Annotated in this window: 40 protein-coding genes (2 of these 40 only partly in view); 12 read left to right on the plus strand and 28 right to left on the minus strand. The window is 71.9% G+C overall.

Annotated elements, in window-relative coordinates; all coding sequences use genetic code 11:
* Window positions 1–378, minus strand: partial view of an ATP-binding protein gene (locus tag ABD333_RS25370; RefSeq protein ID WP_344544802.1) — the 5' portion only. It extends 243 nt beyond the left edge of the window; only the first 378 of its 621 coding nucleotides appear in the window; the start codon lies at window positions 376–378; the stop codon falls past the left edge of the window.
* A 197-nt stretch (window positions 379–575) separates the two neighbouring features.
* On the opposite strand from ABD333_RS25370, the gene ABD333_RS25375 reads away from it, so the two are divergent.
* Entirely contained in the window at window positions 576–803 is a 228-nt protein-coding gene (locus ABD333_RS25375; RefSeq protein ID WP_344544804.1) for a DUF397 domain-containing protein, read from the plus strand.
* A gap of 59 nt (window positions 804–862) precedes the next feature.
* Complete coding sequence (locus tag ABD333_RS25380) at window positions 863–2,404, plus strand: acyl-CoA synthetase (protein ID WP_344544806.1); 1,542 nt, start codon at window positions 863–865, stop codon at window positions 2,402–2,404.
* A 151-nt stretch (window positions 2,405–2,555) separates the two neighbouring features.
* Here the strand turns inward: ABD333_RS25380 and ABD333_RS25385 are convergent, their stop codons facing one another.
* The 5 genes from ABD333_RS25385 to ABD333_RS25405 all read right to left on the minus strand — a co-directional run bounded on the left by ABD333_RS25385 (window position 2,556) and on the right by ABD333_RS25405 (window position 10,171).
* Window positions 2,556–4,100 (minus strand): DHA2 family efflux MFS transporter permease subunit, encoded by a 1,545-nt coding sequence (locus ABD333_RS25385; protein ID WP_344544808.1) that lies wholly within the window; start codon window positions 4,098–4,100, stop codon window positions 2,556–2,558.
* A 291-nt stretch (window positions 4,101–4,391) separates the two neighbouring features.
* A complete protein-coding gene (locus ABD333_RS25390; protein ID WP_344544810.1) occupies window positions 4,392–5,540 on the minus strand; it encodes an acyl-CoA dehydrogenase family protein in 1,149 nt (382 codons plus the stop codon).
* A gap of 127 nt (window positions 5,541–5,667) precedes the next feature.
* Window positions 5,668–6,585 carry a hydroxymethylglutaryl-CoA lyase gene (locus ABD333_RS25395; RefSeq protein ID WP_344544811.1) on the minus strand — a complete coding sequence of 306 codons (918 nt, stop codon included), beginning with the start codon at window positions 6,583–6,585 and terminating at the stop codon, window positions 5,668–5,670.
* 3 nt (window positions 6,586–6,588) lie between these two features.
* On the minus strand, window positions 6,589–8,550 hold the full coding sequence (locus ABD333_RS25400; RefSeq protein WP_344544813.1) for an acetyl/propionyl/methylcrotonyl-CoA carboxylase subunit alpha: 1,962 nt from the start codon (window positions 8,548–8,550) through the stop codon (window positions 6,589–6,591).
* Between the two features lie 7 nt (window positions 8,551–8,557).
* Entirely contained in the window at window positions 8,558–10,171 is a 1,614-nt protein-coding gene (locus ABD333_RS25405; protein WP_344544814.1) for a carboxyl transferase domain-containing protein, read from the minus strand.
* A 101-nt stretch (window positions 10,172–10,272) separates the two neighbouring features.
* On the opposite strand from ABD333_RS25405, the gene ABD333_RS25410 reads away from it, so the two are divergent.
* Window positions 10,273–10,857, plus strand: coding sequence for an SACE_7040 family transcriptional regulator (locus ABD333_RS25410; RefSeq protein ID WP_344544815.1), 585 nt, complete (start codon window positions 10,273–10,275; stop codon window positions 10,855–10,857).
* Between the two features lie 19 nt (window positions 10,858–10,876).
* Here the strand turns inward: ABD333_RS25410 and ABD333_RS25415 are convergent, their stop codons facing one another.
* On the minus strand, window positions 10,877–12,289 hold the full coding sequence (locus tag ABD333_RS25415; RefSeq protein ID WP_344544816.1) for an extracellular solute-binding protein: 1,413 nt from the start codon (window positions 12,287–12,289) through the stop codon (window positions 10,877–10,879).
* A gap of 5 nt (window positions 12,290–12,294) precedes the next feature.
* Entirely contained in the window at window positions 12,295–14,376 is a 2,082-nt protein-coding gene (locus ABD333_RS25420; RefSeq protein WP_344544818.1) for a vWA domain-containing protein, read from the minus strand.
* Window positions 14,377–14,564: 188 nt separating this feature from the next.
* Here ABD333_RS25420 and ABD333_RS25425 point away from each other — a divergent pair, with 188 nt between their 5' ends.
* Complete coding sequence (locus tag ABD333_RS25425; protein WP_344544820.1) at window positions 14,565–15,494, plus strand: hypothetical protein; 930 nt, start codon at window positions 14,565–14,567, stop codon at window positions 15,492–15,494.
* 123 nt (window positions 15,495–15,617) lie between these two features.
* Here the strand turns inward: ABD333_RS25425 and ABD333_RS25430 are convergent, their stop codons facing one another.
* The 7 genes from ABD333_RS25430 to ABD333_RS25460 all read right to left on the minus strand — a co-directional run bounded on the left by ABD333_RS25430 (window position 15,618) and on the right by ABD333_RS25460 (window position 22,519).
* The gene (locus ABD333_RS25430; protein WP_344544822.1) at window positions 15,618–16,292 is read right to left on the minus strand and encodes an adenosylcobinamide amidohydrolase; all 675 of its coding nucleotides are present in this window, start codon (window positions 16,290–16,292) and stop codon (window positions 15,618–15,620) included.
* Window positions 16,293–16,302: 10 nt separating this feature from the next.
* Complete coding sequence (locus ABD333_RS25435) at window positions 16,303–17,073, minus strand: ABC transporter ATP-binding protein (RefSeq protein ID WP_344544823.1); 771 nt, start codon at window positions 17,071–17,073, stop codon at window positions 16,303–16,305.
* Complete coding sequence (locus ABD333_RS25440) at window positions 17,070–18,107, minus strand: FecCD family ABC transporter permease (RefSeq protein ID WP_344544824.1); 1,038 nt, start codon at window positions 18,105–18,107, stop codon at window positions 17,070–17,072. Before ABD333_RS25440 ends, ABD333_RS25435 begins: the two co-directional genes overlap by 4 nt.
* A complete protein-coding gene (locus ABD333_RS25445; RefSeq protein ID WP_344544826.1) occupies window positions 18,104–19,054 on the minus strand; it encodes an ABC transporter substrate-binding protein in 951 nt (316 codons plus the stop codon). The genes ABD333_RS25440 and ABD333_RS25445 overlap by 4 nt, the downstream gene beginning before the upstream one ends.
* A 274-nt stretch (window positions 19,055–19,328) precedes the next feature.
* A complete protein-coding gene (locus ABD333_RS25450; RefSeq protein ID WP_344544828.1) occupies window positions 19,329–20,240 on the minus strand; it encodes an LLM class F420-dependent oxidoreductase in 912 nt (303 codons plus the stop codon).
* 52 nt (window positions 20,241–20,292) lie between these two features.
* A complete protein-coding gene (locus ABD333_RS25455) occupies window positions 20,293–21,570 on the minus strand; it encodes an ArgE/DapE family deacylase (protein ID WP_344544830.1) in 1,278 nt (425 codons plus the stop codon).
* Between the two features lies 1 nt (window position 21,571).
* Window positions 21,572–22,519: a methionyl-tRNA formyltransferase gene (locus tag ABD333_RS25460; protein ID WP_344544832.1), complete on the minus strand. Its 948-nt coding sequence runs from the start codon at window positions 22,517–22,519 to the stop codon at window positions 21,572–21,574.
* Window positions 22,520–22,619: 100 nt separating this feature from the next.
* On the opposite strand from ABD333_RS25460, the gene ABD333_RS25465 reads away from it, so the two are divergent.
* Window positions 22,620–23,912, plus strand: coding sequence for a lysine N(6)-hydroxylase/L-ornithine N(5)-oxygenase family protein (locus ABD333_RS25465; protein WP_344544834.1), 1,293 nt, complete (start codon window positions 22,620–22,622; stop codon window positions 23,910–23,912).
* Here ABD333_RS25465 and ABD333_RS25470 read toward each other — a convergent pair.
* The 3 genes from ABD333_RS25470 to ABD333_RS25480 are packed head-to-tail and all read right to left on the minus strand — an operon-like array spanning window position 23,902 to window position 24,969.
* Entirely contained in the window at window positions 23,902–24,063 is a 162-nt protein-coding gene (locus ABD333_RS25470; RefSeq protein WP_344544836.1) for a hypothetical protein, read from the minus strand. The two genes, ABD333_RS25465 and ABD333_RS25470, sit on opposite strands and share 11 nt — an antisense overlap.
* Window positions 24,060–24,245 (minus strand): helix-turn-helix domain-containing protein, encoded by a 186-nt coding sequence (locus ABD333_RS25475; protein WP_344544838.1) that lies wholly within the window; start codon window positions 24,243–24,245, stop codon window positions 24,060–24,062. The genes ABD333_RS25470 and ABD333_RS25475 overlap by 4 nt, the downstream gene beginning before the upstream one ends.
* Window positions 24,235–24,969 carry an ATP-binding protein gene (locus ABD333_RS25480; RefSeq protein ID WP_344544839.1) on the minus strand — a complete coding sequence of 245 codons (735 nt, stop codon included), beginning with the start codon at window positions 24,967–24,969 and terminating at the stop codon, window positions 24,235–24,237. The genes ABD333_RS25475 and ABD333_RS25480 overlap by 11 nt, the downstream gene beginning before the upstream one ends.
* Window positions 24,970–25,123: 154 nt before the next feature.
* Between ABD333_RS25480 and ABD333_RS25485 the strand changes: the two genes are divergently transcribed.
* Window positions 25,124–25,984: a helix-turn-helix domain-containing protein gene (locus tag ABD333_RS25485; RefSeq protein WP_344544840.1), complete on the plus strand. Its 861-nt coding sequence runs from the start codon at window positions 25,124–25,126 to the stop codon at window positions 25,982–25,984.
* Entirely contained in the window at window positions 25,984–26,181 is a 198-nt protein-coding gene (locus ABD333_RS25490) for a DUF397 domain-containing protein (RefSeq protein WP_344545401.1), read from the plus strand. Before ABD333_RS25485 ends, ABD333_RS25490 begins: the two co-directional genes overlap by 1 nt.
* Before the next feature lie 7 nt (window positions 26,182–26,188).
* Here the strand turns inward: ABD333_RS25490 and ABD333_RS25495 are convergent, their stop codons facing one another.
* From ABD333_RS25495 to ABD333_RS25515, 5 genes are all read right to left on the minus strand, one after another.
* Window positions 26,189–26,536 carry a hypothetical protein gene (locus ABD333_RS25495; RefSeq protein WP_344544841.1) on the minus strand — a complete coding sequence of 116 codons (348 nt, stop codon included), beginning with the start codon at window positions 26,534–26,536 and terminating at the stop codon, window positions 26,189–26,191.
* A 441-nt stretch (window positions 26,537–26,977) separates the two neighbouring features.
* On the minus strand, window positions 26,978–28,939 hold the full coding sequence (locus tag ABD333_RS25500; protein ID WP_344544842.1) for a hypothetical protein: 1,962 nt from the start codon (window positions 28,937–28,939) through the stop codon (window positions 26,978–26,980).
* Between the two features lie 86 nt (window positions 28,940–29,025).
* Complete coding sequence (locus tag ABD333_RS25505; protein ID WP_344544844.1) at window positions 29,026–29,826, minus strand: ABC transporter ATP-binding protein; 801 nt, start codon at window positions 29,824–29,826, stop codon at window positions 29,026–29,028.
* A gap of 5 nt (window positions 29,827–29,831) precedes the next feature.
* A complete protein-coding gene (locus ABD333_RS25510; protein WP_344544846.1) occupies window positions 29,832–30,899 on the minus strand; it encodes a FecCD family ABC transporter permease in 1,068 nt (355 codons plus the stop codon).
* Window positions 30,900–30,902: 3 nt separating this feature from the next.
* Complete coding sequence (locus ABD333_RS25515) at window positions 30,903–31,964, minus strand: FecCD family ABC transporter permease (RefSeq protein WP_344544848.1); 1,062 nt, start codon at window positions 31,962–31,964, stop codon at window positions 30,903–30,905.
* Between the two features lie 243 nt (window positions 31,965–32,207).
* On the opposite strand from ABD333_RS25515, the gene ABD333_RS25520 reads away from it, so the two are divergent.
* The 3 genes from ABD333_RS25520 (at window position 32,208) to ABD333_RS25530 (ending at window position 48,782) form a co-directional block, all read left to right on the plus strand.
* Window positions 32,208–33,254 carry an iron-siderophore ABC transporter substrate-binding protein gene (locus tag ABD333_RS25520; RefSeq protein WP_344544850.1) on the plus strand — a complete coding sequence of 349 codons (1,047 nt, stop codon included), beginning with the start codon at window positions 32,208–32,210 and terminating at the stop codon, window positions 33,252–33,254.
* Between the two features lie 73 nt (window positions 33,255–33,327).
* A complete protein-coding gene (locus ABD333_RS25525; RefSeq protein ID WP_344544852.1) occupies window positions 33,328–48,570 on the plus strand; it encodes an amino acid adenylation domain-containing protein in 15,243 nt (5,080 codons plus the stop codon).
* Complete coding sequence (locus ABD333_RS25530; protein ID WP_344544854.1) at window positions 48,567–48,782, plus strand: MbtH family protein; 216 nt, start codon at window positions 48,567–48,569, stop codon at window positions 48,780–48,782. The genes ABD333_RS25525 and ABD333_RS25530 overlap by 4 nt, the downstream gene beginning before the upstream one ends.
* Window positions 48,783–48,859: 77 nt before the next feature.
* On the opposite strand, the gene ABD333_RS25535 is transcribed toward ABD333_RS25530, so the two are convergent.
* A complete protein-coding gene (locus tag ABD333_RS25535) occupies window positions 48,860–49,282 on the minus strand; it encodes a DUF4259 domain-containing protein (protein ID WP_344544856.1) in 423 nt (140 codons plus the stop codon).
* 111 nt (window positions 49,283–49,393) lie between these two features.
* Between ABD333_RS25535 and ABD333_RS25540 the strand changes: the two genes are divergently transcribed.
* Window positions 49,394–49,972 (plus strand): RNA polymerase sigma factor, encoded by a 579-nt coding sequence (locus ABD333_RS25540; RefSeq protein WP_344544857.1) that lies wholly within the window; start codon window positions 49,394–49,396, stop codon window positions 49,970–49,972.
* Window positions 49,969–51,171 (plus strand): WD40 repeat domain-containing protein, encoded by a 1,203-nt coding sequence (locus ABD333_RS25545; RefSeq protein WP_344544859.1) that lies wholly within the window; start codon window positions 49,969–49,971, stop codon window positions 51,169–51,171. Before ABD333_RS25540 ends, ABD333_RS25545 begins: the two co-directional genes overlap by 4 nt.
* Before the next feature lie 64 nt (window positions 51,172–51,235).
* On the opposite strand, the gene ABD333_RS25550 is transcribed toward ABD333_RS25545, so the two are convergent.
* The 4 genes from ABD333_RS25550 to ABD333_RS25565 all read right to left on the minus strand — a co-directional run.
* On the minus strand, window positions 51,236–53,725 hold the full coding sequence (locus tag ABD333_RS25550) for an ABC transporter ATP-binding protein (RefSeq protein ID WP_344544861.1): 2,490 nt from the start codon (window positions 53,723–53,725) through the stop codon (window positions 51,236–51,238).
* A gap of 10 nt (window positions 53,726–53,735) precedes the next feature.
* Window positions 53,736–55,403, minus strand: a complete 1,668-nt coding sequence (locus tag ABD333_RS25555; protein WP_344544862.1) for an ABC transporter ATP-binding protein — start codon at window positions 55,401–55,403, stop codon at window positions 53,736–53,738.
* Entirely contained in the window at window positions 55,388–56,125 is a 738-nt protein-coding gene (locus ABD333_RS25560) for a (2Fe-2S)-binding protein (RefSeq protein ID WP_344544864.1), read from the minus strand. The genes ABD333_RS25555 and ABD333_RS25560 overlap by 16 nt, the downstream gene beginning before the upstream one ends.
* An 876-nt stretch (window positions 56,126–57,001) precedes the next feature.
* Window positions 57,002–57,671, minus strand: the 3' portion of a protein-coding gene (locus ABD333_RS25565) for a CASTOR/POLLUX-related putative ion channel (protein ID WP_344544865.1). The gene runs 1,205 nt beyond the window's last position; 670 of the gene's 1,875 nt are visible here — the last part of the coding sequence; its start codon lies beyond the right edge, outside the window; its stop codon occupies window positions 57,002–57,004.

Below are 57,671 nucleotides of genomic sequence, written 5' to 3' on the forward strand. Positions count from 1 at the left end.
CGGCTGAGGTAGGTCGCGCAGACCGTGGCGCAATGCGTTTGTCACCAGTTCGGAGACCGCGATGACGATGTCCTCCGCGGCGTGGCTCAACTCCCACTCCGCGAGGGTCGCGAGCGTGAAGTCGCGGGCGGCCTTCGGGGAGGTGGCGTCGGCGCGCAGGACGCGCCGGGCGGTGCGCGGGTCGCCGGCGGGCGGGGTCGGCCAGCGGCCGACCAGCCCGGGCACGACGGCCACGGTCACGGCCGGTGCGGCGCCGGGTGCCTGGTCCGCGGACGGATGGGCGTCCGGCCAGAGCTCGTGGTCCAGCGCCGGCGGCCGCCAGGGGCGCCGCGCACCGTCGGCGGGGAAGGTTTCGACGTCTGCCTGGTCAACGATCATTGTCAAACCCCAGGGGCGTGCGGGTCGGTCGGTGGCGGGCGTTCGCTATCTTGCTCCCCATGTCGTGCAGATGCAAGACCGTCTGCATGAACGAATGCAAGAACGAATGCACGTGCATCTCGTACCATGGCAGCGGGTGGGGCGAGATCGCGGCCTCCCGTGCGGGAGGCGCAGACGCCTTCAAAGGGGGCAAACAGATGGACGACGAGCTGTCGGACTTCATTGCTTGGGAACTCGTCTGGCAGAAGAGCCGCCGCAGCAATCCGAGCGGCAACTGCGTCGAGATGGCCGAACTCCCCACCGGGGAGATCGCGGTGCGCAACTCCCGGTACCCGCAGGGTCCGGTCCTCGTCTACACCCGGGAGGAGGTCGAGGCCTTCGTCGGAGGCGCCAAGGACGGCGACTTCGATCACATGCTCGTCTGAACGCCCAGTAAACCGAATCGCATTCCATTCTGCGGCCCGGCCAGGTACCGTGCGGTCGCATGCACCTGGGGCAGATCGCTGAGCAGACGCCCGACAAGCCCGCCGTCATCATGGCGGGCTCCGGCCGCGTCATCACCTACCGGGAACTGAACGAGGCCTCCAACCGGCTCGCCCACCTGCTTCGGGCGGAGGGGCTGCGGCCGGGAGACCACATCGCCTTCATGCTCGAGAACCACCCGCTCTTCCTGGCCATCGCCTGGGCGGCGCAGCGCTCTGGGCTCTACTACACGGCCATCAGCTCGCGCCTGCAGCCCGACGAGATCGGCTACATCGTCGAGAACTGCGAGGCCAAGGCGTTCATCACGAGCGAGGCCCTCGCCGGCACCGCCGCCGCCGTGCCGCTCGACGTCCCGCTGCGGCTCATGCTCGACGGGACGGCTCCGGGCTTCCGCTCGTACGAGGAGCAGGTCGCCGCGCGGCCCGTCACTCCGATCGCGGAGGAACGCGAAGGCGCCGACATGCTCTACTCCTCCGGCACGACGGGGCGGCCCAAGGGCGTCAAGCCGCCGCTCTCGCTGGCCGAGATGGGCACGCCGAACGTGCTGTTCCAGTTGCTGTCGCTGCTGTTCCAGCCGGACGGCGACTCGGTCTACCTGTCGCCGGCGCCGCTCTACCACGCCGCGCCGCTGCGCTACTGCCTGACGATGCAGCGTTTCGGCGCCACGGTCGTGGTGATGGAGAAGTTCGACCCCGAGGGGGCGCTGGCGGCGATCCAGCGGTACGGGGTGACGCACAGCCAGTGGGTGCCGACGATGTTCATCCGGATGCTGAAGCTGCCCGCCGAGGTCCGCGCCGGGTACGACCTGTCGAGCCTGCGGTGCGCGGTGCACGCCGCGGCGCCGTGCCCCGTGCCGGTGAAGGAGCGGATGATCGAGTGGTGGGGCCCGGTGCTGCACGAGTACTACGCCGGCACCGAGGGCAACTGCTTCGTCTACACGAACTCCGAGGACTGGCTCGCCCACAGGGGCACGGTCGGCAAACCGCTGCTCGGCGAGATCCATGTCTGTGACGAGGAGGGGAACGAGCTCCCGGCGGGCACGTCCGGAACGCTCTACTTCGGTGGCGGGCCCACGTTCGAGTACCACGGCGACAAGGACAAGACCGAGGCGTCCCGCGACCCGTGGGGGCACGGCTGGACCACCCTCGGCGATGTCGGCCACGTCGACGAGGACGGCTTCCTCTACCTCACCGACCGCCGCTCGTACATGATCATTAGTGGCGGCGTGAACATCTACCCGCAGGAGGCCGAGAACGTCCTGGCGGTCCATCCCAAGGTCGCCGACGTCGCGGTGTTCGGCGTCCCCGACCCCGAGATGGGCGAGGCCGTCAAGGCCGTCGTCCAGCCGGTGTCGGCGGACGACGCGGGTCCCGCGCTCGAAGCGGAGCTCATCGCGTACTGCCGTGACCACCTGGCCCACTACAAGTGCCCGCGTTCGGTGGACTTCCGTGCCGAGCTCCCACGCCATCCCACCGGCAAGCTCTACAAGCGTCTCCTCAAGGACGAGTACTGGCGGGCGGAGCGGCCGGCCGCCCCGGCCTGAAGCGCCCCGGCCTGAAACGCGCCGGCGCCTGAAGCGCCTCACAGCGCGCTGAGACGCCCGTACACGGCGAACGCCCCGCCCCGGGACTCTCGGGTCCCGGATCGGGGCGTTCGGCCGCTGAGCGTCCCTGGCGGGGCCGCTCGGTGAACTTCTAGTGCATCGGCATCGGCGCGTCGGCCGCCGGGGTGTCCGGCTTCTTGCGCGGCAGCAGCAGCGCCGGCAGGAACCCCAGGAGCAGCAGCGCCGCGGCGTACCAGAAGGTGTGCTGGTAGGCGTCGGCCATCGGGGCCGCGATCTTGGCGAGGACGTCGGCCGGGATCTCCGCGACCGGGGCGCCCTCACCGCCGCCGCCGGGGGCCGCGCCGCCGAGGTTCTCGGCCAGCTGGTTGGCCACCAGCACCGAGATCATCGCGGTGCCGATGGACGCGGACACCTGCTGGATGATGTTGAGCATCGTGCTGGCCCGCGGCACCTCGTCGTGGACCAGGGTCTGGATGGCCGCGGCCATGGTGGGCATCATCGTCATGCCCATGCCGAGACCCATCACGAACAGGAGGGCGCCGAGGGTCCAGTAGGAGGTGTCGGCCTCCAGCAGGGCGGCGAAGCCGCCCATCGACAGCACGACGACCGCCATGCCGACCAGCACGACCCGGCCCGGGCCGATCTTGTCGGTGAGCTTGCCGCCGATCGGCATGGTGATCATCGCGCCGAAACCCTGCGGGGCGAGCAGGAGGCCGGACGCGAGCGCGGTCTCGCCGCGGACCGACTGGAAGTACAGCGGCAGCAGCAGCATGGCGCCCATGAACGCCGCCATGAAGAGCACCATGGTGCCCGACGCGGCGGCCACCGAACGGCGCTTGAGCAGGCGCAGGTCGATGAGCGGGTTCTCGGCGTTGAGCGCCCGGAAGACGAACGCGACCGTCAGCACCGCGCCGATGACGGTCGGGATGAGCGCCTCGGTCTTGGTGAAGTCGCGCAGCTCGGCACCCTTGGCCAGGCCGTAGATCAGCGTGGCCAGACCCGGCGAGAGCAGGATCAGCCCGAGGACGTCCAGCCTCTCACCGCGCTGCGGGGTGTCGGGCTTGAGGATCCGCGCGGCCAGGAACAGCGCCACGATGCCGATCGGCAGGTTGATGAAGAAGATCCAGCGCCACGACACGTCGTCGACCAGCCAGCCGCCGAGGATCGGGCCCGTGATCGGGCCGAGCAGCATCGGGATGCCGACGACGCTCATGACCTGGCCGACCCGGGCCGGGCCCGCGGTCTGGGTCAGGATCGTCATGCCGGCGGGCATGATCATGCCGCCGCCCAAGCCCTGCAGGACGCGGAACGCGATGAGCGACTCGGCCGACCAGGCCAGGCCGGCCAGCATCGAGCCGATCACGAACAGCGCGATCGAGATCATGTACAGGCGCTTGGTGCCGAACCGTGCCGCGGCCCAGCCGGTGATCGGGATGACGGTGGCGAGCGCCAGGGTGTAGCCGGTGGCGACCCACTGGATGGTCGCCAGCGGGGAGTTGAACTCCTGGGTGAGGTCGTTGATCGCGACGTTGACGACGGTCACGTCCAGGATGGACATGATCGCGCCGAGTACGACGACCATGGCCACCGCGAGCACACCGCGATCAAGGCCACCGCCGGAACCGGCGGGTTCCGGTTGTTCGTCGGCCACCTTTGGGGACGCAGGGGCGGTCAAGGGCTTCTTCCAATCGTCAGGCCCGGGCACACGGGCGTAAGGAGCAAAGGTGATGTCGGGGGTGGTCACCGAAAATACTGCAGTGACTGACACTTTGCGAGCGATTAAACCGTTCGCAGGATCTGAGTATTCCGGGCGCCTCGGACATTCTTCGCTGGTCCGGCCCCATCAGGATGAAACCTCGACCATGCCTGAGGGCAAGCCGGTGTGACGCACCCGACACTCGGCCGACCTCGGCACTCGCCGAAAATCAGCCGTGGCCCGCACCGCGCGCCGGCCACGGCCGCACGGTCACGATGACGGGAGACCGAGGGCGCGCGCGATGAGCATGCGCTGGACCTCGGACGTGCCCTCCCCGACCTCAAGGATCTTGGCGTCGCGGTAGAAGCGGCCGACGGCGTACTCGTTCATGAAGCCGTAGCCGCCGAAGATCTGCGTCGCGTCGCGCGCGTTGTCCATGGCGGCGTTGGAGCCGACCAGCTTGGCGATCGCGGCCTCCTTCTTGAACGGCTCGCCGGCCAGCAGCCTCGCCGCCGCCGCGTAGTAGGCCAGGCGGGCGGTGTGGGCGCGCGTCTCCATGTCGGCGACCTTGAACTGGATGGCCTGGTAGCGGCCGATCTCCTTCCCGAACGCCTCCCGTTCGCGCACGTAGCGCAGGCATTCGTCGACGCAGCCCTGGGCGAGGCCCACCGAGAGCGCCGCGATGGCGATGCGGCCCTCGTCCAGGATGCGCAGGAACTGGGCGTAGCCGCGGCCCCGTTCGCCGACGAGGTTGGCCGCGGGGACGCGGACGTCGTCGAAGGAGAGCTCGCGGGTGTCGGAGGCCGACCAGCCGACCTTGGAGTACTTCCTGCCGACCGTGAAGCCCGGGGTGCCGTTGGGGACGATGATCGTGGAGATCTCGTTCTCGCCGGTGAACGCGGTGACGGTCACGAAGGCGGTGATGTCGGTGCCCGAGTTGGTGATGAACGACTTCGAGCCGTTGATCACCCAGTGGTCGCCGTCGAGCCGCGCGGTGGTACGCATGCCGCCGGGTACGTCGGAGCCGCCGCCGGGCTCGGTCAGGCCGAACGCGGCGAGGCGTTCGCCCGAGGTGAGCCTCGGCAGCCACTCGGCCTTCTGCGCCTCGGAGCCGAAGCGGTAGATCGGCATCGCGCCGAGGGACACGCCGGCCTCAAGGGTGATGGCGACCGAGGAGTCGACGCGGGCGAGCTCTTCGAGGGCCAGGCAGAGGGCGAAGTAGTCACCGCCCATGCCGCCGTGCTCCTCGGGGAAGGGCAGCCCGAACAGCCCCATCTTTCCCATGGCAGCGACGATCTCGTACGGGAACTCGCCGCGCTCGTACAGATCCCCGATCACCGGGGCGACGGTCTCACGGGCGAACCGCTCGACCGTGCGCCGCAGTTCCTCCTGCTCGTCGTCGAGCCTGAAGTCGATCATGAGACTGACTACTCCTTGTTTGATGTCGCGACTCCGTCGCTCCGGTTCGCGGGCTCTATGCGTGGCCTTCCCTCGTCGCTCTGGTCGCTGCGCTCCCGCCGCTCCTCAGTCCAGGCCACGCGCCCGCTCACGTCGATGTCAGGGCCTGGACTACGCGGGACGGGCTGGGGCGGCCGAGCCGGCCGGCCATCCAGTGGCTCGTCGCGACGAGCCTGCCGAGATCGACGCCGGTGTCGATGCCGAGGCCGTGCAGCATCCAGACGAGATCCTCGGTGGCGAGGTTGCCGGTGGCGCTCTCGGCGTACGGGCAGCCGCCGATGCCGCCCGCCGACGCGTCCACCGTGGTCACGCCGGCGCGCAGCGCGGCGAGGGTGTTGGAGAGGGCCTGGCCGTAGGTGTCGTGGAAGTGCACGGCGAGGCGGTCGGCCCCGATGCCCGCGGCCTTGTGCGCCTCGATGAGCGCGGTGACCTGGCCGGGGGTGCCGACGCCGATGGTGTCGCCGAGGCTGAGCTGCGAGCAGCCCATGTCCATCAGCCGGCGGGACACGGAGACGACCTGCTCGATCGGCACGTCGCCCTCCCAGGGGTCTCCGCAGACCATCGAGACGTACGCGCGTACCCACAGGCCTTCGGCGAGCGCGCGTTCGACGACGGGCGCGAACATCTCCAGCGACTCGTCGACCGTCCGGTTGAGGTTGCGGCGGGCGAACGTCTCGGTCGCGCTGCCGAAGACGGCGATCTCGGTGCAGCCGTTCGCCAGCGCGCGGTCGAGGCCGCGTTCGTTGGGCACGAGGACGGGGTAGCGAAGGTCCGGGTCGCGGGGCAGCACGTCGAGCAGCTCGGCGGCGTCGGCCAGCTGCGGGATCCATTTGGGGTGCACGAAGCTGGTCGTCTCGATCGTGCGCAGCCCGGCCTCCGCGAGCCGGGTCACGAACTCGGCCTTGTCGGCCACCGGCACGACGGCGTCCTCGTTCTGCAGCCCGTCGCGCGGCCCGACCTCGTAGATCGTCACCCGGTCCGGGAGCCCGTCCAGCGGTACGCGCATCGCTCAGCCCTCCTCGGCCTCGATGATGGCCAGCACGGCGTCCAGGGCCACCTGGGCGCCCGCGCGGGCGGGCAGCCGCGTCACCACGCCGGCGATCGGCGCCGTGACCGTGTGCTCCATCTTCATCGCCTCGACGACGACCAGCGGCTGGCCTTCGCCGACCCGGTCGCCCTCGGCCACTTTGACCGCCAGCACCGTGCCGGGCATCGGGCTGCGCAGCACCCCGTCCCCGGCCACGGCCGCCGCGCCGCCGCCTTCGGCCCGTACGTGCTCGGCCAGGGCCCAGGCATGCCCGCCGCGCCCGAGCCACAGGGTGTGCCCGTCGCGCGCGGCCTCGTAGGAGAGGGTCCGGGCGCCGTAGGTGAGGGTCAGCGGCGACGGGCCATCCGCCAGAGACGCACGTACCGGGGCGTTGCCGCCCACCGTGACCTCGGCGTCGTGCGCCCGGCCCCGCACGCCGACCTCGACCGGCTCGCCGCCGGACGGCGTGATGATCCACGGGGTGCGGGCCGGTGCGCCGGGGCGCCAGCCGTCCGGGATCGCCCACGGGTCGGGATCGCCGGTCTCCAGCGCGAGCACGCGTTCCAGGGCGGCGGCCGCGAAGACCTCGTCGGGCACCGTCGCCTCGCCGGTCAGCTCCTCCAGCGACCGTTCGACGAGGCCGGTGTCGAGACGGCCCGCCTCGACGTCCGGATGGCGGAGCAGGGCGCGCAGGAACGCCACGTTCGTGCCGACGCCCAGCAGGGTGTACGAGGCGAGCGCGCGGTCCAGCCGCCGCAGCGCCCCGGCCCGGTCCGGCGCCCAGACGATGACCTTGGCGAGCATGGGGTCGTACGAGCCGCCGACCTCGGTTCCGGCGTCGAGCCCGGAGTCGACCCGCACATGGTCTCCGGACGGCTCGGACAGCGCGAGCACCCGGCCGCCGGTCGGCAGGAAGCCGCGCGCCGGGTCCTCGGCGTAGACGCGGGCCTCGATCGAGTGGCCGCGCAGCGCGACGTCGTCCTGGGTGAACGGCAGCGGCTCGCCCGCCGCCGCGCGCAGCTGCAGCTCGACCAGGTCCAGGCCGGTGACCAGCTCGGTGACCGGATGCTCGACCTGGAGCCGGGTGTTCATCTCCATGAAGAAGTACTCGCCCGGGCGGTCGGCGGAGACGATGTACTCCACCGTCCCGGCGCCCACGTAGCCGACGGCCCGGGCCGCCGCGACCGCGCTGGCGCCCATGCGCTCGCGGGTGGCCTCGTCCAGCAGCGGCGACGGCGCCTCTTCGATGATCTTCTGGTGGCGGCGCTGGAGGCTGCACTCGCGCTCGCCCAGATGGACGACGTGGCCGTGGGCGTCGGCGAAGACCTGGATCTCGATGTGCCGCGGGTTCGCGACGAAACGTTCGACCAGCAGGGTGTCGTCGCCGAACGACGCCCGCGCCTCGCGCCGCGCCGACGCGATCGCCTCCGGCAGGTCGGCCGCGTCCCGGACGAGGCGCATGCCCTTGCCGCCGCCGCCCGCCGACGGTTTCAGCAGAACCGGCAGGCCGACGTCGAGCGCGGCGGCGGCCAGTTCGCCGTCGGTGAGCCCGGCCTCGTCGCGTCCCGGCACGACGGGCACGCCCGCCGCGGCGACGGTCTGCTTGGCGCGGATCTTGTCGCCCATGGCCTCGATCGCCGCCGCGGGCGGGCCGATGAAGACGATCCCGGCGTCCGCGCACGCGCGGGCGAAAGCGGTGTTCTCGGCCAGGAACCCGTAGCCCGGGTGCACGGCCTCGGCGCCTGTCGCGCGCGCCGCCTCGATCACCGCGTCGAGGTCGAGGTAGGACGGGACGCGCGCCGCCTCGTCCGCCTCGCGGACGTGCCGGGCGCCCGCGTCGGCGTCGGTGAAGACCGCCACCGAAGCGATCCCGAGCGCGCGCAGGGTGCGGAACACCCGGATCGCGATCTCGCCGCGGTTGGCGACCAGGACTCTGTCGAACATCAGGCACTCACATCCGGAAGACGCCGTAGCCGACCGGCTCCAGCGGTGCGTTGGCGGCCACCGACAGCCCGAGACCCAGCACCCGCCGCGTGTCGGCGGGGTCGATCACGCCGTCGTCCCAGAGCCGGGCCGTGGAGTAGTACGGGTTGCCCTGGCGTTCGTACTGGTCGCGGATCGGCGCCTTGAACTCCTCCTCGGCCGCCGCGGGCCAGTCCTCGCCGCGCGTCTCCAGCTGGTCGCGCCGCACGGTCGCCAGCACGCTGGCGGCCTGCTCGCCGCCCATGACCGAGATGCGCGCGTTCGGCCACATCCACAGGAAGCGGGGCGAGTACGCCCGGCCGCACATCGCGTAGTTGCCGGCGCCGAACGAGCCGCCGATCACGACGGTGAACTTCGGCACGCGGGCGCAGGAGACGGCCGTGACCATCTTGGCGCCGTGCTTGGCGATGCCGCCCGCCTCGTACTCGCGGCCGACCATGAAGCCGGTGATGTTCTGCAGGAAGACCAGCGGCACGCTCCGCCGGTCGCACAGCTCGATGAAGTGCGCGCCCTTCTGCGCCGACTCGCCGAACAGGATGCCGTTGTTGGCGATGATCCCGACCGGGTGGCCGTGGATGCGGGCGAAGCCGGTGACCAGCGTCGCGCCGTACTCCTTCTTGAACTCCTGGAAGCGGCTGCCGTCGACGATCCGGGCGATCACCTCGCGGACGTCGTACGGCGTGCGCGGATCGGGCGGCACGACGCCGTAGAGCTCGCCGGGGTCGGCCGCGGGCTCCTCCGGCGCCGCCGTCTCCCAGGGGCGGGGCTCGCGCGGCCCGAGCGTGCCGACGATGTCGCGGACGATCCGGAGCGCGTGCGCGTCGTCGTCGGCCAGATGGTCGGTGACGCCGGATACGCGCGAGTGGAGCTCGCCGCCGCCGAGCTCCTCGGCGGTGACGACCTCGCCCGTGGCGGCCTTCACCAGCGGCGGGCCGCCCAGGAAGATCGTGCCCTGGCCGCGGACGATCACGGCCTCGTCGCTCATCGCCGGGACGTACGCGCCGCCCGCCGTGCACGACCCGAGCACCGCGGCGATCTGCGGGATGCCGCGGCCGGACATCGTCGCCTGGTTGTAGAAGATCCGGCCGAAGTGCTCACGGTCCGGGAAGACCTCGTCCTGCCTGGGCAGGAACGCGCCGCCCGAGTCGACGAGATAGACGCACGGGAGCCGGTTGTGGAGAGCGACCTCCTGGGCGCGCAGGTGCTTCTTGACCGTGACCGGGTAGTAGGTGCCGCCCTTGACCGTGGCGTCGTTCGCGACGATCACGCACTCGCGGCCGGCGACCCGGCCGACGCCGGTGATGATCCCCGCGCCGGGGGCCTCGCCGTCGTACATGCCGTGCGCGGCCAGCGGCGACAGCTCCAGGAAGGGCGAACCCGGGTCGAGCAGCGTGTCCACCCGGTCGCGGGGGAGTAGCTTGCCGCGCGCGACGTGCCGTTCGCGTGCCCGCTCCGGCCCGCCGCGCCCGGCGCGGTCGAGGTGCTCGCGCAGCGCGGCGGCGAGCTCCGCGTTGTGCTCGGCGTTGCGCTTGAACGCCTCGCTCGCGGGATCGGCGCGAGTGCCCAGCTCAGGTCCGGTCATCACCCGTCCTCGTCGACTGGTAAGACTGACTGGCCGCCAGTTAATGAACGTTAACACGGTGATGTTAATGGTCATTAACATCGCCGGTCTAGACTTCCATCATGACCTCTCCCGCGGGGCCGGCGACACCCGAGGTCCCCACGCGCCGGACGGAGATCCTCGCCGCCGCCGCCGAGCTGTTCGCGCGGCGCGGCTTCCACGGCGCCTCGATCGGGGACGTCGGGCGCGCCGTCGGCCTGACCGGCCCGGCCCTGTACCGCCATTTCAGCGGCAAGGAGGCGGTGCTCGCCGAGATGCTGCTCGACATCAGCCGGCGCCTGCACGCCGAGGGCCTGCGCCGCGCCGCCGAGCCCGAGGCCGCCCGGGCGCTCGACGCCCTCCTGCGCTGGCACATCGCGTTCGCCCTCGACAATCCCGCGCTGATCACCGTGCACGAGCGCGAGCTCGACAACGTGCCCGAGACGCAGCGCCACGAGATCCGCCGGCTCCAGCGCGCCTACGTCGAGGAATGGGTCCGCGTCCTGCGCCGCCTGCGTCCCGGCCTGCCCGAGGACCGCACCCGCGCCGCCGTGCACGCCTGCTTCGGCCTGCTCAACTCCACCCCGTACAGTGCCGCCGCCCTCGACCGCGAAGCCATGGCGGGGCTGCTCCACACGATGGCCCGGTCCGCCCTCACCACCGCCTGATCCACGCACGCCACGGCGTTCAGCAGGAGGCGGTCTTGCCGTCCAGGGCGTCGTCGACGGCCGCGGCGAACGCCTCGCGCCCCACGCCGGCGCCGGTGAGGATCTTGCGGGCGCAGCCGCGGAACGTCGTGGAGAACGTGGCGTAGTGCTCGGTCACCGGGCGCGGCCGGGCCCGCGTCAGGGCCGCCACGACGGCCTTCGCCAGCTCGGTGAGCCGCTCGGACGTCACGCTGTCGGGCTCCCCGCCGGCGTTGTCGCGGCCGGTCGCCTGCCGTTCCCGCTGCGAGCAGGTGGCGATCGACCGCACCGCGCCCGGCCGCAGCACGCCGGGAGGGAGGCCGAACGCGGAGAAGCGGGCCGGGGCGAAGCCGCCGCAGGAGAAGATCTGCTGCTGGCTCTCGGTGCCGGTGAGGTACTGGATCAGCGCCAGCGCGTCGCGCTGGTGGCGGGAGCTGGCCGAGACCGCCAGGCTCTGGCCGCCGAGCACGGTGTGACCGGGCGGCGCCGTCACACCGAACCGCAGGTCGCCGCCGTCGCGCAGCCGCGGGTCGTTGGCCAGGTGCCGGTAGGCGTACGGCCAGTGGCGCAGCAGCGCGTCGTCACCGCCGTCGGTGAACGCGTCGATGCTCTCCTGCTCCTTGAACCCGCGCAGCAGCGACGTCGAGAGCGGCTTGCCCGGGCGCATGCGCCGCGCGACGGCCGTGAGCGCGGGATGGACCCGGCCGGCCAGCTCGGCCCGGCTCGGGCGGCGCGTCCCGGTGAGCACGTCGGCGGCACCGTGGTTCCAGGCGAACTCCAGCGCGTTGACCGTCAGCCCCTCGTAGTCGCCGAGCTGGGCCGTGTGGGCCTCGTTCGGCCAGTCCCGCGGCTGCGCCGGGACCCTGGCCTTGTCGCGGTGATAGAGGAGCCCGACGTCGAGGTTGAAGGGCACCGCGTACTGGCGGCCCTTGTACGCCCCCATGGCGAGCACGGCGGGGAAGAAGTCCCGGGAGTCGGCGAGCGCCCCCTCGTCGATCTCGTCGAGGGCCTTGAGCCGGCCGTCGCGGGCGAACTCCGCCGTCCACTGCGCGTCCATGATCAGCACGTCGTAGGCGCAGGTGCCGGTCTCCTGCGCGGCCTTGAGCTGGCTGTACTGAAGGTCGGCCGACGGCGACACCTCGACGAGCCGGGCCTGCGGACGCGAGGCCCGGGCGCCGTTGTTCCAGCTCTCCACCAGTGCCCGGCGCCGGTTGCCGAGGCTGACGTCGGTGCCGCCCGCGATCGTGAGCCGGTCGCCGCAGGCGTCGGGGAGCGCGTCGTACGAGGGCGGGACCAGGACCGCCACGACGACGATCAGCGCTCCCGCCACGGCGCACAGGAAGGCCGCGAGCCGGTGCTCCCGCGTGCGCTCGCGGATGCCCTTGTGCCGCGTCCCGCCGGTCGCCATCGCCATCGCCGTCACCGCAGCTCGGCGAGCAGGCGCGCGGCCTGCACCTCGTCGGGGTCGCCGGTCAGCTCGCGGCATCGGCCGCCGACGGCGTCCGCGACCCGTGCGGCCGGGGCGGTGCCGCAGCCGGACGGACCGGTCAGCAGGAGCGTGACGACGACGCCCGGATGCCTGGCGTGGAACGCCCTCAGCCGTCCGAGCGCCGCTTCGAGGTCCGGATTGGTGCGGGCCGACTGGCCGTCGGTGACGACGACGACGTGCTTCTTGCCGGACTGCAGGTCCGCCGCCTCGACGGCGTCGGCCAGCGGCAGGTCCGAGCCCGCGGCGACCTGCGCCTGCAGCTTGCCGCTCACCAGGTCGGCGTGCTGGGAGGACACCAGCCCGCTGCGCGCGTGCGTGGTCACCGTGGGCGTCCGATCGTCGCCCGTGGCCCGCGCGAACGACTGGATCCCGATGACGTCGTCGCCCTTGAGCTGGCTGACGAGGCTGCGCAGGACCGAGACGCCGTGCGTCAGGCGCGAGCGGTTCACGCGCTTGGTCGTCGGCGAGCTCATCGACCCGGAGGCGTCGATCAGCAGCGACACCAGGACCTTGTCGCGGACGGCCCCGATGGCGTCCAGGGAGTCCTGGACGCCGGGCACGTCCGTCCCCTTCATCAGCGACGGCACGGTGGTGGCGCCCGGACGGCCGAGGGCGTCCAGGTAGGGATGCGCCGGATCGGACGTCCGGGGCTTGCGGAAGACGCCGCCGGCGTCCCGCAGCCCCTGCGGCGTCAGCGGCCGGTCCCGCAGCCAGTCGCGGAATCTCCGCACCGCGCCGTCGCGTTCCCGGTCGTCCTGGCCCGGCCATCTCACGTGGACGAAGCGGTAGTCGAGGGCCGGAAGGTCGCCGGCGTAGTAGGGGTGGAGCCGCCAGCCGTCGTACGGGGCCTTGCCGGCGTCGACCGCGTCACAGCGGTCGCCGAGGGCACGGCCCGCGTTGTAGTCGTTCAGCACGTGCTCCGGAACGGCGATCGCGAAGCCCTTGGGCGGGCCGCCGCCCCGTTCCCACGCCCGCTCGCGGAGCTGGCACAGCAGCGACACGGCGTCGGGCGCCAGGAGGTCGGGAGGGCTGACGAAACGTTCGGCGGCCTCGCCCGACTCGGCGAGACCGGTGTTGGTGACCGCCTGGTGGAGCACGGGCGTGACCGCGAGCGCGGCCGTGGAGCTCTCCGGGATCGGCCGGGCGATGCCCTTCAGCGCCGCCTCCTTGAACCGGTCGAGCAGCCCGGCCGTGGTGTCGCGGCCCGGACGGGCGTTCTCCCGGTAGACCGTCTCGTCGTCGTCGCCGAACAGCGCGAGCACCATGGGCGAACGGCCGACGGACGCCGGATGGCGCGTCAGCGACGGCGGGGCGCCGGACGCGGCGAGATCCGCACGGTCGGACGCGTAGTCGTACTCGGCGGGGGAGGACGGGATCCAGATGTCGGGCTGCGGGCCGAGCAGCTGCGTCCCGACGCCGGTCCTGTCCTGCTCCCAGTCGCGGGCGAGGCCGTTGCGCACGGGCGTGGCGCCCGGCTCGGCCGTGACGGTCACCGCGTACCGGGGGCATCCCCGGACCCGCGTGTCGGCGATGAAGTCGGCCGCCGCCGCCCGCAGCGGAGTGAGTGCCTCGGGGGTCGTCATCACCCGCAGCTCCAGCGGGCGTTCGCACGGGCCGCCGGACCCGGGCCACGTGCGGACCCCCGCGACGGCGCCGAGGACGAGCCCCGCGAGCGCCGCGCCGGTCCCGACCCAGAGCAGCACGGCCGCGGACCACCGCGCCGAGTCGTCCGGGAGCAGCTCCAGCACCTTCCGGAGGAACTCCGGATGGTTGTAGAGCACGACCACGAGGACGGCCAGCAGCGCCAGCGAGACGCCGCCCCAGACGATGAGGGCGATGCCGAGGTCACGGGAGAGGACGAGGAGCAGGGGCGAGGACGCGACAAGAGAGGAGACGATCAGTGAGGTGGCCAGCTCGACCGTGAACGAGCGGACGAAGGTCGACCTGCGTGCGGGCGGTGGCGGCTCCTGGTGTTCGTCGCTCGATCGCTGGCTGTCGCCCGGTCCGGCCATTCAGTCCTCGTCGCCGTCATCGCCCCCCCGGATCGCTCCGATTGTATGAGGACGATCGCGCCGCGTCAGGGGCTTGACCGGGCCGCTATCGGCCGGATCTTGACATCGCGGCCGGGACGGGAGGAAAGACACCGAAGTTGCCGGCGTACGGTTCGAACGCTTCGGCGGGCGACTGCGTACTACCCGGCATGACGGACCAGAGGGTGGCGCCTTTTGACGGCGGTGCGATGGTCGGGGACGAGGCCAACGACGCGGTGGCGGTCTGGCCGTGCGCGAACTGCGGGCGTCCCGTCCCGCAGCCGGTGCGCGGCGCCCGGACGGTGCGCTACTGCCAGGACGACGAGGGCAGGTGCGCGGCGGAGGCGAGCGAGCGGCGCGAACGCGGCCGCCAGACCCCGGGCCTGACCGGTCAGGTCGCCTGGGCCTGGGAGATCGTCGAACGGCTGGAGGGCGCGGCCGACCAGCTCGCCGGCTCGCTCGCCGCGGAGTTGAGCGTCGCCGGGGTCGAACGGCGGGTGGCCGCCGCCCACGCCGAGTCGGCGGGCCGGATCGCGGCGGCTCAGGAGGAACGGGACGCCTCGCAGCGGCAGGCGCAGTCGGCCTGGCAGGAGGCCACCCTGGCCCGCGCCCGTGCCGACCATGCCGAGAACACCGCCGCGGAGGCGCGCAAGGAGGCCGAGCAGGCGATCGCCGAACGGGACTCCGCCGTTCGCGAGTCGGAGGAGGCGAGGGAGGCCGTCGAACAGGCGACCGCCGCCCGGCTCACCGCGGAGAGGGCCGCCGAGGACCTGCGTTCGGCCGTGCGCGACGCCGAGACCAAGCGCGGGCAGGCCGTCGCCGACCGCGACCAGATCCAGGCGCGCCTGCACGAGGTCGAGCAGTACAACTGGCGGCTCTCGCAGGCGGTGGAGGAACTGCGCGCGACCGTTCAGGCGCTCACCGGCGAACGTGACGCCGCGCGGGCCGAGGCGGAACGGGCACGCCGCCACATCGACACCCTCACCCAGCTGACGGGCCAGAGCGCCCCGCAGCGGAACGGGACGCGGCCGCCGATCGAACCGGAGCCGCCGACCGGGGTCCATACCCTCCACGAACTGCGACTGCCCCACGCCGGCTGATCGACCCCTAGGCCGGCCGACCAGGAGAGGAGGTGACGCGTTCCTTCGAGCACTGGCATAGCACCGGCATAGCACCGGCCGCCGCACCGGGGCGGCGGCCGGTGCACGACCCTGCCGACCCTGTCAGCGGGCGCGGCCGAGTTGCGCCGTGTAGTCCAGCGCGCCCGAGTGGACGGCGGCGTGCACGGCCCGCGCGATCCGTGCTCCCCATGCCGAACGTGGCCCGGCGAACGGCTCGGCCTCTCCGGGACGGCCGTCCGGGGCCGCGACGCAGATGGCGTCGGAGGCGGTGCCGGTGCAGGGATAGCCCGCCTCAAGCAGCGCCTGCGTCTTGGCTTCGGTCGCGGTCACGACGGCGTTGACCAGGGCGGCATCGGTCAGCGGCACCGGGACCGCGACGACGATGTTGACCGTTCCCGGCTGCCGGACGGCCGGGGCGAGTTCGGGGTCGGCGACGCCGGGCGGGGCGGCGGCCCACGTCGGTACGCGCAGGCCGACGGTCGCGGTGACCGACACTCCCTCGTCGGAGCGTTCGACCGTACGGTCCACCGCGGCGGCCGTGAGCATGCCGACACCCGGTCCGGAGAGCCCGTACCGCTCCGCCAGTTCCATCAGGTGCGCCGCGGGGTCCACGCGTCCGTAGGCGCCCGGCACCTGCGCGTTGAGCACCCAGGCGGCCGGGCCGATGCCGCCGCCGACCAGGGCCGACGAGATCATCCGCATGCCGGGACCCGCCCGCCAGATCGTGGACGGCAGTGCCGTGCCGTCCTCCTCGCGCCACACCAGCTCGACGTTCAACGGCGCTCCTTCACGGCCGCTCCAGGGACAGGACCGGACGGCCGTCGGGCCCGGGCGCGACGCGTACGCGCGCGTCGAAGTGCTCCGCGACCGCCGTCGCCGTCAGCACCTCGGCGGGCGGGCCGGCCGCCGCCACGCGTCCCGCCGACAGCAGGACCAGGCGGTCCGCGTACTGCCCGGCCAGGGTCAGGTCGTGGATCGTCGTCACCACCGTGAGCTCGTCGGCGAGCCGGAGCTGGTCGATCAGTTCCATGACCTGCTGCTGGTGGCCGATGTCGAGGGCCGTGGTCGGCTCGTCGAGCAACAGCACCGAGGTCTGCTGCGCGAGCGCCCGGGCGAGCACGACCCGCTGGCGCTCGCCGCCGGACAGCTGGTCGAGGGAGCGCGCGGCCAGCCCGGACAGGTCCAGGCGTTCGAGCACCTCGGACGCGACGGCCCGGTCACGCGCGCTCTCCCGGCCCAGGTGCGGGATGTAGGGCGAGCGGCCGAGCAGCGTGTAGTCGAAGACCGTCATGCCGATCGGCAGGTTGGGGCTCTGCGGCGCGTACGCGACGATCCGCGCGCGCTGGCGGGGCTTGAGGGTGCGCAGGTCGGTGCCCGCGACCTCGATCTCCCCGCGCGCGGGCCGCAGCCCGAGGACGGCGCGCAGCAACGTCGACTTGCCCGCGCCGTTCGGCCCGATGACGGCCGTCCACGATCCGCCGGGCACCTCCAGAGTGACGCCTCTGAGGACCGGGCGGCCGTCCAGGTCGACGTCCAGGTCCCGTACCGCGACCGTCATGTGTCCACCTGCCTGCGGGTCGCGCGCAGGATGAGCACGAAGAACGGCGCGCCCACGAACGCCGTCACCACGCCGAGGGGCAGCTCGCCGGGCGCGACGACCGTACGGGCGACGAGATCGGCCACCTCCAGGAACGCGGCGCCGATCAGCAGTGACAGCGGCAGCACCACCCGGTAGGAGCCGCCCGCGAGCCGCCGCACGACGTGCGGCACCACGATCCCGACGAACCCGATCAGCCCGCTGACCGCCACCGCGCACGCCGTGGCCAGCGACGCCGCGACGAGCACGGTCAGCCGTACCCGCGCGGCCGACACCCCCAGCGAGGCGGCCTCCTCCTCGCCGACGCTGAGCACGTCCAGCAGGCGGCCGTGCAGCAGCAGCACGACCGTCGAGACGATCGCGTACGGAGCGATCATGGCGAGCGTCGGCCAGTCGGCCAGGCCCAGCCCGCCCAGGATCCACGAGAAGATCCGCTGCAGCTCCTCCGCGTTGGCCTGCTGCAGGAACGTCTGGACGGCGGCGAGGAAGTTCGACACCGCCACGCCGGCGAGCACCAGCGTGGCGGCGCCCGACCCGTTCCCCCGGCCCGCCGTGCTGCCGAGCGCGTACGCCAGGAACACCCCGGAGATCGCGCCCACGAAGGCGGCCAGCGGGATCGCGAGCGCCGGGTCGCCCGGCATCACCACGATCACCAGCGTGGCCCCGACCCCGGCCCCGGCGGCGGCGCCGAGCAGGTACGGGTCGGCGAGCGGGTTGCGGAAGACGCCCTGGTAGCCGGCGCCCGCGATGGCGAGCAGCCCGCCCACCGCCGCGCCCAGCAGCACCCGGGGCAGCCGCAGCTCGAACAGCACGTTGCGTTCGACGGCGGTGAGGCCCGAGTCGGCGTCGACGAACGGCACCCGGTCGAGCAGCGCCTTCACGACGCCGGTCACCGGGAGGTCGGCCGCGCCGACCAGCAGGGCGGCCAGCATCGTCGCGGCCAGCACCAGGACGGCGGCGCCGAGCTGAAGGGGCCGGAGCCGGGCCGGTGTCACTTGCCGGCGGACGCCTTCTGCACCGCGGCCCCGATGGCCTTGACGAACTCGGGCAGGCGCGGGCCCCAGCGCGAGGCGATGTCGTCGTCCAGGGGGATCACGTTCTTGCCCTTCACCGCGGCGAGGTCCTGCCAGCCGCCGCGCTTGGCGACGGCGGCCTCGTTCTGGCCGCAGCACTTGGTGTCGGCGAGGAAGACCAGGTCCGGGTCGCTCTTGAGGAGGTACTCGCGCGACAGCCGCGGGTAGCCGCCGGCCGCCTTCTCGGCCTTGTCGGCGACGTTGCGCAGCCCGAACAGCCCGTACACCTGGCCGATGAACGTCTTGGACGTCACGGTGTGCAGCTGGTTGTCGAGCTCGTGGTAGTAGCTGAGCGTCTTGCCGCTCGCGGGCTTGGCCGACCCGACGGTCTGCTGGATGCTCGCGCGCATGTCGTCGGTGAGTTTCTTGGCATCGCGCTGGTGACCGGTGGCCACGCCGAGGTCGTCGATCTCGTCGTACACCTCGTCCAGCTTGGTCGCGGCGGGCTCCAGCAGGACGGGGATCTTCACCTTCTCCAGGGCCTTCACGATGCCGTCCATGTCGTCGGACAGCACCACCAGGTCGGGCTTGTACCCGATGATCGCCTCGGCGTTGGGCTTGAAGCCCGACAGCTTGGTCTTGGGCGCCCCGGCCGGGAAGTTGGAGTACTCGTCCGCCGCGACGACCAGCTTGCCCGCGCCGATGGCGAAGAGCGTCTCGGTGTGCGTGGGGGACAGCGACACGATCCGCTTGGGAGGCGCGGGGATCGTGACCGCGCCGTTGGCCGCCTGGACGGTGACCGCTGTGCTGTTTCCGGCCTTCTCACCGCCGGACTCGGTGGTGTCGCCGCACGCGGCGGCCGCCAGCGCCACCACACCGATCAGGACGACGGCGCGCAGGGAACGTACAGGTCTCGGTGCGGGTCTCACGAGGGGGGCCTCCATGGCTGTCCGGAAGGCGTGACCCGTGGAAGACGGATCGCCCCTTCCGCGAGGGTCGAGAGTCGTCGGCGCGTGCGGAGGCGACCTGGCTCGGTCGTTCGGGAGGGGACCCTCGAAGGACATCACAGTTGCGGGACAGCGCCGGGATCACACCGGACTTCGCTCCATGACGCGCGTGAACTGCAACGTTAGCAGCAGCCGCCGGAAGGTCCCGCGCGAGGGCGGCGACCTCTACGAGATTATCTCTACCGGATGAGGGACTCTATCGGATGAGGGATTTCAGGAAGTCGCGGGTGCGGGCGGCCTCGTCGCGCGGCAGGAACTCGCCCGCCACGAAGTCGGTGACACCGGCCTTGGCGAGCTCGTCGAGCCTGGCGCCGACCGTGTCCTCGTCGCCCACGATGGCGAGGTCGGCGGGGCCGTCCGCGCCCTCCCGGTCCATCATCGCCCGGTAGGACGGCAGCGTTCCGTACACCTCGAACGCCTTGGCCGCCCGTTCCCGCGCCGCCGCGACGTCGTCGGTGACGCCGACGGGCAGCACGCAGACGACGCGCGGCGCCGGACGGCCCGCGGCCTGCGCCGCCGCGGTGATCGTGGGCGCGATGTGGTCGCGCACGGTCACCGGTCCCGTCATCCACAGAACGGTGCCGTCGGCCCGTTCGCCGGCCAGCTTGAGCATCTTGGGCCCGAGCGCGGCCAGCAGGCAGGGCACGCGGCCCTCGTTCGGCACCGACAGCCCGATCTGCGCCCGTACGGTCTCACCGCTGAACGAGACCGGCTGGTCGTCGAGCAGCGGCAGGAGCACCGACAGGTACTCGTCCATGTGCCGCAGCGGCCGGCCGAAGTCGTAGCCGAACATGTCCTCGATGACGATCTTGTGTGAGAGCCCGATGCCGAGCGTCAGCCGCCCGGGGCCGAGCGCGAGCGCGGTCGTGCGGGCCTGCTGCGCCAGCGTCGCCGGGTGGCGCGGATAGGTCGGCACGACGGCGGTGCCGAACTCGATCCCGGGCACCTGGCCGCCCGCGACCGCCAGGGCCGTGAGCGCGTCGACGCCGAAGATGTGCGACAGCCACGCCGAGGCGAACCCGTCGTCGGCCGCCCGCCGGATGTCGTCGGTGAGTTTGACCAGCGCCTCAGGCCCGCTCCGTTCCCGCAAGGACACGCCGATACGCACAAGGACCTCCTCGGTTGCCCGAATGAACTCGTTCGATCCTGTCATACGCCGTTCAGCGGATACCGCAGTGGTCGACGGCCAGGAGGGCCAGCGTCCGGGCGGCGGTCGCGACCTCCTCGATCGGCACGCACTCGTCCGGGGCGTGCATACGGTCGATGTCGCCCGGACCGTACTGCACGGTCGGGATGCCGCCGAGGCCCGTGAGGAGGCGCAGGTCGCTGCCGTAGGGAGCGCCCCACGACGCGGGCGCCGCGCCCGTCACCGCGATGTGCGCCTCGGTGAGGCGCCCGAGCAGCCCGCCGTCCTCCTCGGGCGCGCGGCCCGAGGCGAAGGTGCCGCCCCACCACTCGACCTGGACGGGATTGCGCGCCAGCCAGCCGTCGGACGCGCAGGCCTCGGCGACCACCTGCTCCAGCGCCTGCCGCGCCGTCCGGGTGTCCTCACCGAGCGCGACGCCGAGCCGGCCCTCGGCCACCAGTTCGCCCGGGACGGTGGACGACCAGTCACCGGCGTGCACGGTGCCGATCTCGATCGCGTACGGGATGGCCCAGCGGCGCATCAGCGGGTCGACGCCCGTGTTGCGGCGGGCCTCCAGGGTGCGCAGCGCGGCGAAGACCGGCCAGAACTTCTCGACCGCGCTCACGCCGGTGTCGCGGTAGGCGGCGTGCGCGGGCCGGCCCGGCACGCGCAGCCGGAACGTGAGGGCGCCCGCGTTCGCCGGGACGAGATCCAGCCCGGTCGGCTCGGGGATCACGCAGGCGTCGGCTCGCCACCCCCGCCGCAGCAGGGCGTACGAGCCGAGCCCGCCGTCCTCCTCGCCCGCCACGCAGGCGACCAGCAGGTCGCCGCGCAGCGCGGCCGGCAGGCGGCGCAACGCCCGCACGGCGAACAGCGCGGCGACCAGGCCGCCCTTCATGTCGCAGGCGCCGCGCCCGTACAGCAGGCCGTCCCGGACGTGCCCGCTGAACGGGTCGCCGCTCCAGCCGGAGAGCTCGCCGGGCGGCACGACGTCGACATGCCCGTTGAACATCAGCGAACGGCCGCCGCCCGCGCCGGGCAGCCGCCCGACCAGCCCCATCGCCTGCGAGCGCGGTGCCTCCATCCCCGGGAAGGCGGCCTCGGCGGCGACCTCGTCCACCGGGATGTCCCAGTGGTCGGTCTCCAGGCCCTCGGCGCGCAGCCATCCGGCCAGCCGGTCCTGGATCTCGCACTCGGCCAGCGAGCCGCCGACGCTCGGGATGCGGACCAGCTCGGCGAGCAGCGCGGTCATGGCGGCGGTCTCCTCCTTGACCGCCGCCGCGATCTCCGCCTGTACGTCCTCGGCGGACACGTCAGGGGCGATCGGTGAGGTAGCCGCCCATCGTGCGGAACACCTCCCGCGCGGGCAGGTCCCTGCCGTCCTCGGTACGGACGCGCTCGACGACCAGGCCGTGGTCGCGGCCGAACCGGGCGCCGGCGCCCGCGACGATGACCACGCCGTCGCCCTCGGGGATGAACACCCGGCCGGGAGTGCCGCCGTAGACGCCCTTGGAAACCGATGCCTTCAGCACGCGCACCCGCTCGCCCTTGTAGAAGGTGAAGGCGTTCGGGTACGGGTCGGACTGCGCGCGGACGAAGCGCTCCAGGTCTTCCGCGGGCCACGTCCAGTCGATGGCGCTGTCCTCAAGGGAACGCTTGTGGAAGAAGCTGGCCTTCGTGCGGTCCTGCGGTGTGAACTTCGCCTCTCCCGAGGCGATCAGATCGAGCGATTCCTGAACGATCGGGCCGATCAGGTCCACGGTCCGGTGGAACAGGTCCGTCGCGGTGTCGTCCGGGCCGACCGGCACGGCGCGCTGGAGGACGATGTCACCGGCGTCCAGCTCCTCGTCCATCATGTGCGCGGTGACGCCGACCTCGCTCTCGCCGGCGATGAGCGCCCAGATGATGGGGGAGAAGCCGGCGTACTTGGGCAGCAGCGAGTCGTGCACGTTGAGGGTGCCGTGCCGGGGCAGGTTGAAGATCTCCGGCGGGATCCAGGTGCGCCAGTTGTTGGCGACGATGAGGTCCGGGTCGGCCTCCTTGAGGCGCATCATCAGCTCCTCGTCGCCGGGCCGGTTGCGCAGCAGTACCGGGACGCCGTGCTGTTCGGCCAGGTCGGCGACCGAGTCGCTCCAGATCTTCTCGTACGCGTGGTCGCTCTTCGGGTGCGTCACGACGAGGACGACCTCGTGCTCGGACTCCAGAAGTGCCTGCAGTGTGCGGTGCCCCCAGGTCTGGTAGCCGAACATCACGACCCGCATGGTGCCTCCTTGTGAGGGGGAAGACGACAGGTTAGGCTCACCTTCATTAGGTGAGCCTAACCTAAACGTGATGAGCGTGCCCCCTCCTGAAAGGCCCCCCATGTCCCCGCATGTCCACGATCTGGTCGGCATCGGTTTCGGACCCTCGAACCTCGCCCTCGCGATCGCACTGCGTGAGCACGGCGACCCGATCGACGCGGTCTTCTTCGAGAAGCAACCGGCGTTCGGCTGGCACCGCGGGATGCTCATCGAGGGCACCACCATGCAGGTCTCGTTCCTCAAGGACCTGGTCACGATGCGCAACCCGGCGAGCGAGTACAGCTTCCTGCGCTACCTGCAGGACAAGGGGCGGCTGGTCGACTTCATCAACCACAAGACGATGTTCCCCTCGCGGATGGAGTTCCACGACTACCTGGAATGGGCGTCGTCGTCGTTCACCGACGAAGTGGAGTACGGCGCCGAAGTGGTCGCCGTCACGCCCGTCACCACCGACGGCACGGTCGAGGCGTTCGACGTCCTGGTCCGCGCGGGCGGCTGCGCCGACGAGCTGACCACCCGCCGCACCCGCAACCTCGTCATCGCCGCCGGCCTCGAACCGTTCCTCCCCGAAGGCGTCGTCAGCGAGGAGCGGATCTGGCACAGCGAGGAACTGCTCGACCGCCTCCCCACCCTCCGTGACCCCGAGCGCGTGATCGTCGTCGGCGCGGGCCAGAGCGCGGCCGAGGTGACCGACCACCTGCACAGCACCTTCACCGACGCCGAGGTGTGCGCCGTCTTCGCCAAGTACGGCTACACGCCCGCGGACGACAGCTCGTTCGCCAACCGCATCTTCGACCCGGCCGCCGTCGACCACTACTACGAGGCGCCCGAGCCCGTGAAGGGGATGCTGCGCGACTACCACGCGTCCACCAACTACTCGGTGGTCGACCTCGACCTCATCGACGAGCTCTACCGCCGCCACTACCAGGAAAAGGTGCAGGGCAGAGAACGCCTGCGCATCATGAACGCCTCCCGCCTCATCGAGGTCACCAAGACCCCGGCCGGCGTACGTGCCACCGTGGTCTTCCTTCCCACAGGCGAACGCACCACCCTGGACGCCGACCTTCTCGTCTACGCCACCGGCTACCGCCCGGGCGACCCCCTCACCCTCCTGGGCGAAGCGGGCGAGCACTGCCACCGCCTCCCCGACGGCGGCCTCCGCATCGGACGCGACTACAGCGTCGCCACCACCGACAACGTCCGCTGCGGCATCTACGTGCAAGGCGCCACCGAGCACACGCACGGCATCACCTCGACGCTCCTCTCCAACACGGCCGTCCGCGCCGGCGAGATCGTCGACTCCATCGCCACCCGCCTCCGCACGACCCGCTCGTCCTACGCCCTCACCCGCTGACGAGCGCGAACCCAAGCGCCACACCAACGTCGAGGCAGACACCGATCCCGAGCCCCACCAACAGCGGAGCCCCGGCGACCAACGCCAGCACAAGCGCACTCGCCACAATCGCAAGGTGAATCGCGATCGCCACGGCAGGTGAACGGTTCATCGAGGGATCCTTCCTGTGTGGAGGAAGCGGTCCACGTCTTCACGGTGGAAGCGCAGGCGGCCCGACGGAGTCCGAACGTACGGGAGGAGACCACGGGCCGCCCACCCCGAGACCGTAGACGAGGAGACGCGAAAAACCCTCGCCACCTCAGCGGTGGTCAGCAGCTCGGCATCACCCTGCATGGAGATCCTCGCCGCACCGCACGATGACCTCCATGGCCTCGATGAGATCCCACGTCGGAAACGTCACCGCCCCAAGGGGCGGCATCGTGACCGAACACGTCTCGCCCCGGACCCGCACCGTGATCCCAGCTCTCACTGTCAGAACGGAGACGTCCCGACCGCGGCTGTGAAGTACCGGTTCCATCCCCCGCGCCGCGAGCCCCTTCACCAGTTCGCCCACCGCCTGCCCGCTGCCCCGGCGCGGAGCACTCCACGCCGCTGACATCGGAACGGAGAAGAAGACGACCTTCCCCGGAGTCGCGTCCAGCCACGACCGGCTGCGGTGCACTCCCCAGCTGCCCCCATGCTCACCGGCCAATGCGGCGACGACCTCCAGCCCCCGCCCGCTCTCGGCCCCCGGCGCCGCCCGCTGCGGCAGCGACCCCTGCCAAGGGACCCGGTCGAAGACCTTGACCACGAGCTCGGGCCGTTCGCCGCGCCGATAGAGGTACAGCTCCGGCACGAACGGAGCCGGGCGGCGTCGCCCGAGTGCATGCACGAACGCGTTCGTGGCCAGCTCGGACACCATCGTCGCCGAGTCGCGCACCAACTTCTCGGGCAACCCGCGCATCGTCTCGCGCACCCGTGCCCGTGCTACGCCCGCACACGTCTCGTCCGGCGGCAACGCCCAAACCCTGCACCCGCCGTCGAGGCTCGACGGCGAGCCGACCGAGGGGACCCGCATCACGACCACCACCCAGACCCGGCTCCGTCGCCGAGCGCATCGACATCGCCACCTAGTGTGACAGCGGGTGGAATTTCTCGCAGTAGAAATTCGAAGTGAACGTCAAGATCTCAGAATGCCACCACCCTGTCACAGGGCGTGGCACAGTAGGTGCGTGCCTGAGATTCACGCCCACGGTTACAGCCCTACGATCAAGAAGCGTGCGCTCAGCAGGAAACTGCTCGCTGCGCGCAAGGATGTAGGGCTGACCACGGTTGATGTGTGCAGTCAGCTCGGTTGGAGCCCGAGCAAGCTCAACTACATCGAGAAGGCGAAGTGGATCGAGCCCAACAGTGATGCGGTGACCGATCTTTGCGAGGTGTACGGGATCGAAGGGCCCGACCGCGACGCACTGATCCGGTTGGCTCGTGAGGCCCGGCAGCGTAGCTGGTGGACCAGATACAACGACGTCTTCCAGAACGAGTACCCAGGCTTCGAGTCCGCCGCGAGTGCCATCAAAATCTTCCAGCACACCTTCCTGCCTGGACTGTTGCAGACAGCCGAGTACATCGAAGCGGTGACCATCGCGGCAGGCATCGATGATCCCGCCGAGGTCAAGCGCCACGTGAGCGCTCGACTCGAACGACAGAAGATCCTTGAGCGTCCGGATGGACCTTGTCGGCTGCACGCCGTCGTGGACGAGAATGCGGTAGCCAGGATCGGTTGCCTCGACGCCAGTGCATCACAGCTCGCCCACCTGCTAGAGATGATGGACCGCCCCAATGTGACGTTGCAGGTCGTCAGTTCCGAGGCGGGACCTTACCCAGGCGCCGGTGAGTCCTTCGCGTACTTGGGATTCGACGATCCTGCTGAGCGGGACATCGTGTTCTTGGAGACCACAGTCGATGACCGGCTGCTCGAAGAGAAGGGCGAGGTTCGCCGCTATCTGGACCGGTTCGAACGTTTGGGTACAGTTGCCCTCACCCAGGACGAAACGCGGGCATTCCTGAGGGGACGGTTGGAGTCGACCAAATGATGCGGACAAGCCTCGTGTGGCGCAAGAGCAGCCGATCTCAAGGTGGTGGTACCGAATGCGTTGAGGTCGCGAAGTTGCCGGGTGCCTGCGGTGTGCGAGACTCCAAGGACCCCACTGGGCCGGTGCTGACCTTCGCGCCCGACGAGTGGGCTCGTTTCCTCGGCACGATCAAAGCGGAAAGCCACGACCTTCCCTGAGATCTGCTCAATTCCAGAACGTGGCCTCCACGCGGGTGACCTCCTTGGGTGTCCGCTGCAAGGCGTCCTCGGTCGCCTGGATCAGTTTGCGGAGGCTCGCGCGGAGTCGGTGACGCTGGTCGATGAGATCGCGTTCGAAGGCGTCCGCTGCTCCGCGTTTGCCGCTCACCCAGACCTGACGACTGGCCATCCGTTTGATCGGCTTGTCGAGCGCCCGCCCGATGTGCTCGGCGTCCCGCTTGAGGCTGCGAAGCAGCTGTTCCAACTCCTGATACTTCGGGTTCGGCACCATGTCAGGAGTTGTCATACGGCATTCTAAGTACATGCCGAGGCCTCGCTCCAGCCGCGTGAGCACCTTCGTTCTCCTGACGGCACTCGCCCTGTCGGCCTGCGGCGATGACGAGCCCGACGGTCCCACCGTCGCCGAAGCCGAGCGTGCTCTGCGATCGCAGGTTGACGCAGCACTCGATGGTGCCTCACCCAGGGGCCATAAGGTCACGGACGCCGGAGGGAAGGACGTTCCCTGTGGTGAGCGACGGGCGCGGCGAGCCTATGCTGTGAGCGCACAGACGGGAACCTCGCCCGCACTGACTCCCGTAGAGATCAAGAACGGGATGGTCGGAGCTCTGCCCGGCTTCGATGCGTTCGACATCGTTGAAGACAATCGAGCCACCCATGCGGGCGAACCCTCGCGAATCAAGCTGGAGAACAAGGCCTCTCGGACATCGCTCGTCATCTCTGTCCCGACCAAGCGGCAGGTCACCGTGTCGGGTACTACGGACTGCCTACGAACGGGTTAATCGTCCCAGGCACTTGCCTGGTCCGTCGCAGCTCTACTGGCGCCGAGGAACCAGAGTTTTGTGCGTGCCCCGACCTGGCCGATCTCGAACTCGCGGTCGCCGCCTCGGCCGTTGGCTTCTAGCCAGGCGAGGTAGTTGTCGAGGATTTTGGGGTTCTCGGTCATCTCGTCGTAGGGGATGAGGCCGTCGTCGTTCCAGAAGAGGTGGCCGGGGTGGGGCAACTTGGCGTCGCCGGGTTTGACCTTCATGGGGTAGCCGCCTTGGACCAGGCGCTGCACCATGGCGTGCTGGAGGCCGAGCGACATCTGGAGCTCCTTGTCCTCCAGCATGCTGAGCCGGGTCTTCTGGTCCGCCTTGTTCTTGATGGTGTCGAGCGTTTGTCCGGACTGCTTGGTGACCACGTACCAGATGGCCTCGACCGCTTGAGCGCCGGCTTCGCTGACGGGGAGGCCGCCTACGAAGACGTCGGCGACGTCGAAACCCACGTCGGCGAGGGTGCGCATCATCTCGCGGTTGCGGGCGTCGCGTTCGTCCAGGTCTCCTTGGACGGTCTTCTGAGCTTGGGTCTGGAGGCCGCTCACGTAGCCGAGCGCCTGCATGACGCGTTCGAGACCGGGTGCGTCGGGGCGGATCCTGCCTTGTTGTTTGCCGACCTCGATCTGGATGCCCAGGCGTACCAGGCGGTGAGACAAGCGGCCCATGCCCTGGTCGAGCAGGGCCATGTGCTCGGGGGAGTCGGCGAAGAGTTTGAGGTAGGCGTAGGTGTCCTCTGGGCTGAGGCTGAACGTCGGCTTGAGACCGGGTGTGTACGTCTTGACGTTGCCGAAGGCGGTGTTGGTGTTTCGATCGTCGAGGTTGGCACCTTCGGTGATTTCGGTGGCGTAGGAGCCGGCTATGCGGGCCAGTTCGATGCGCATGGAGGTGGGCACACGGTCGGCCACTTCTTCGGGGAGGACGGTCATCACTGCGAAGGCGAAGCGGGCGGAGTGCGTGCTGTGGGCGCCGTCGGCCTCGTCGTTGGCGCCTGCGCCGGAGGAGAGTGCGCGGCCTAGTTGCTGGGCGGTGGCTTCGTCGAGGCTCGTTATGCGAGTGAAGGTTTGCAGGACCTGGTTGAGGCCGGTGGGAGCCATGCCTTGGAAGGCGAGCCGGGACGCGGCCGGGTTGTTGCTGAGCGCCTGGAACATCCGCTGGAGCGTCTGCCAGTCGGTGGCGGTCAGGTCCGGGCGGGCCGTCGCACCGCCGGTGGTGAATTGCTGGTACGCGGGTTCCAGGGCATGGAGGCGGGCTAGCGCGGCCAGCCACTCGGGTGGGAACGAGCCGTATGAGAGCAGGACGGCGACGCCTTGGCGATCGGCTACTGGGAGATTCTTGTCGAACATCGCCTTGGTGACCGTGCCGAAGCCGGGGACGTCCATGCCTCCGGATACGGCACTGGCGAACGCTTCGCCCGTCTCGCGTAGCTGGCGGGCTACGTGGCCGTCGCGGCCGTGTTTCTCGATGAGGGCGGGCAGGCGGCGGGTGAGTTCGGGGCCGAGGCCTGCGAAGAACGCGGCGGCGTGGTCGGCGTCGAACCGGTACATGCCCAGTTCGTTCAAGAGGTCGTGATAGTCGCTGGACGTGCGGAAGCGGGCGGCCAGATCGGCCCCCATCTGCCGGGCCCGGGTGGGAGAGAGGATGAGCGACTCGTCGACCGAGGCCATGCCGGGTTGGGAGGAGTCGTCCAGGGCGATCGCCAGGTCGCGACGGCGGGTCAGCATCGGGAGTTGTTCGTCGACCCAGACGCAGACCCGGTCGATCTCGCGCAGAGCGGACGTGTCGACGCCGTACAGGGCCAGGCGGGCGCGGTACGGGCTCATGGCTCCGGCGATGTCCGCTCGGCCACGGCGGAACTCGGCGATCAACCCGCCCATGAGAGTGGGGTCGATGCCGCTGAAGCCCGGCGGGAACGGCGTGCTCACCCGCCACGAGTAGTGCATTGGAGCACGGACGGTCAAGGAGCCGTGTCATCCCCAGGTTGCCTGGCTTCGGTCAACGAGCGGACATTTCAGACGGTGTGGTGGCGGCCTATGGGGATGACCAGGGGGGTGCCGCTGACGGGGTCGGGGGTGACCTGGCAGCGCATGCCGAAGACGTCCTCGACCAGGGCCGCGTCGATCACGTCGGCGGGGCTGCCCTCGGTGACGATCGTGCCGGACTTCATGACGATGATGTGGTCGGCGTAGCGGCACGCCTGGTTGAGGTCGTGCAGGACCATCACGATCGTGCGGCCCTCGCGCCGGTTGAGGTCCACGACCAGGTCGAGGACGTCGATCTGGTGGGCGAGGTCGAGGAAGGTCGTGGGCTCGTCGAGGAGCAGGGTCGGGGTGCCCTGCGCGACGGCCATGGCGATCCAGGCGCGCTGGCGCTGGCCGCCCGACAGCTCGTCGATGGGGCGGTCGGCGTGCTCCAGCATCCCGGTGGCGCGGAGGGCCTCGGCGACCGCGTTCTCGTCGCCGGACGACCATTGGCGCCACCAGGTCTGGTGGGGGGAGCGGCCCTGGCCGACCAGGTCGGTGACCGTGAGCCCCTCGGGAGCGATGGGGGACTGGGGCAGGATGCCGAGGCGCTGGGCCACCTGGCGGGTCGGCATCGAGTGGATGGACCGGCCGTCGAGGTGGACCGTGCCGGCGCGAGGGGACAGCAGGCGGGCCAGGGCGCGCAGGAGGGTGGACTTGCCGCAGGCGTTGGCGCCGATGATGACGCTGATCCGGCCTGACGGGATGACCAGGTCGAGGTCGTCGACCACGACGCGGTCGTCGTAGGCGAGTCTCAGGCCGTCGGCCCGCAGGTCGGTGTCGAGGGTCACGGGGTTCAACCTCCAGAGCCGGCGCGGTTGGCGCGGGCCAGCTGCCACAGCAGGAACGGGGCGCCGAGCACGCCGGTCACGACACCGACGGGCAGCACCATGTCGGACAGGAGCCGCTGGCTGATCAGGTCGCTCAGCAGGACGACGGCCGCGCCGGTGAGCGCGGCGGCGGTGACCGGCGGCGCGGGGGTGCGCGCCAGCCGCTGGGCGATCTGCGGCGCGGCCAGCGCGACGAACAGGATGGGGCCGGCCGCCGCGGTCGCGAACGCGGCGAGGGCCGATCCGCACAGGAGCAGGGTGAGGCGCGTGCGCTGCACGGGGGTGCCCAGCCCGCCAGCGACCTCGTCGCCGAGCAGGAGAGTTCGCTGGAGCCGGGTGAGGAGGAGCACGACGGGGAGGACGGCGAGCAGCGCCAGCGCGAGGGGCTGGGCCTGGGGCCAGCCGCGGTCGTTGAGGTTGCCGACGAGCCAGCCGAGGATCTTCTGCGCCTGGTAGATCTCGGTGCGGCTGATCATGTAGAACGTGACGCTCGTGCACATCCAGCTCACGCCGATGCCCACGAGCACGATGCGGTACCCGGTGGTGCCACGGTTCCATGCGAGTACGTAGATGAGCAGGCCCGCTGTCAGGCCTCCTATGAGGCCCAGTGTTTGAGTGCCCAGGCTTGAGCCGATGCCGTAGGCGAGGCCCGTGGCCACGACCGCGCTCGCGCCCTGGGTGATGCCGAGCATGTCGGGGCTGGCGAGCGGGTTGCGCGTGACGGACTGGAAGACGGCGCCCGCGGCACCGAACGCCAGGCCGCTCAGCAGCGCGACGGTCGCGCGCGGCAGGCGCAGTTCACGGACGGCGAAGAGGGTGGCCGGATCGCCGCTGCCCCACAACGCGGGCACCACGTCCGCCAGCGGCACGGAGAAGTCACCGGTGCCCGTGGCGACCGTCACGCAGAAGACCGCGAAGGCGGCGGCGGAGAGCACCAGCCAGGTCAGGATCAGGCGTGGCCGTACCAGACCTGAGACGCCCGGGCCGCGGAACGCCACGCGGCCGGGCGTGCGGGCGACATGAAGGCCGAGCATGGGTCAGAGCTCCGCGAGACGACGGCGGCGGACCAGGGCGATGAAGAACGGCGCGCCGAGGAACGCCGCGACGAGGCTCACGTCGATCTCCTGCGGCCGGGCCACGACCCGTCCGATGATGTCGGCCGCCAGCACCAGGCACGGCGCGACCAGCATGGAGCCGGGCAGCAGCCAGCGGTGGTCGGGGCCGGTGATGAGCCGGACCACGTGCGGCACGACGAGCCCGACGAACACGATCGGGCCGACGACGGCGGTGACCGCGCCGGTGAGCAGGGTGACCGCCAGGGCGGCGCGCAGCCGCACCAGGCCGAGCCGCCGGCCGAGCGCCACGGCGACGTCGTCGCCGAGCGAGATGCTGTTGAGCGCGGTCGCGGTGCTGAGCGCGAGCAGCGCGCCGGCGAGCAGGAACGGCGCGACGCCCAGCAGCGTCGTGTCCTCGTGGCCGGTCAGCGAACCCGACGACCAGTAGCGGTAGCGGTCCAGCGCCTCGGGGTCGGTGAGCGCGATCCCGCTCGTCAGCGAGTCGAGCAGGTAGGTGACCGCGATGCCGGCGAGCGCGAGCTTGACCGGCGAGGCGCCGCCGCGGCCGCGGCTGCCGAGCAGGTAGACCACGACGGTGGCGGCGAGCGCACCGCCGAACGCGAACCAGATCGAGCCCATCAGCGCGGTGATACCGAACACACCGACGGCCGTCACGACGCCGAACGCGGCGCCCGCGGTGACGCCCAGCAGGCCCGGATCGGCGAGCGGGTTGCGGGTGAGTCCCTGCATGACGGCGCCCGCCAGGCCGAGGGCCGCACCGGCGAGCACGGCGGCCACCGTGCGGAGCAGGCGGGTGCTGGTGACGATGGCCTGTGTCTCGGCGTCGACGCTCGGGTGACCGGGGTCGACGAGCGCACGAACGACCAGGTCAAGCGGGATCGGCCGGGCGCCGATGGCCAGGGACGCCAGGCAGAGCGCGACCAGTGCCGCCGCCGCCGCGGCGAGCAGTAGCGGGCGCCGGAGCGGGCGGCGCCGGACGGGTGTCGCGTCGGCCGGAAAGGGCGCTGCGCGCGTCTTCCGCAAGGGCGCCGTGCTCTGACGTGTCACATAGATCCGATCTGGCTGGGTTAGGCAAGGCATACCTCAGCGTCAGCCCTGGTGCAAGTCTTTCGCGGGATTGAACGAAGGTAAGCCTTACCTTAGTATCGCCTCGCCGGTGTGTCCTGCCCTGTGCGGGTTTCGCCCCAGATGGGACGTGGGCCACGCTCCTGCCCGGCACCACCCGGCCGTTCAACCGGCGTTCGACTCGAGTCCGAAGAGGAAGCAATGTCCCAACCCCCCACGCCCATCGCGGGTGTCCGGCGCGCACGGCGCCTGCTCACCGCGGTCGCCGCCCTGGCCCTCGGCATGTCACTGGCCGCAGGTTGCGGCGACTCGGACTCCAAGGACAAGGCGAGCGGCACCACGTCGCCCGCGGCCGCGGGGGCGGCTTCCTTCCCGGTCACTGTTGACCATATGTTCGGCTCGACCACCATCACCAAGAAGCCACAGCGCATCGTCACGATCGGGCTCAGCGACCACGAGCCGGTGCTGGCGCTCGGCTACAAGCCCGTCGGCGTCACCGACTGGTTCGAGCGCAAGCCGTTCACCGACTGGCCGTGGGCCAAGACCGCCTGGGGCGGCAGCGAGCCGACCATCCTCGGCGTCCGCGAGGCGGGCGTGAAGGCGGAGAAGATCCTGGCGCTCAAGCCGGACCTCATCTTCGCCATGTACTCGGGCATCGAGAAGCAGAACTACGACCAGCTCTCGAAGATCGCCCCCGTGGTCGCGCAGCCGAAGGGCTTCGACCCCTACGCCGCGCCCTGGAAGGAGTACACGCTGCTCGCCGGCCGCGCGCTCGGCGTGGAGCCGAAGGCCAAGGAGCTCATCAGCGGCATCGACGCCAAGTTCGCGCAGGTCCGCAAGGACAACCCGCAGTGGGCCGGCAAGACCGCGGTCGCGGCCGACAGCTTCGAGGCGGGCAAGTACTCCGCCTTCCAGAAGGGCGACCCCAAGTCGGCGTTCCTGGCCGAGCTCGGCTTCACGATCCCCGAAGAGATCACCAAGAAGGCCGGCAAGCTCAACGTCGCCGAGTTCGGCTCCGAGGGCCTGAACATGCTGGAGGTCGACCGGCTGGTCTGGATGACCACCGGCAAGGAGCCCCACGCGCGCATCAAGAACGACAAGGTCTACAAGGAGCTCAAGGTCGCCAAGGAGGGCCGCGACCTGTTCCTGACCTACCAGGACCCGCCGATCGGCGCGGCCCTGTCGTTCAACACCGTCCTGAGCATCCCGTACGCGATCGAGCAGGTGGTCCCGCTCATCAAGAAGTAGCGGGTGGTCCCGCCGCCCATGAGGCGGCGGGACGCCGAACGGCGACGACTCACTGCGCGGAAAGGCGGGGACGATGTCCGGTGGCGGGTTCGAGCTGCCCGGGACCGAGCTTGCTCTCACCGGAGCACAGACCGGGATCTGGCTGGCCCAGCAGATCGAGCCGGACAGCCCGGCCTACACGATCGGCTGTCACGTCGAACTGCCGTCCGGCGCGGACGCGGCGCGGCTCGCCGCGTCCGTGCGCCGGGCCGTTCTGGAGGCCGAGCCGCTGCACGTGGTGTTCCGCGAGCGGGACGGACGGCCGGTCCAGATCGTCCGGCCCCCCGGCGAGTGGGCGCCCACCATGCTGGATCTGGCCGCCGAGCCCGATCCCGAGTCGGCGGCCCGTGCCTGGATGGGCGCGGACATGGCACGGGTCGCCGATCTCACCGTCGGCCCGCTCTTCGCGCACGCCGTCATCGAGCTTGGCGACGGCCGGGTGTGGTGGTACCAGCGGTACCACCACCTCGTCACCGACGGCTCGGGCGTTCTCAACCTCACCCTGCGGGTGGCCGCTCTGTACGGCGACGAGAACGCGCCCGCCCCGGACTGGTCGCTGAAGCGGCTGGTCGCCCGGGACGGCGACTACCGGAGCTCGGAGCTGCACGAGGCCGATCACGAGTTCTGGCGGGACCGCCTCGCCGGTCTCCCCGACGAACCCGCGCGGCTCGTGGAGTGCCCGCCGGTCCAGGCGCGCGACGTCGTGCGCCGGACGGCCGAGCTGCCGGCCGACCGCACCGAACGCGGGCGCGCGGTCGCCGAGGCCCTCGGCACGCGCTTCTCCCGGCTGGCGATCGCGGCGGTGGCCGCGTACCTCCACCGGTCGACGGGCGCGCGCGACGTGGTCCTCGGCCTGCCGGTCACCGGCCGCCTGGACGCGGAGCTGCGCGGCACCCCGGGCCTGGTGTCCAACGTCCTGCCGCTGCGGCTCACCGTGCGGCCGGACACGACACCCGCCGAGCTGGTCACGGCGGTGGCCCAGGAGATCCGTGCCATCGCCGCGCACGGCCGGTACCGCGGCGAGGACCTCGCCAGGGAACGCGGCACGGAGCACGGCAGGCAGGGCGGGCTGCGCGAGCTGATCGGGCCGACCGTCAACGTGATGCCCTACCACGAGGGGATTCACTTCGGGGATCTCCTCGCCACCGTCCACTACCACTCGCTCGGGCCGGTCAGCGACCTGTCCGTCGCGATGTACGACCGTCCCGCCGGGCAGGGCGTCCGGATCGACCTGGACGCCGACGCGGCGGTGTGCGGCCCGGACGAGCTGGCAGCGCACGAGCGCCGGCTCGTCGCCGTCCTCGACGCGATGATCGAGCACCCCGGCCGTCCGCTGGGCGCGATCGACCTGACGACCTCCGCCGAGCGCCGGCGGGTGCTCGAAGAGTTCGGCGGCTCGGTGCAGCAGGCGAGCGAGACCGACGAGACGACCTGGACCGCCGCGTTCGAACGACGCGCCGCCGAGACGCCGGACGCGGTCGCGGTGATCTGCGAGGCCGAGCGGCTGACGTACCGGGAGCTCAACGGCCGGGCCAACCGCCTCGCCCGGCTCCTGCGCGGCCGTGGCGTGGCGGCCGAGGACGTCGTCGCGGTCGCCGTGCCGCGTTCGGCCGAGATGGTCGTGGCGCTGTTCGGCGTAATGAAGGCGGGTGCCGCCTACCTGCCCCTCGACCTGGACCACCCGGCGGAGCGCGTCGCTTACATGGTGGAGGACTCCAGCGCGCGTGCCGTCGTATCGGTGACCGGGCTCGCCGGCGACCTTCCGGACGCCCCGCACGTGCTGCTGGACGACCCGGGCGTCGCGGCCGAGCTGGCGAGCCTGGACGAGGGCGACCTGCCGGACGCGGCCGCCGGACATCTGGACCGCGCCGCGTACGTCATCTACACCTCGGGCTCGACCGGCCGCCCCAAGGGCGTCGTCGTGTCCCACGACGGGATCGGCAGCCTCGTCGCGACCGCCGTCGAACGGCTGGGCGTGCGGCCCGGCAGCCGCGTCGTGCAGTTCGCGTCGGTCGGGTTCGACGTCGCGGTCTGGGACCTGGTCATGTCGCTCTGCGTCGGCGGCACGGCCGTCGTCGTCCCGGCCGAACGGCGGGTCGCCGGGGAGGAGCTGACCGGCTACCTCGCCGAGCACCGCGCCACCCACATGATCCTGCCGCCCTCGCTGGTGGCGGCCCTGCCCGCCGAGTGCGAGCTGCCCGAGGGCGCCGTGCTGGTGGTCGGCACCGAGGCGGTGCCCGCCGAGCTCATCGCCCGGTGGGGCGACCGGATGCGGGTCGTCGTCGCGTACGGCCTGACCGAGGCGACCGTCAACTCCACGCTGTGGCTCGCCGAGCCGGGCGCCGAGGGGCCGGTTCCCATCGGCGTGCCCGACCCGGGGACCCGCTGCTACATCCTCGACTCGGCGCTGCGTCCCGTTCCGCCGGGTGCCGCGGGCGAGCTGTACGTCGCCGGGCGCGGCCTGGCGCGCGGCTATCTCGGCCGGCGGGGCCTGACCGCCGAACGGTTCGTCGCCGACCCGTTCGGGGCTCCCGGCGACCGCATGTACCGCACCGGCGACCGCGCCCGCTGGCGTCCTGACGGGAACATCGACTTCCTCGGCCGCGGCGACGGCCAGCTCAAGATCCGCGGCTTCCGCATCGAGCCCGGCGAGGTCGAGAGCGCCCTCATGGCGCATGACGCCGTGGCGCAGGCCGCCGTCGTGGCCCGCGAGGACCACCGGGACGTCAGGCGCCTGGTCGCCTACGTGACCGGCTCCGCCGGCTCCGGCGGCCCCAACGGCTCCGGCGCGCTCGACGTCGCGGAGCTGCGGCGGTTCGCGGCCGCCGCGCTGCCCGACTACATGGTGCCCGGCACGATCGTCGTGCTCACCGGGACGCTGCCGCTGACCCCCAACGGCAAGCTCGACAAGGACGCCCTCCCCGAGCCGGAGTGGACGTCGGGCGCCGGTGACGCCCCGCCGGAGACGCCTGCCGAGCACATCCTCGCCGCGCTGTTCGCCGAGGTGCTGGGCCTGCCCGCCGTCGGCGTGCACGACGGCTTCTTCGAGCTGGGCGGTGACAGCATCGTCGCCATCCAGCTGGTCAACCGAGCGCGGCGGGCCGGGCTCGCCCTCACCCCGCGCGACGTCTTCCGCCTGCGCACGGTCTCCGCCCTGGCCGCCGTCGCCGCCGAGACGGCCGCGAGCGGCGCCGCCGTCGCCGAACGGCCCCACGATCCGGGCCTCGGGACCGTTCAGCCGACGCCGATCATGCGGTGGCTGCGCGGGCTCGGCGGACCAGTCGACGCGTTCTACCAGTCGGTCGTGGTGCGGGTGCCGGCCGACCTCGACGCCGGCGCGCTCGCCGCGACGCTGCAAGCGGTCATCGACCACCACGGCATGCTCCGCGCCCGCCTCGACCGGGCGGGCTGGACGCTGGAGGTGCCGCCGCCCGGTACCGTCCGCGCCGCGGACCTCATCGAACGGGTGGAGGACGGCGACGCCGACCTCGCCGATCACCGCGAGCGGGCCGCGCGACGCCTGGCACCGGAGCGGGGAGTCATGCTCCAGGCCGTGTGGTTCGCGGGCGAGGGGCGGCTGCTGCTCGTGGCCCACCACCTCGTCGTGGACGGGGTCTCCTGGCGGGTGCTGCTCTCCGACCTGGAGCAGGCGGCGGCGGGCGAGGAGCTCGCTCCGGTCGCCACCTCGTTCGCCGAATGGTCAAGGATGCTGGCCGCCGACGCGAGGACCGCCGACCCGGCCGCCTGGCGCGAGGTGGTGAACGAGCCGGTCGCCGTACTGGGCGCCCGCCCGCTCGACCCGCGGACCGACGTCGCGGCCACCGAACGTTCCCTCACGGTGACGCTGCCCGCCGACGTGACGGGCCAGCTCCTCACCGGCGTGCCCGCCGCGTACCACGGCTCGGTCGACGACGTCCTGCTCACGGCGCTCGCCGTCGCCGTGGCCGCCTGGCGTCCCGGGCACGACGAGCTGCTCGTCCATCTCGAACGGCACGGGCGCGAGCAGGACGAGGTCACGGGCGGCGCCGACCTGGCGCGGACGGTGGGCTGGTTCACCGCCTTCCTCCCGGCCCGGCTCGCGCCGGGGTCCGTCGACTGGGACGACTTCCGCGCGGGCGGCCCGTCCGTCGGCCACGCCCTCAAGCGGATCAAGGAGCAGCTGCGCGCCGTTCCCGCGTCGAGCCTCGGCTATGCCGCCGACGCGTCGGCCGCGCAGGTGCTGTTCAACTACCTGGGACGGTTCCGGGCGGACGGTGCGGGCGACTGGCGGCTCGCGAGCGACGTCGAGCCGCTGTCGGCGGGCCGGGATCCGGGCATGCCGCTCGGGCACCCGCTCGAAGTGAACGCGATCGTCCGCGACGGTTCCGAGACCGGGCCGGAACTGAGCGCGACCTGGTCATGGCCCGAGGGCGTGCTCGGCTTCTCCGAGGTCGCCGACCTGGCCGGGGCCTGGCTCGACGCGCTGCGCGGTCTGGTGGCCCACCTGAGCTGCCTGAACGCGGGCGGGCACACGCCGTCGGACTTCCCGCTCGTGGCGATCGGCCAGAACGAGATCGACGAGCTGGAGTCCGCGGTCGGCGACCTGGCCGACGTCCTGCCGGTCACGCCGCTCCAGGAGGGGCTGCTCTTCCACGCGCTCTTCGACGAGGACGCCGACGACGTCTACACCGTCCAGCAGGTCATCGAGCTGACGGGCGACGTGGACCCGGAGGCGCTGCGCCGCGCCGTCCAGGGGCTGCTGGACCGGCACGCGCCGCTGCGGGCCGGGTTCCGGCAACTGGGGAACGGGCAGATCGTGCAGTTCGTCCCCGGATCGTCCACCGTGCCCTGGCGCGAGGCGGACGGGGGCGGCGCCGAGGCGATCGCGGCGGAGGAGTTCGCGCACCGCTTCGACCTCGCGGCACCGCCGCTGCTGCGCGCCGCGTTCGTCCGGGGCGAGGCGGCGGACGGGCCGCACACGCTCATCCTCACGCTGCACCACCTGACCTCCGACGGCTGGTCCGTGCCGATCATGCTGCGCGACCTGGTGACGGGGGACTCGCGGGCGGCCGGCGCGCCCTCGTACCGCGACTACTTCGCGTGGCTGGCCGGCCGTGACCGGGACGCGGCGCGTGCAGCCTGGCGCGAGGCGCTGGCCGGGCTGGACGAGCCGACGCTGCTCGCCGGAGCGACGCGCGGCGACGCGGCCCCCGGTCCGATGGGACAGGTGCGCGCCTCGCTGGACGCGGCGTCCACCGGCGCCCTCACCGCCTGGGCGCGGGCACGCGGCCTGACGCTGGGCACGGTCGTGCAGGGCGCCTGGGGGCTGCTGCTCGGCCGCCTCACCGGGCACCGCGACGTGGTGTTCGGCTCGACCGTGTCCGGCCGCCAGGCCGAGGTCGACGGCATCGAGTCGATGGTCGGGCTGCTGGTCAACACGGTGCCGGTGCGGGTGACGTGGCGGCCGGACGAGCCGGTCGCGCGGCTGTTCGCGCGGCTGCAGGAGCGGCAGGCCGAGCTCCTCGACCACCAGCATCTCGGACTGGCGGAGATCCAGCGGCTCGCCGGCCACGCCGACGCCCTGTTCGACACGCTCGTGGCGGTCGAGAACTACCCGATGAGCGACGACCTGCGGGCGCCGGGCGCCGCGTTCTCCATCTCGGCCGTGGACGTCCGCGACGCGTCGCACTATCCGCTGTCGCTGACCGTCGTGCCGGGAGAACGGCTGGAGCTCCGGCTCGACCACGACACCGGGCGCTTCGACCCCGAGACGGCCCGGCGGCTGTCCGGCGGCCTCACGCGGCTGCTGGAGTCGGTCGTCACCGGCGCGGAGGTTCCCGCCGGACGGCTCGACCTGCTGCCCGCCGCCGAACGCGCGGACGCGCGGCTCGTCGGCGCGAGCCGGGAGATCCCGGCGGAGACGCTCGCGTCCGCCATCGCGGCCCAGACCGCCCGCACCCCGGACGCCACCGCCGTGATCTTCGGGGCCGAGGAGATCTCGTACGCCGAGCTGGACCGGCGCGCCGGACGGCTCGCACGGCGGCTGGCCGCACGCGGCGCCGGGCCGGGCGAGTACGTCGCGGTCGCGATCCCGCGGTCGGTCGAGCTGATGGTCGCGCTGCTGGGCGTCCTGAAGTCGGGCGCCGCGTACGTGCCGCTCGACGTCGACTACCCGGCCGACCGGCTGGCGTTCATGCTGGCCGACTCCGGCGCCTGCCTGGTCGTCACCAAGACCGGCGACCTCGCCGGGATCGGCGAGGCGGAGCCGGTCGTCGTCGATGACCCTGACGACACGGCCGGCGCCGAGCCGCGCCCGGCCCGGCCCGGCGATCCCGCGTACCTGATCTACACCTCGGGCTCCACCGGCCGTCCCAAGGGCGTCGTGGTCGGCCACCGCGCCATCGTCGGGCACCTCGCCTGGGCGCAGGGCGAGTTCGGGATGGGCGCCGGGGACCGCATGCTCCAGCAGGCGTCGGCGAGCTTCGACGCCTCGGTGTGGCAGCTCTTCTGGCCGCTGTGCTCAGGCGCGGCCGTGGTGCTGGCCGAGCCCGGCGGTCACTTCGACCCGGTCTACCTGGCCGGTCTCATCAGGGAACGCCGCGTCACCGTCCTCGACATCGTGCCCTCGATGCTGCAGGCGTTCACCGGTACCGACGAGCTCGCCGCCGACCCGGGGTGGGCCGCGAGCCTGCGCAAGGTCTTCGGCGGAGCCGAGGCCCTGACCGCCGGGACGGCGCGCCGCTGGCTGGAGCTGACCGGCACGCCCGTCGACAACTGCTACGGGCCGACCGAGGCGACCGTCCAGGTCACGTGGGCGGACGGCTCCATCCCACCCGACGGCGAGGCCGTGCCGATCGGCCGCCCTGTCTGGAACACCCGGCTGTACGTGCTCGACACCTGCCTGCGGCACGTACCCGAGGGCATGCCGGGCGAGCTCTACATCGCCGGTGAGCAGCTCGCCATCGGCTATCACGCCCGGCCCGGGTTGACCGCCGAACGTTTCGTGGCCGACCCGTACGGGCCGCCGGGCACCCGCATGTACCGCACGGGAGACCTGGTCCGGCGGCGCGCGGACGGCGCCCTGGAGTACGTCGGCCGGACCGACCACCAGATCAAGATCCGCGGTAACCGGGTCGAGCTGGGCGAGGTGGAGGCACGGCTCGGCCGTGAAGCCGGAGTCGCGCGGGCGGTCGCCGTCGTGCGCGGCGAGGGCGCCGCCCTGCGTCTGGTCGCCTACGCCGTCGCCGCTCCGGGCGCCACGCTTGACGGCGGCGACCTGCGGGCCCGGCTGGCCGCCGCGCTTCCGGCGCCGATGGTGCCGAGCACGGTCGTCGTGCTGGACGAGCTGCCGCTGACGCCCAACGGCAAGGTCGATCGCGAGGCCCTGCCCGTTCCGGAGGCGGCGCCGCGCGAGGTCCGGGTCGCGCGGACCGAGCCCGAACGGCTGCTGTGCGAGATCTTCGGCGCGGTGCTCGGTCTCGAGGCCGGCGTGGACGACGACTTCTTCGTGCTCGGCGGCGACAGCATCACCTCGATCACCGTGTCGAGCCGTGCCCGCAAGGCCGGGCTGCCGCTCAGCCCCCGCGACGTCTTCGCGCACCGCACGCCCGCCGCGCTGGCCGCCGCCGTGGCCGTCGCCGAGGCCGGGGGCCCTGCCTCCGAAGGTGTGGAGGACGCGGAGCTGATCGAGCTCACGGACGAGGAGCTCGCACGGGTACGCGCGACGAGCCCCGTCCCGGTCGAGGACGTCTGGCCGCTGTCGCCGTTGCAGGAGGGCATCTACTTCCACGCCACGTACGACACCGACGCGATCGACGTCTACACCTCGCAGGACGTCTTCTCGTTCGGCGAGCGCATCGACGCCGATCGGCTGCGCACGGCCGTGGGGGCGCTGCTGGCGCGCAACCCGAGCCTGCGCGCGGGCTTCACCGGCGAGGGGCTGCCGCGCCCGGTGCAGTTCATCGGGGCGGACGTGCCGCCGCCGTTGCGTGAGATCGACCTGTCGTCGCTCTCCGCCGAGGAGCAGGACGAACGGGTCGCCGCGCTGCTGGCCGCGGACCGCACCGAGCGGTTCGACCTGACGAGCCCGCCCGCGATGCGGCTGCTGCTCATCCGGCTCGGCGGCGGCCGTGACCGGCTGGTGCTCAGCCACCACCTGATCCTGTGGGACGGCTGGTCGGCGTGGTTGTTCCTGGAGCAGCTCTTCACGCTGTACGAGCGGGCCGGCGACGACAGCGGCATGCCGCCTCCCGGCAACTACCGCGACTATCTCGGCTGGCTGGCGGGCCAGGACTCCGGCGCGGCCCTCGGGGCGTGGCGCGAGGCCCTGACCGGGCTCGACGAGCCGACGCTGGTGCGGCCCGCCGACGACGGCCTGCGGCAGCCGGTGATCCCGCGCGACCTCGACGTCGAGCTCCCCGCCGAGCTGGGCGACCGGCTGCGCGGCACGGCCCGCGAACACGGCCTCACGCTCAACACCATGCTCAACGCCGCCTGGGGGATGGTGCTCGCCGCCTCGGTCGGCCGTGACGACGTGGTCTTCGGTGCCGCCGTCGCGGGCCGCCCGGTCGCGGTGCCCGAGGTCGAGAACATCATCGGGATGTTCCTCAACACGGTGCCGGTGCGCGTCACCCTGCGGCCCCGCGAGTCCGTGCTCGGCGTGCTGCGCCGCGTCCAGGACGAGCGGGTGGCGCTGATGCCGTACGAGCATCTCGGGCTCGGCGACCTCCAGCGCGAGACCGGGCACCGGCGGCTGTTCGACACGCTGTTCGTGCTGCGCGACGCGGGCGGCGAGGAACGGATGCTGGAGTTCACGCGCCGCAACGGCATCGTGGACGTGGCCAACGCCGACGCGACGCACTACCCGGTCACCCTCATCGTGACGCAGGGCGCCCGGCTGCGCGTGACCCTGTCCTACCGGCCCGACGCGTTCGACGACGATGAGGCCGCCGCGCTGCTCGACCGCTTCACGATGCTGCTCGACCAGCTCCCGTCCGGTCTCGCCGACGAGGTCGGCGGCCTCGGCATGCTGCTGCCGGGCGAGCGGCGGAGCCTCGCCGAGGAATGGGACGCGTCGCGGCGTCCCGTGCCGCCCGTGACCGTCGCCGAGCTGCTGTCCGAACGCGCCGCCCGTTCACCCGACGAGATCGCGCTCGTGTTCGGGGCGGAGAGGCTGACCTACGGCGAGCTGGACGCGCGCATCAACCGCATGGCGCGGCTGCTGCTGGCGCGCGGCGCCGCGCCGGAACGCGTGGTCGCGCTGGCCCTGCCGCGTTCGGTCGAGATGGTCGTCGCGTTGTTCGCCGTCCTCCAGACGGGAGCGGCCTACCTGCCGCTGGACCTGGAGTACCCGGCCGAACGGCTGGAGTTCATGCTGGGCGACACCGCCCCCGCGTGCGTCCTCACGACCACGTCCGTCGCGGCGACGCTGCCGGACGCGGGCGTTGAGCGGATCCTGGTCGACGACGCCGCGACCGTCGCCGAGCTGGCGGGCCTGCCGGGCGGGGCGCTGGACGACGCCGAACGGCCCGCGTTCGCCCGCGACCTGCCGCACCGGCTGGAACACCCGGCGTACGTGATCTACACGTCGGGCTCGACCGGCCGCCCCAAGGGCGTCGTCACGCCCTACCGGGGCCTGACGAACATGCAGTTCAACCACCGTGAGGCCATCTTCGAGCCGACGATCGCCGCTGCCGGGGGCCGGCGGTTGCGGATCGCCCATACGGTGTCGTTCGCGTTCGACATGTCGTGGGAGGAACTGCTGTGGCTCATCGAGGGCCACGAGGTCCACATCTCCGACGAGAACCTGCGGCGTGACGCCGAGGCCCTCGTGGCCTACTGCGACCGTGAGCTGATCGACGTCGTCAACGTGACGCCCACCTACGCCCACCACCTCATCGACGAGGGCCTGCTGGACGGCCACCGGCCGCCGCTGGTGCTGCTCGGCGGCGAGGCGGTGTCGGAGACCGTGTGGTCCGCGCTGCGCGAGACGCCCGGGACCTTCGGCTACAACCTGTACGGGCCCACCGAGTACACGATCAACACCCTCGGCGCCTCGACGGAGGACAGCGCGACCTCGACCGTCGGGCGGCCGATCTGGAACACCCGCGCCTACATCCTGGACGCCGCGCTGCGCCCGGTGCCGCCGGGGACCCCTGGCGAGCTCTACATCAGCGGCGTCGGCCTGGCCCGTGGCTACCACCGGCGGCCCGGGCTGACCGCCGCGAGCTTCGTCGCCGACCCGTTCAGCGACGAGCCCGGCGCCCGGATGTACCGGACCGGCGACCTCGTGCGGCGCGGGCCGGACGGCAACCTGGACTTCCTCGGGCGGACCGACGACCAGGTGAAGATCCGGGGCTACCGGGTCGAGCTCGGCGAGATCGGCGCGGCCCTGGAGGACCATCCCGCGGTCGCCCACGCGGCCGTCATCGCGGACGCCTCCGGCCCGGGCGGCGTCAAGCGCCTCGTCGGCTACATCGTCCCGGCGGTCTCGCACGGCGCGGTCTCGCGCGACGGGGGTTCGGAGGACGCGGGCTCGCGGGACGCCGATGAGCTGGTCGGCGAGCTGCGCGAGGCGTTGAAGGCGCGGTTGCCGGGCTACATGGTCCCGGCCGCGCTGATGCTCGTGGACCGGCTGCCGATCACCGTGAACGGCAAGCTCGACGTGCGCGCCCTCCCCAAGCCCGAGGTGAGCGCCGGCGCCGACAGCCGTCCGCCGCGCTCACCGCGCGAGCAGGCCCTGTGCGAGATCTTCGCCGAACTTCTCGGGGTCGAGCGCGTCGGCATCGACGACGACTTCTTCGACCTCGGCGGGCACTCGCTGCTGGCGACGCGGCTGGTCAGCCGCGCGCGGGCGGCGCTCGGCGCCGAGCTGGCCATCCGCGACCTGTTCGAGGCGCCGACGGTCGCCGAGCTGGCGGAACGCGCGGACGCCTCCGCCGCGACCCGCCGTCCCGAGCTGGTCGCCGTGCCGGAACGGCCCGCCGAGCCGCCGCTGTCGTTCGCCCAGCAGCGGCTGTGGGTGATCGAACAGCTGGAGGCCGCGTCCGCCGCGTACAACTTCCCGCTGGTCATGCGGCTGCGCGGCGCGCTGGACACAGGCGCGCTGCGCGCGGCGCTGGGCGATGTGATGCGGCGGCACGAGGCGCTGCGCACGCTGATCGTCGAACGCGAGGGCCGTCCGTTCCAGCGAGTGCTGCCCGCGGACGAGGCCCGGCCGGAGTTCGCGGTGCTGGACGCGACCGAGGCGCGGCTCGACGCGGTGCTGGCGACGGTGCTGGGCCGCCCGTTCGACCTGGCCGTGGAGCCTCCGCTGCGTGCGACCGTCGTCCGACTCGCGCCCGACGAGCATGTCGTGGCGCTGCTGCTGCACCACATCACGACCGACGAATGGTCGGACGGGCCGTTCCTACGCGATCTGTCCACCGCCTACGCCGCCCGTACGGCGGGAAGGGCACCCGAATGGGAGCCGCTGCCCGTCCAGTACGTGGATTACACGCTGTGGCAGCGCGAGCTGCTGGAGACGGACGGACTGGCCGAACGGCAGCTGGCGTACTGGCGCGACAACCTGCGCGGCGCCCCCGAACAGCTCGAACTGCCCACCGACCGGCCCCATCCGGCCCGGCCGACCATGTCGGGCGGCGAGCTGACCATCGAACTCGACCCGGACGCCTGCGCGGGCCTGCGCCGGATCGCCCAGCGCGGCGGCGCCAGCATGTTCATGGTGTGCCACGCCGCGGTCGCCGCGCTGCTGCACCGCCTCGGCGCCGGCGACGACCTCCCGCTCGGCGCGCCGATCTCCGGCCGGACGGACGGGGCGCTGGACGAGCTGGTCGGCTTCTTCGTCAACACGCTGGTGCTGCGCACGGACGTGTCGGGCGACCCGACGTTCGCCGAGCTCGTGGACCGGGTCCGCGCCACCGACCTGGCGGCCTTCTCCCACCAGGACGTGCCGTTCGAGGCCGTGGTGGAGGAGGTCAACCCGGTGCGGTCGCCGGACCGCAACCCGCTCTTCCAGGTCATGGTCGGCTACCGCAACCGTGCCGGGGACGATGTCGCGCTGCCAGGGCTGACGGCGGTGCCGCAGCTCGTGGAGGCGCGCACGGCCAAGTTCGACCTCGTCTTCAGCTTCGCCGAGGACGTGACGAGCGGGCGGATCGGCTGCGTGCTGGAGTTCCGTTCCGATCTGTTCGACCGTTCGTCGGTCGCCGTCCTCGGGGAGCGGCTGTCGCGGCTCGTCGAGGCCGTCGCCGCCGATCCGGAGCTGCCCGTCGGCCGGATCGACGTGCTCACCGAGGCCGAACGCGAGCAGGTCCTGACCGGCTTCAACCGGACCGACCGGGCCGTGGACGAGCTGACCATCCCCGGCCTCTTCGGGCGGCTCGTGGCCGAGCAGCCGGAGGCGGTGGCCGTCGTGGACGGCCCGCGTTCGGTGACCTATGCCGAGCTGGACGCGCTGTCGGATCGCATGGCGGTCCTGCTGGCGCGCCATGGTGTGCGCGCCGAGAACGTGGTCGGCGTGGCCGTGCCGCGTTCGGTGGAGATGGTCGCCGTCATGCTCGGCGTCAACAAGCTGGGCGCCGCGTTCCTGCCGATGGACCTCGCCCACCCCGGCGACCGCCTCGCCTACATGCTGGGCGACGCGCGGGCCGCCGTCGTGGTCGTCACCGAGCAGGTCGCGGGCAAGGTGCCGGAGGTCGACGGCGTCGAGGTGCTGTCCCTCGACTCGCCGGACACCGCCGACGAGCTCGCCGGTCTCGCGCCGGGCGCCGTCTTCGCCCCGATCGCCCTCGACCAGGCCGCGTACGTCATCTACACCTCGGGCTCGACCGGCCGGCCCAAGGGCGTCGTCGTCCCGCACGAGGGCATCGGCAGCCTGGTCGCCACGGCCGTGGACCGGATGGGGCTGAGGCCCGGCAGCCGCGTGCTGCAGTTCGCGTCGATCGGCTTCGACGTCACGATCTTCGAGCTGTCCATGGCGCTGTGCCACGGCGGCACCCTGGTGCTGGTGCCGGACGAGGCGCGGGTGCCGGGGCGTGAGCTGACCGGCTTCATGAACGAGCAGCGGATCACGCACGCGATCCTGCCGCCGTCCCTGGTGGCCGCGCTGCCGCCCGGCTGCGACATCCCCGAGGGCGCCACCGTCCTGGTCGGCACCGAGACCGTGCCGCCGGACGTGATCGCGCGCTGGGCCGGTCACCTGCGTCTCCTCGCCGCGTACGGCCTGACCGAGGCCACGGTCAACTCGACGTTGTGGCTCGCCGAACAGGGCTGGACGGGCGCCGTCCCGATCGGCGTGCCTGACCCCAACACGCGCGTCCACATCCTGGACGAACGGCTCCAGCCGGTCCCGCCCGGCGTGGCCGGTGAGCTCTACGTCACCGGCCGCGGCCTGGCCCGCGGCTACCTGGGCCGTCCCGGCCTGTCGTCCGAACGTTTCGTGGCCTGCCCGTTCGGCCCGCCCGGCACCCGGATGTACCGGACCGGCGACCGCGCCCGCTGGCGCGCCGACGGCAACGTCGACTTCCTCGGACGCGCCGACGACCAGGTGAAGATCCGCGGGTACCGCATCGAACCCGGTGAGATCGCGGGCGCCATGACCCGCCACCCCGGCGTCACCCAGGCGGCCGTCGTCGCCGACCGGAGCGGCCGTGACACGCGCCTGATCGGCTACGCCGTGGGGGAGGCGGACCCGGCGGAGATCCGCGCCCACGTGGCGGCGCTGCTGCCGGACTACATGGTCCCGGCGGCGATCGTCGTGCTCGATGGGCCGCTGCCGCTCACGCCGAACGGCAAGCTCGACCGCCGTGCCCTCCCGGCTCCCGACTGGTCGGCCCGTAGTGGGACGGCGCGTCCGGTCACCGGACGGCAGCAGGCGCTCGCCGGGCTCTTCGCCGAGATCCTCGAACTCCCCGAGGTGGGCGTCCACGACAACTTCTTCGAGCTGGGCGGCCACTCCATGTCCGCCATGCGCCTGCTGGGCCGTGTCCGTACCGTCCTGGACGCCGATCTGGCCCTCCGCGACGTCTTCGACGCCCCCACGGTGGCCGAGCTCGCCGACCGCCTGGACACCACGACCGGTCGTCCCCGCCTGACCCCCGCCGAACGCCCCTCCGTCCTGCCTGCCGCGCCGCCGCAGGAGTGGCAGTGGACACGCCACAGCACCGGGCAGCCGTACGACATGGCGTTCGCGCTCCGTTCGCCCGAGGGGCTCGACACGTCCGCCCTCGCAGCGGCCCTGGACGACCTCGCGGCCCGCCACGAGCCGCTGCGCACGGCCTTCGCCGAGCGCGACGGCAGGCTCGTTCAGGTCCGCGCCGACTTCGCCCTCGAACACCTCCAGGTCAGCGATCTGGAGGCGGAACTCCGCACCCTCGCAGCGGAACAGGCCGACCTGACGCGGCCGCCCCTCCGCGCCCGCCTGCTCACCGGCCCCGGCGCACAGGCGCTGCTGCTGACCATGCACTACATCGGTGTGGACGAGTGGTCCGTCGTGCCTCTGGTCAACGACCTGGCGACCGCCTACACGGCCCGCCGCGAAGGCAAGGCCCCCGCCTGGGAACCCCTTCCGGTCTCCTACGGCGACTACACCCTGTGGGCACACTCGCTCCCGGCGGAACGTCAGCTCGCCTACTGGCGCGAGACCCTGTCCGACGTCCCACGCGAGATCACCCTCCCGTACGACCTGCCCGCCACCCGCGAGCCGCGCGGCGACTACATCCACACCGTCCTCGACCCGGCCCTGCACCAGGCCATCGACGCCCTCGCCGCGCAGACCGGCACGAGCATGTTCATGGTGCTCCAGGCCGCCCTGGCGACGCTCCTCACCCGCAACGGCGCGGGCACGGACCTGCCCATCGCGTCCTTCGTCGCGGGCCGTACCGAGGAGACCCTCACCGACCTGATCGGCTGCTTCTTCAACACGGTGATCCTCCGCACGGACACCAGCGGCGACCCGACGTTCAGAGAGCTCCTGGCCCGCGTCCGGGAGACCGACCTGAACGCCCTGGACCGCCAGGACGTGCCGTTCGACCGGGTCGCCAAGGCCCTCGGCCTGCCCGCGCCGCAGGTGATGCTCGTGCACCACGAGAAGGCCCGGATGGCGCACCTCGACGAGGTCGTCTTCGAACCGGTCCCGACCGGCGCCCGCAACGCCCACCTGACCGTGAGCTTCTTCGAGCCCCAGGGCGACGGCCCCGTCGACTGCCTGCTGGAGTACGACACCGCGCTCTTCGAACGCGCGACCGTCCAGCGCCTGGCCGACGAACTCCACACCATCCTGACCGAGGAGACCCGATGAGCACCAACCCGTTCGAAGACGCCGAAGGCCGCTACCACGTCCTCGTCAACCACGAAGGCCAGCACTCCCTGTGGCCCGCCTTCGCCGAGATCCCCAGCGGCTGGACGCCCGTCTTCGGCGAAGACACACGCGAAGCCTGCCTGGCCTACGTCGAAGAAAACTGGACCGACCTACGCCCCAAAAGCCTAATCAAAGCCATGAACCCCAACTAACCCCACCACCCACCGCACCCATCCGGACTACGGCGCCCGCCGGTCTGCGCGGCTGGTCGGGCTGCGCGACCGGTGGGCTACGACGGTTCGCTGTTTGTGGCGTTCGCGAGCACTGATCTGAGGTGGCGGACGCGGGTGTGCCACTCGGTGGCGGTGTCGCCCTCCCCCCAGAGTCCGGGGAGGTCGGAATCCGGGCCGGTCACGCGGTCGAGTGCCAGGACGGCCAGGCGGCGCAGGTGCACGGGGAGAGGCGGCACCGGCTCTTCGGGGCCGTAGACCGGGTCGACCGGCTCACCGCGCGGGCACTGGGCGGCGACGATCGCGGCCGCGGCGACCGCGACATCGCCGGTGCGCCCGTGCAGGGGGCCTTCTTCGGTGAGCGCCGCCTCCAGAGCCTCCCGGACGAGCGAGCCCCGGGCGGCCTCGTCCGCCTCGTCGAGGTCGCCCGCGAAGTCCGCGGCGGCGTCGTTGTCGAAGGGCTCCGCGCCCCATGTGCCCATGTTCGGCATCCCTCGGTCGGTCCGGTGGGAGGGAGAGTATTGGCATCCGCTGACAGTTCGGAGCGTGTTCCCGAGATAGCCGCTTGGTCGTGACGAGCAACAATCTCGGCCATGGTGCGTCTTTATGGCATGGATCAAGAGAGCCTGACCGTGATCGATCCGCCCGGCGCCGATCCCGAGCCCGAATCCGACCCGGGACCCGGGCCCGCGCTCGGACCGGTCGGCGCGCTGTTCGCCGACCACCGACTCAAGCTGTTCCGCCTCGCCGTGCTGCTCGTCGGCGACGAGAACACCGCCGAGGACGTCGTGCAGGACGCGTTCCTCGGACTGCACCGCAGGTGGGAGACGCTGGACGAGGAGAAGGCGCTCTCCTACGCCCGCGCGTCCGTCGTGAACGCCTGCCGGTCGGTCATCCGGCGCCGCGTGGTGGCGCGGCGCTTCGGGGCGCACCACGAGCCGCCGATGTGGTCGGCCGAGTCCGAGGCGATCGTCGGCGAGGACCGCCGCCGCGTCATGGAGGCCGTGCAGCGGCTGCCGCGGCGCCGGCGTGAGGTGCTCGTCATGCGCTACTACCTCGACCTGAGCGACGCGGAGATCGCCGCCGCGATGGGAGTCAGCCAGGTCACCGTCCGTACGACCGCCGCCCGGGGCCTGAAGGCCCTGGCCCGCCTCCTGGGGAACGACGAATGACCAAGACCGAAGAACAACTGCGCGACGCCCTGCACGGCATCGCGGCCGCCGCCCGTACCCCCGAGATCAGGATGACCGCGGCGCGGCCGCGGCGGCTGTCGGCCTGGCTGGTGCCGGTGACCGTGGCCGCCGCCGTCCTGCTGGTCATGGCGGCCGGCGTGGTCGGCGCCTCCGTGTTCCGTTCGCCGGATCGGGCGGCCACGCCGCTCAGCGGGCCCGGACGTTTCGTCGTGGCCGCCACCGCCCAGGGGCAGGGCACGGCCGGCAACGGCGTGACCGTACGCGACGCCTCCACGGGCGCGATCACCGCCACCGTCCCGCTCCCGAAGGGCGTGTCGGAATGGAACGCCATCACCGCCACCAACGACGAGACCCTCTTCTACCTCGCCGGTGTGGCACCCGATCAGCCGCGCGGGAGGCTCTATCGCCTGAGCCTCACCTCCGCGGGCCGCGTGAGCGGGCTTGACCCCATCAAGGGCGGCCACAGCGAAGCTCACATGCGCTATCTCGCCGCAAGCCCGGACGGACGCCGTATCGCGTTCCCGGTGGACGCCCTGGTCAAGAGCAGCCGGGTGCGCATCACCCCGAAGCCGAACGCCTCGAACGGTAAGCGGCTCTCTCCGGAGCAGGGCAGCCGGGGGGTGAGCCCGTCCGCGTCGGTGTACGGACCCGTCCAGATCGTGGTGGTGGACGTCGCCACAGGCCGGAAAGAGGTCTTCAAGTCCAAGACCACGGGTCTGCTGGAGTCGCTGAGCTGGTCCGCGGACGGGCGTCGCCTCGCGTACTCCGTCGGGGGCTCGCAGGGCGCGGACGGCATCTGGGTCCTGGACACCCGCGCCGGCCACGACCTGCTCAAGGCCTCCCACCGCGTGCCCGTCAGCGGTCTGCTGAACTCACCCGTCCTCGGCGCCGACGGCCGGAGGCTGTATGTGATCGCGGCGCAGGGCAGGCCGTCGTGGACGCGTGTCATCGAGGTCGACGTCGCGACCGGGCGGCAGTTGCGCGTGCTCTTCGAGGAGAAGTACGGCGGCGATCCGGCGAACGCGGTCTGGATGTTCACCCAGCTCGACCGGGACGCGACGGGACGGAACCTGATGGCCGTTTCCGACCGGTACGCCCACCGGATCGACCTGTCCACTGGTCAGGCCCGGCGGGTACCGTTCGTCGGCGGCGTCGAACCGTACTCGTTCGCCTGGTAGCGGTACGGAAGGCTTCCGCTGCCTGTCACAGGGCAGCGGAAGCCTCGCCGGTCAATGCGGCTCTTCAGGAGCGGCTGTTGTCGGACCAGGCTTCCCAGAGGGCGGCGTAGCGGCCGTTGGCGTGGACGAGATCGGCGTGGGTGCCGGTCTCGACCACGACACCCTTGTCGAGGACCACGACGCGGTCGGCCTCGGCGGCCTGGGTGAGGCGGTGGGCGACGATGAGGGCGGTACGGCCCTCGATCGCGGCCGTGGCGGCGGCCTCGAGGGTACGGGCTCCGGCGCTGCCCGCCTCGGCGGTGGCCTCGTCCAGGACGACGACCGGGGGATCGGCCAGGACGAGCCGGGCGAGCGCCAGCTGCTGGGCCTGGGCCGTGGTGAGGCGGTGCCCGCTCTCGCCCACGACCGTGTCGAGGCCGTCCGGCAGCGCCTCGACCCAGGAGACGGCTCCGACCTGGTCGAGCGCGGCGAGGAGCTCGTCGTCCTTCGCCTTCGGGCGGGCCAGGCGCAGGTCGTCGGCGAGCGTGCCGGCGAAGACGTGCACCTCCTGGGTGACCAGGGCCACGGTCTGGCCGGTCGAGGCGGGACCGGCGCCGCCGATGCTGATCGTGCCCCGGTCGGGGTGGTGGATGCCCGCGATGAGCTTGGCGAGCGTGGTCTTGCCGGCGCCGCTCGCGCCGACCAGCGCGACCCGTTCCTTGGCCGCGATGTCGAGGTCCACGCCGCGCAGGACCGGATGGCCCGGACGGTAGGCGTACTCGACCCCGGAGACCTGAACGGAGGCGTCGGCCGGGCGGGCGGGCGCCTCCGTGCGCGGCGGCGCCATGTCGGCCACCCCGACGAGACGGGCGAGCCCGGCGGTCGCCGCCTGCGCGTCGTCCACGAGGCCGAGCGCGATGTTGATCGGCGTGAAGAGGCTGTGGAAGTAGAGCGCGGCGGCGCTGGCCGTACCGATGCTGACGCTGTCGTCGCGCACCAGCAGGAAACCGGCCACCAGCACGGCCGACAGCCCCACGAACTCGGCGAGGTTGAGGCGCGAGTAAAACCGGGTCACGAGCCGGATGCCCCGCAGCGCGAGGTCGACCGCCTTGGTGGAAGAGGCGGCGACCTGCCGCACGTGCTCGTCCGCGAGCCGGAACGCGCGGACGGTGGAGGCCCCGCCGATGGTGCCGAGAAGCTGTTGTTGCTGTCCGCCGACGGCGACACGCTGCGCCGCGTACAGCGGTACCGCCCGCCGTACGTACCACCGCACCGTCCACGCCTGAATGGGGACCGCCAGCAGCGCCACGAGCAGGAACCGCCAGTCCAGTATCGCCAGCGCGACCAGGGTGAGGCCGAGCGTCAACACCGAACGCGCCAGCGCCGGCAACGCGTCCCGGAACACACTAGTGATCACCGAGACGTCGTTGGTGACACGGGACGTGAGGTCGCCTGAGCCTGCCCGTTCGACGCGTTCGAGGGGAAGGGCGAGGGCGCGCTCGACGAACAGCTCGCGCAGCGTCGCCAGCATGCCTTCGCCGACCCGCGCCACCAGGATGACGCCGAACGAGGTCGCGACGCCCTGCACGGCCGCGATGATCGCCAGCCAGACGACCGGCGTCGTGATCGCGCTCGCCGGACGCCCGCCGGCCACGAGATCGATGATGTGCCCGAGCACCGGAGCCGTCAGCAGCCCGACCCCGGTCGCCGCCGCCAGCACGAGAAAACCAGCCCAGGCCGCGCCCCGATGAGGCCGCGCGAGATCCCGAATCGCCGAACGCGTACGAGCGGAGGTCGCCGTCGGCAACAACTCCCGCACGCCGCCACCCCCATCCCCCCGAACGAAGCCGCCGCCACGAACGCCGTCGCCCGCCACGGCCTTCACGTCCGCCTGTGCGGGATCGTTGTCCGCCATGCGTGTGACGTCCGCCAGAGCGGCGCCGTGGTCCGCGACGCGTTTAACGTCCGCCGGTGCGGTGTCGTGGTTCGCGCTGCGTTTGGCGTCCGCCGGTGCGGTGTCGTGGTTCGCGCTGCGTTTGGCGTCCGCCGGTGCGGTGTCGTGGTTCGCGCTGCGTTTCGCGTCCGCCCGAGTCGTGTTGTCGTCCGCGCTGCGTTTCACGGCCGCCGAAGCGGCGTCGTCATCCGCCACGCCTTTTACGGCCGCCGGATCGGCGCTGTCATCCGCGACGCGTTTCACGTCTCTCTGTGCGGCGCCGTGGTCCGCCATGCGTTTGACCTCCGCCGGAGCGGTGTCGTCGTCCGCCATGCGTTGCACGTCCGGTTGTGCGGAGCCGTGGTCCGCCACGCGCTTCTCGGCCGCCAGAGCGGAGTCGTTCGATATGCGTTTCGCGTCCGCTTGAGCGGTGTCGTCGTCGGCGATGCCTGTCACGTCCGCCGGATCGGAGTCGTCGTCCGCGATGCGTTTCACGTCCGCCGGAACGCTGTTGTCGTCCGCCACGCGTTTGACGTCCGCTAGTGCCGTGTCGTTGTCCGCCACGCGCTTCGTGTCTGCCTGTGCGGGATCGTTGTCCGCCTTGCGTTTTGGCGTCGCCTGAGCGGGGTCGTTGTTCGTCATGCGCTCTCCTTCAGGCGAGGACCGTGGCGCGGTACGCGTCGTTGCCGTGCACGAGGTCGGCGTGGGTTCCCTCGGTGACTACGCCGCCGTCCGCGACGTACACCACCCGGTCGGCAGCCGCGAGCAGCGCGGGGCTGGTGGCCACGATGATCGTCGTACGCCCCGCGCGGCTCTTCCGGAGCCCGGCCGCGATCCGTGCCTCGGTGACCGCGTCCACGGCCGTGGTCGGGTCGTGCAGGACAAGCACGGGCGGGACCGCGGCGAGCGCGCGTGCCAGGGCCACGCGCTGGCGCTGGCCGCCGGAGAGGGAACGGCCGCGTTCGGTGAGCGGCGTGTCGGTGCCCTCGGGGAGGCTGTCGGCGACCTCGTCGGCCGAGGCGGCGGACATCGCCTGGGTGATCGCGCCGGGGGAGGCCGCCGCTCCGACATTGTCCAGGACCGTTCCCTCGAAGAGGTCGGCGTCGTGCTCGGCGACCAGCACGGCGGTACGGATCGCGGCGGGGTCGAGCTCGGTGAAGGGCAGTCCGTCGAGCTCGATCACCCCTTCGTCGGGGTCGGCGGCCCGGCCGAGTACCCGCAGCAGTGCCGTGGCGGCGGCGGGCTCGGCCACGACGCCCAGCGTCTCGCCGGACGCGACGTGCAGGCTCAGGTCGGTCACGGCGCCGAACGAGACGTTCCTCAGCCGTATCTCGCCACGGATCTGGGGCGGCAGGTCGCCCGTTCCGCCGGACACCGCCGGGGGCATGGCGAGGACGGCGGCGATGCGCGCGGCGGAGGCACGGCCCTGGGCGAGCTCGCCGTTCGCCCACGCGAGGATCGACAGCGGGGTCAGCAGGAATTGCGCGAGGCCGACGGCGGCGACCAGCTGCCCGACCGTGATGTCGCCCGAGGCGGCGAGCCGACCGCCCACCAGGGCCACGACGGCGATGAAGATGCCGGTCAGGGCGAGCATGCCGCCGTCATGCCAGGCCTGGGCACGGGCCGCGCGCAGGGTCGCGGCCAGTGAGTCGCGGCTCGTGCGCCGGTAGCGGTTCACGGCCGTGGCCTCCGCGCCGAGCCCCTTGAGGACGCGCAGTCCCGAGATCAGGTCGGCGGCCACGCCCGAGGCGTGCGCGGCGCGTTCCTGCTCGGTGCCGCTGCGGCGTTCGAGCGGCCTGCCCAGCAGGTGAGCCAGCAGCAGCAACGGAGGAATCCCCAGCAGCACGACCAGCCCCAGCGGCACTGAGACCAGCAGGAGCGCGAACCCTCCCGCGACCAGCCCGGCGAGCGCCGCGACACCCGCGGTCAACGCGATATGGACCGCGCCGACCCGCTTGGCGTCGCCGCTGGCGACGTTGACCAGCTCACCCGGCAGCCGGCCGTTCTCGGCGCCGCCACGGGGATGCAGGACGCGTCCGGTCAGTTCGAGCCGCAGCCCGTGCGCGGCCTGCTCCGATGCCCGTTCGGCGGCACGGAAGCTGAACCGGTAGCTGAACGACAACACGGCGAAGACCACGGCGAGCGCCGCGACCCACCGGAGCAGGGCCCCGCCGTCCTCGGTGGCGACCGCCTTGTCGATCACCACGCCGACCATGACGGGCACCAGCGCCTCGCACACCTGGTGCCCGGCGGCGAGCGACGACCCTCGTGCCGTGTGCCGCCACTGGCCGATGAGCGCGCGTTTCAGCACGTCGGACACGCTGGCTCCTTCGGTGTGCTGACGCAGCAGGTGGGGCAGGCGTCGCTGCCGGGCAGCGTCACCCACAGGCAGCAGGTACGCCGCCGCAGCGAGGGCATCTCGACGAGCCCGGCGACCGGCCCGCCGACGGCGTCGAGCAGTCCCTGGGCCGTGCCAGCTCCCATCCCGAGCATCGCGAACGGCTCGACCAGCGCCTCAGCGACCGATCCCCACAGCCCGCGCCGCCCGGTCCGTGTCAGCTCATGCAGCGTCTCGATAACGGGCGCGTGCAGGCGTTCGATCAGGGTGTCCCGGATGACGGCGCCGAGCTCGCCTGCCGTTCCGGAGGCGACCCGCGTCTCGTTCAGCCCGACGATCATGAACGGCTCGCCGGGCAGCGGCCGTACCGCCGTGTTCTCCGGAGTCATCAGCGGGACGTGCCCGCCGAGCGCCCATCCGACGGCGACCGGCAGGGCGGTCCAGTAGGAGAATCCCTTCCACCACAGGGCCGCCGCGACATGCAGGGGAGCCGACCACCGTTCCGCGGCCTGCTCCACCATCGCTTCAAGGGCCGCGGAGGGTGCCCGGGTCAGATCGGCGACGGAGACCCAGTCCGCTTCAGCCCGCAGGCCGGGCGCGACTCCGAGCGTGATCCCGGCTGCCTCGGCGGTGCGGAGGACGTCCATGAGGGGCTCCAACGCCGTCTCAGCGTCCCGCCCGTCGCTGACCGCTACCCCGGACACGTCGCCTCCACCACAGCCTCCGACCTCAAATAAGGGCAGCCTAACCTAAATCACCTGGCCCTCCCACAAGATCCTTTTGCGCACAGCCGTCCATACCTCAGCCACTGGACCCCGTGGACGGACAGGAGTCACCGGACCTGGTGGGTGGACAGGGGAGTGGCAGGGTCCGGTGGGAGTAGCTGGGTCTGGTGGGTGGCTAGGGGGTCACCGGACCTGGTGGATGCCAGAGATATACACCGGATCGATGGACGCCCAGGGAAGCCGTTGGCCCGGTGGGTGGCAGGGGGGAAGGGGTGGCTGAGGGAGTGGCTGGGTCTGATGGACGGTTAGGGAGTCATCGGACCTGGGTAGGCGGCCAGGGATCCACCGGACCTGGCGGACGGCCGCAGATACACCGGATTGGATGGGCCCAGGGAAGCCGTTGGTCTCGGTGGGTGGCTGGGGGAGTGGGTGGCTGAAGGTGTGGCTGGGTCTGATGGACGGTTAGGGAGTCATCGGACCTGGGTAGGCGGCCAGGGATCCACCGGACCTGGCGGACGGCCGCAGATACACCGGATTGGATGGGCCCAGGGAAGCCGTTGGTCTCGGTGGGTGGCCGGGGGAGTGGGTGGCTGGGGGAGTGGCTGGGTCTGGTGGACGGCAGGGAGTGATCGGGCTTGGGTGGGCGCCCGGGGATCCAATCGGATCCGATGGGCGGCCAGGGGAGTGGTTGGGGCCGGTGGGTGGTTAGGGGGCGCTGGGTCTGATGGGCGGCCAGGGGGCCACCGGACCTGGTGGGTGGCTAGGGAGCCACCGGATCGGATGGGTGGCTGGGCATGCTGGGTCCGGTGGGTGGCTGAGGGAGTGGCTCGGTCTAATGGACGGTCGGGGGTCTGGTCAGTCTTCGGAGATGACGATGACGTGGTCCTCGGCGCTGAGTTCGAGGGGTTCTCTCTTGTCGGGGTTGAGGATGACGCCGTAGTCGGAGGGCTGGTGGAAACGTTCTTGCAGCCGGTAGCCGATCGCGGTCTCGGAGCGGCGGCGGGCGGCCTCGATGACCGTGGCGAAGTTCGCGGTGACGCCGGGGTGCAGATAGTCCTGTGCGGGCTTGAGGTAGATCTCCGAGCCCGCCGGGTCGAGGAGGTCGGCGAAGACGTCGTACAGGTGCCGGTTCTCGCTGAGCTGCGTGAGCATCAAGCTGATCAGCTTGTCGCTGACCACGAAGTCGTCGGCCTTGGTGACCTGGGCGATCTCCCGGTTGGCGTCGTCGTGGATCTCGCTGACGATGGAGTACGGATCGCCCAGGCTCTCTTCGAGGTCGCGCAGGTGAAGAAGGGTGACCAGGGTGCGGGCGTCGGCGTGCTGGTCCTCGTAGCCGGCGTCGCCCAGCACGATGATGTGCTGGTAGGCGCCCACGTCGAGGGCCTCCAACTGGTTGCGGTCTGTGGGGTCGCAGCGGGTGAACCCGACGGTCAGGTTGCTCAGGCCGCCGAGGGTCTCGCGCGGATCGGAGCGCTGTGCGGCGATCGTGAGGCACGAGCCGGGCTCGGTGAACTCGTCCAGCAGG

Source organism: Actinomadura fulvescens (genome assembly GCF_039533225.1).
Taxonomy (GTDB): domain Bacteria; phylum Actinomycetota; class Actinomycetes; order Streptosporangiales; family Streptosporangiaceae; genus Spirillospora; species Spirillospora fulvescens.

Coding starts and splice junctions, on each gene's coding strand:
- ABD333_RS25375 (WP_344544804.1), top strand. CDS start 576: ATGGACGACGAGCTGTCGGACTTCATTGCTTGGGAACTCGTCTGGCAG.
- ABD333_RS25380 (WP_344544806.1), top strand. CDS start 863: ATGCACCTGGGGCAGATCGCTGAGCAGACGCCCGACAAGCCCGCCGTC.
- ABD333_RS25390 (WP_344544810.1), bottom strand. CDS start 5,540: ATGATCGACTTCAGGCTCGACGACGAGCAGGAGGAACTGCGGCGCACG.
- ABD333_RS25395 (WP_344544811.1), bottom strand. CDS start 6,585: ATGCGCGTACCGCTGGACGGGCTCCCGGACCGGGTGACGATCTACGAG.
- ABD333_RS25400 (WP_344544813.1), bottom strand. CDS start 8,550: ATGTTCGACAGAGTCCTGGTCGCCAACCGCGGCGAGATCGCGATCCGG.
- ABD333_RS25405 (WP_344544814.1), bottom strand. CDS start 10,171: ATGACCGGACCTGAGCTGGGCACTCGCGCCGATCCCGCGAGCGAGGCG.
- ABD333_RS25410 (WP_344544815.1), top strand. CDS start 10,273: ATGACCTCTCCCGCGGGGCCGGCGACACCCGAGGTCCCCACGCGCCGG.
- ABD333_RS25415 (WP_344544816.1), bottom strand. CDS start 12,289: ATGGCGATGGCGACCGGCGGGACGCGGCACAAGGGCATCCGCGAGCGC.
- ABD333_RS25420 (WP_344544818.1), bottom strand. CDS start 14,376: ATGGCCGGACCGGGCGACAGCCAGCGATCGAGCGACGAACACCAGGAG.
- ABD333_RS25425 (WP_344544820.1), top strand. CDS start 14,565: ATGACGGACCAGAGGGTGGCGCCTTTTGACGGCGGTGCGATGGTCGGG.
- ABD333_RS25435 (WP_344544823.1), bottom strand. CDS start 17,073: ATGACGGTCGCGGTACGGGACCTGGACGTCGACCTGGACGGCCGCCCG.
- ABD333_RS25460 (WP_344544832.1), bottom strand. CDS start 22,519: ATGCGGGTCGTGATGTTCGGCTACCAGACCTGGGGGCACCGCACACTG.
- ABD333_RS25465 (WP_344544834.1), top strand. CDS start 22,620: ATGTCCCCGCATGTCCACGATCTGGTCGGCATCGGTTTCGGACCCTCG.
- ABD333_RS25470 (WP_344544836.1), bottom strand. CDS start 24,063: ATGAACCGTTCACCTGCCGTGGCGATCGCGATTCACCTTGCGATTGTG.
- ABD333_RS25475 (WP_344544838.1), bottom strand. CDS start 24,245: ATGCAGGGTGATGCCGAGCTGCTGACCACCGCTGAGGTGGCGAGGGTT.
- ABD333_RS25480 (WP_344544839.1), bottom strand. CDS start 24,969: ATGCGGGTCCCCTCGGTCGGCTCGCCGTCGAGCCTCGACGGCGGGTGC.
- ABD333_RS25490 (WP_344545401.1), top strand. CDS start 25,984: ATGCGGACAAGCCTCGTGTGGCGCAAGAGCAGCCGATCTCAAGGTGGT.
- ABD333_RS25510 (WP_344544846.1), bottom strand. CDS start 30,899: ATGCTCGGCCTTCATGTCGCCCGCACGCCCGGCCGCGTGGCGTTCCGC.
- ABD333_RS25520 (WP_344544850.1), top strand. CDS start 32,208: ATGTCCCAACCCCCCACGCCCATCGCGGGTGTCCGGCGCGCACGGCGC.
- ABD333_RS25525 (WP_344544852.1), top strand. CDS start 33,328: ATGTCCGGTGGCGGGTTCGAGCTGCCCGGGACCGAGCTTGCTCTCACC.
- ABD333_RS25530 (WP_344544854.1), top strand. CDS start 48,567: ATGAGCACCAACCCGTTCGAAGACGCCGAAGGCCGCTACCACGTCCTC.
- ABD333_RS25535 (WP_344544856.1), bottom strand. CDS start 49,282: ATGGGCACATGGGGCGCGGAGCCCTTCGACAACGACGCCGCCGCGGAC.
- ABD333_RS25540 (WP_344544857.1), top strand. CDS start 49,394: ATGGTGCGTCTTTATGGCATGGATCAAGAGAGCCTGACCGTGATCGAT.
- ABD333_RS25545 (WP_344544859.1), top strand. CDS start 49,969: ATGACCAAGACCGAAGAACAACTGCGCGACGCCCTGCACGGCATCGCG.
- ABD333_RS25550 (WP_344544861.1), bottom strand. CDS start 53,725: ATGACGAACAACGACCCCGCTCAGGCGACGCCAAAACGCAAGGCGGAC.